Here is a 57,671-nt window from a genome sequence, read left to right as displayed (position 1 = left end):
GATACAACCTATATGATCATCTCTGATATCCTGAGCCATACCTCTGGTTCCATCTTCAAATTCAATGATCTCACCGTAAAAAGCATGCTCGATACCATCGATATTGGCAATTCCATCACCAACCCAAGTAACAGTTCCAACCTCTCTATCCTCAATAGAAAGCTCAAAGTTCTCAACCTTTGTGCTGAGCATAGAAATGAACTTACCTGTTTCACGGTCTTCTTTATTTTTACTTAAGTTATTGAGCTCAGCACGAAGCTGTCTTGCCCTTCCTGCATCTGACCAGTCATACTCAAAGTTCTTGCAGGAAACAACAAAACCGCCGCCTATAGATGGATCTTCATAGACGTCAATCTCAATATCATCTGTATTAAATTTCTTTTTAAGAACAGCTTTGATCTTGTCAATCTGTTCACTGCTGGGAGCTGTGCTAGCATAGCGCAGCTTTGCTCTTAAACTTTCACTCATTACTTACTCCAGCTTCACTAATAAACTTGTCATAGAGTTCCAGATCATCCTGAGTGCTATGCTTGGTGGCAGCAATCTTAGAAGCTGCATCAATTACCATATCTGTAAGCTGAGCTGCATAGACCTCTTTTGCTCTCTCATTCTCAACTTCAGCATTATGCTTTGCTTCAATAAGGATCTGCTCACCCTTTTTCTTGGCATCATTTATAATGCGCTCATACTCGTCATAGCCCTGCTTCTTGATGTCAGAAAGGATCTGTTCCTTTTCCTCATCTGCAAGTTCAATCTTCTTTTCGTATTCTCTCTTAGTGTTAATAGCTTCCTGTGTAGCCTTATCAGCTGCCTTTGTAGCCTCATCCACTTCTTCTTTTCTCTGCATGAAAATATTGTCAATTCTCTGGAAAAGAAATTTCTTGGCAATAAAATACAAAATAAGAAGATTTATGATTGTGCATGCGATGTTTACAAAACTAGTAGTTAACACGACTTACCATCTCCTTTATGAGAAAAGAATGATCATGATAGCAACAACGAAACCATAGATAGCTGTTGCTTCTGCAAGAGCACAACCCAAAAGAAGAAGTTTCATGATCTTGCCATCTGCTTCTGGCTGACGAGCAACTGCGTCAGTTGCCTTAGATGTTGCGATACCGATACCAATACCTGCTCCAATACCTGTAAATGCAGCAATCGCTGCTCCAATAGCTGTTAAATTCATATTATTTCCTCCTAATTTTGCTCACTCGAGAGCCTCTTTAATATATAGTGATGTTAGAAATACAAAAACATAAGCCTGTATCGCACCATCAAAAATATCAAAATATAAACTAAGCGCAGCTGGAACGATAACAGGAAGTGGCATAGCCACCTTGATAAGCTCCATGATAACTGTGGCTCCAAGAATGTTACCAAAAAGTCGCATGCAAAGAGACAGTGGTCTGATAAAGAGCTCAAGAACGTTCATAGGCGCTATTACTGCCATAGGCTGAGCAAAGCCCTTAACCCATTTTCCTACACCTTTTCTCCTGATCCCTGCACCTTCTACAAGTATAATGCTCATGATGGAAAGAGCTATAGTGATGGTAATGTCCATCGTTGGCGGCGTCAGTCCAAAGAGGCCTATCATGTTAGAAAAAGCTATGAAAATAAGCACAGTACCCAAATAGTCTCTGTACCTGTAGCCCTCTTCTCCGATCATTCCCCCGGTAACGCCTCTTATCCATATTACAAAAGATTCAACCGCAGCCTGTCTCTTGGAAATATTGTGAACCTTGAGATCACGCGTCATAAACAGGATAAGAAAAAAGACAATAGCTATGACCAACCAGGATACTACAACAGATTTATATATATCAAAAAACCCGTCGCCATACGGAATGTGGATCAGCGCTTTGTCTCCCATCAAGATTTCATATAATGTTTCTTTCATATCATTTGCCCCCAAAACTAACCTTTATTATAGAAAAATAACACTGATTGTGCAATGTTTTTCATACAACATTTAGATTTAGACTGAATTTTATAAACAAATAAGAGCTGGTCATTTGACCAGCTCTTATAAGCTATTGTTATTACTTTTTGATCTTCTCTTTCTTTGTTTTGTTCTTTCTGTACATCTCTTCGCCAGTTGCACCAAGGAATCCTATAAGTAGGAGCCACCACCAGGATACCTTTTCCTGTTTCATTCCATCTGATGCTGGAACTTCCTCATCAAGAATAGTTACTACGGTAGGTGTCTTTACTTCTGCTTTTTCCTTATTTACATTCTTCTTAGCTGGAGTCTTTGCTTTACCTGCAAGTAAAACTTCATCAAGCTCTCCTCTTCTATCACCAAGAACATCGTTCTGAACAGCATCGTTCATAACTGCCTGTGCTGCTGTCATCTCACCAGTACCTGCCTCTGCATTTATGTTTCCTACTCCTGTATTAGGTACTGCATATACATTTGCAGCTCCGCTTTCTGTATTTCCAGCACTTTCTGTTGTATCATCAGTTGCCTCGTCGCCGCCATTTGACTGTACAAATCTCTGTAAAGCATTAAAAGCTTCTGCTTTCTTTTCCTCAAGATCAGCAAGACCAGCTTCTGCTTCTTTGATCTTTTTTTCTGCTTCTGCAAGGTACTTATCAAGGAACTTTATTGCATCCTCTAAAGACATGTTGTTAAGATCAGCTGCTTCTGCATCTGTAATATCAAGGCCAAAGAATGTAGCAAGATCATCAACTTCAAGAGCTGCCTTAGCATTAGCAAGTCTGTTCTTACGAGTATTCTTGAGTTCATCAATAGCGCCGCTAAGCTTATCTGTTTCTGTGATAGCATCTTCTACTGCCTGCTTGGCTTCTGCTACAGCCTTGTCATATTCTTCGTACTTAGCAGCATATGTTCCAGCCTTTTCACAGAATGCCTTAAACTCTGCATCATTCATTGTATCAACAGCGTATTCTCCGCAATTGACTTTGCTGTTCTTGTTCTGAACTACTTTGCGAAGTTCTACGCTTCCCATGATGAATTTTCCATTAACTTCTTTTACTTCACCACTAGTTTTAAGAGCCTCTACCTCTTCTCTTACAAGATACTTGGTTATGCCACCTTCATCGTAGGCAAATACATCCAGCTTACCATTATTAGCTCTGTCGTGAAGTTCATTTGTATCGTCATTGCTGTTCTTACCAAAATAGCTATTTAAATACTTGTCAGCATCTATTTCTTCCTGGCTCTTCTGATAGATTACGATATCTGTGCTACTTCCAAGATTGTTATATCTGTTATCACAAGGCTGTTTGTCTACTCTGTCATAGTTAAAGTAAACTGTCTGAGTAACGCCATTACTATCAACATATGTAAAGATGTTGTAGTTATTATCCTGTTTGTCATAGCCTCTTACAAATTTAACAAACTTGATATTTGTAGCACCGCTATCAAGGACCTGTGGAATATAGTAGTTAACTACTATGCTCTGCATTCTTGCTCTCTGCTTATTCCAATCTGTTCCCGTATTAACAAGGCTATTGATCTTTTCAGCTGCGCTAGCTTCTACTGCAAGTTCTGCCTTTGCATCAGCTACTGCAGTTTCAAGAGCATCTGCGCTTGCCTGTGCCTTCTCAAGTTCTTTTCTAGCTTCATCAGTATTTGTACCTGCATCAGCCAAAGCTGCCTGATATTCAGCTTCCTTTTCCTGAAGCTTCTCTACAGCTACCTGATACTGACCCTTTAATGACTCATAAAGATCTTTCTTTGTAGAAATATCCTCATTTGTATATTCAACAAGCTTTGTAAGCTCGTCATATGCCTTATCTGCTTCCACCTTATTTCCTGCATTTGCAACTTTGTCTGCAAGCTCGTTAGCTTCTACCTTTGCATCAGCTACAGTTTCAGCAGCGTTTTCAGAAATCCTTGTTGCTGCTCCAAGGCTATCAATTGCCTCTTTTGCCTCTTCGTCAGCAGCTTTATCAGCTTCACCAGCTACTACAAGGTTAGTCTCTGCATTTGTAATATCTTCAGCAGCATTTTCAAGATTCTGATTTTTGCCATCCTCTGAAATAATATTATCTGCTTCAAGATTTACTGTTTCTACTGCATCTTCAGAAAGGCTACCTGCTTCCTCAGTAGATACTGGCGCATTTGCGATCTCTTCGAATTTCTCTTCTGCAGTATCAATTGCATCAGCAGTTTCTTCTGCCTGCTCCTTGGCTTCACTAGTAACGCCACTTTCTTCATTTGTATTGTTTTCTGCTGTGTTCTGATCATTTGTGCCATCAGGATTTTCTTCAGCATAAACTGTCAAAGGATTTGACATAGCCATCATTGCTGAGATACCTACAAGCATAGCTGATATTAACTTTGTGTTGGTCAGATTATTTTTCTTCATAAATTTCTTCCTCATAAAAGTGGTGAACTAGTTACATTTTTTATAAGTTGTTATCAGATCTCTACATCCTGTGCGATGTGTTCAAACAGATATTCAAGTACATCAGGAGTGAACTTTCTTGCTTTTAAAGCTATTGTCTTTGCGTTGTCAGATTCTTCATCTATTCTGACTACGTCAGCGTACATGATAAGTGTTTCTGCAACTACTATCACATCCCTGCCGACTATATCGGGTGTCTTTGCATCTACCGTAATAGCGATTCCCAATGGACTGACATTTTTTACTTCTCCATAATATTTTTCTAAAGTCTCTTTATCGACTATTACGCTGTTTGCTTTAAAATCAACTCTATTTATTTGTCTACGTTCTTCCATAGTTTTTTCTCCTATTCTTAGTTTTATTATATTTATTATAAATCATAAAATTCATCATAATAAGCAGAAAAAACGTGTTTTATGATACTTTTATAACTGATTTATCGTCCGTTAATTTTATTTGCTTTACCCTTTATCCTATAAAAACCTCTTAATATTTATTAAAAAAAAATAAAAATCCCCAATGCGGCTAAACCACCGCATTGGGGATCAACATATCCTTTAACCTTCCATAACTACTATATTTTCTCGAAGGGCATCTGCTTTATACGTGAGTTTATCGTATGTTCTACGATCACTCTCTGCCCTATAAACAATTCCATCAATAACAAATATCGTTCCTGCATAGACCATTTCGGTAACAACAGCTTGTGCCTGGCTACCCTTATTTATCTCTTCTTCGAGCTTTTCTTTCTTTTGTAGAAGCTCTTTTATCTTGCTCTCCTTCATACCAATAGCAGCGTTGATCTTGATCTTCCATTGCATCTGCTGTCTATCAACAGCTCCGATCTCCTGAAGTCTGTTCTTTTCTTTGATAAGAGTATTAAGATCTTCTTCTTCTCTACTGATAGTCTTCTGTACAGAATTGAATTCCCCAAGAAGAGATCCATTTACACCAAGATTTATGATGGTCTTGGCACCTGACTTATTACCAACAACAGCTGACTCAATACCAAAGAGGCTCTGGCAAGTTCCGCCATAGATAATACCGGCTCTACCGTAGGTCTTAATAAGTCCCTGAGCATTTGTAGTGCAGTTGATAAAGTAGTTTGCTGAAATATTCTTGGCATTTATAGTAACGCCTTCAAAGAATTTGGCTGAAACATCACCTTGTGCAGTAATACTTCCTCGGATAGGGCATGTTGCGCCGCCTTTGATGATGACATTTCCACCACTATTGATCTCTGAGCTTTCCATATGACCACCAATAATAATATCGCCACTAGCATAGATCACACTTCCGGAATTAACATCTCCAGTAACATATACTACGCCATCATAGCTGATTTTCTTGTCAGTGATCTTAACTTCAGGCATTACCATGATCTTTTGGATGTTTATGATTCCATCTTTAAAGGTAAGAGCTCCTGTGTACTTGGCAACATATGTTACTCTGTTGCTTAAGATCATAAAGCCTTCTCCCTTAAGGATAGGAATCTCTTTTCCGGCTTTAGCCTTTACAACTTCGCCATAAACGTTAAAGCCATCAACTCCCCTGGTAGCTCTATGGTATTCAGCAAGTTTATCACCTACATGAACCTGGATAAGGTCCATATTAGAAAGATCTGCTGTTCCATCTTTTAATATTACAGGCTCTGTAATTGCCTCTGTATCAAAGAAATACTCATAGTATCCATCTGAGCCATCTATAACCTCTTTTCCTGAAGCCACAAGATACTTCTGATTATGATTATGTTCTTTGACCATATCAGCGATGATGTCTCTATTTACTCCCTTTCTGACATTGCACTTAAAAAGAAAAGTCAGAACAACATCTTCTGTATATTCCATGCCATCAGCTCTAAGTGGAAGCTTCATCCAGCAGAGCATGTCATTTTGAGTAAAGGACAGGTATAAGTCTTTATTTTCAAGCATGGACTCAAGAAGAACCTTGTCATCCTTGACTCCACCTGTTCTATCAAGCGCTGCAACCTCCGGTGTCTCATCCGGAAGAACAGCCTGATATTCACCTGAGAGCATAAGCTCTCTGATGCGCCTCATATCCTTGGCTGTGTACATCAGTGTAGAATACTGACTTACATCAAGGCCGTCCTCAAGACCAAGTCTGATCTCGCGCATCTGATCAGCTCTATAAAGAGGCTTGCTATAAGGAGTAATATCTATCTGATGCTCCAAGCCCATTCGCATTTCATACATCTGTTGCCATCCATAGGCGCCATCTGCATATTTACCAACATCAACACCATTTTCAAGACCAATTCTGATCTCTTTGATAGCATCTCCGCGCATTTCTCCTGTTATAAATTCATCAATAGGAAGTCCTTCCTTAAGTCCTATTCTGATCTGTTCGATCTGTTCCCCATCAAATCTTTCTTTAATATACCTGGAAATATCTACGTTGTCTAAGTAAGCCTTATGCATCTGATTAAGTATATTGGCATTATATCTAGCAATTTCCTGGCCTGTAAAAAATAGCCCATCCTCCGCGCTGTGTCTAATAGCACGCATTTTCATATACGGCACATCCACGGCTGCATATGAAGAAATATCGATTCCTGCCTCTAAGCCCTTTCTGATCTCCCGCATTTGCAGATTATCGTATTGTGGATCTTGGAAAAAAATAATTGGAACACCGCCATTTTTAGACATACCAAGTCTGAGTTCTCGCATCTGATCTGCTAAATACTCTTTCTTGGCATATACAGAAACATCTATACCATTTTGAATTCCCTGCCTTATCTGAGAAATCTGCCTTAGATCAAAGCCTTCTTCTCTGTATTTTGTCATGTCAATATTCTGAGTCATTTCGAGTCGAAGCTCTTCCATCTCAGTCCATGGCATTTTTGGATCAAGATATTTAGAAATATCTACTTTATCGGTGAGACCCTTCCTGATCTCAGCCAATTGAAGCGCATTAAACTTAAGAGCTCTCAGTTTATCAACATCAGCTCCTGCATACTTGCACAGATCTAGCTCTTTTTCTAATGAATTCTGATCAAAAGAATCAAGGCCAGAATAAACATTAAATTCACTAATAAGGTCCGCTTCCTGAGTAGCCATATGTGCTCCTAAATTTGGCATATATAGTCTTTACAGTTTCTTTATGAGGGAAAGCTTGTTTTTCCCATCTTCATAGAGATAATTAACCTCATCCATGCTCTTTTTTACTATATAAATACCCAATCCACCTATCTGTCTTTCTTCAGCAGATAGTGTAATATCAGGATCTTCTTTTTGTAATGGATCATATCTGGCGCCGCTATCAATAAATGTTATGACCGCGCTCTCTTTACCAGTATCATAATCAAAAGATATTTCAGCCTGCCCTACTTTATCTCCATATGCGTAGTGACAAATATTAACGAATACTTCCTCAACTGCTACATCGATCTGAGTCTGTACCTTCATTGAAGCATTATGCTGTTCAAGCTCTGCGTCAACAAATCCAATGACTTTATCCAGGTTATCTACCAGAGCATCAATTTTTAGTACACTCATATCTACTCTCCAACTGATTTACATAGACTCCTACAATTATATTATATACAAAATATCGTTAATATGTTTAATTATTTTTTCTGCTATTACCTTCTTTTTCTTTTTTTACAAATAGCGCAGCTACTACATATACGATGATCGCGATCACTGCTCCTAGCACAAGGAAGCTGTACTGATTAGAAATAAGCATTGCTCCGCTATAGGTATATAGGAAAATATGTGGAAATCTGAAAATGAGTGTCAGAATGATCCACACAATAAGTTTTTCTTCTGAATAATAGCCAAGATAGGCATATGTATCTTTTGGTAAAGGAAATAACATAAAAAGAATGTGAATAAGCATTGGTTTTCCTCTTTTTATGAAATCCTCAACCTTTATAAGTTTGTCTTCCGGGAATAAATATAGAAGGAAATCTCTACCAAATCTCCTACCAATAAGAAAAGCTAAAGAGTTCGCCAAAGTAGCAAAAACATCACATATGACCGCGCCCTTTAATCCGCCCCACACGTAACCAGCCGCCAGATAAAACGGTAGTCCGGGAATGCAAGTAGAAAGAGTTTGAATAAAGATAAAAATACCAAATATAAGTAACCCCAACACCCCTTGCTCAGCAACATACTGCTTAAGCTTATCGGGATCTCCTACAAATTTTATCATAGGACGTCCGATAAATAAATACAAAGATAGCATAAATACAACAACTAATGCAATTGTTAATATAGTTCTAAAGACACCCTTTTTCATATGATCGCCTCTAGATCAATTATACTATGTGAATCACTTTCTAACTACAGTAAGCTTAGCATCATAATACTCAGAAGAAAGAGAAAACTTGTCAGCTATCCCTTCTGTCACATACACATTTCCATCATCAGTGATAAATACTGCTTCGAAGTCATCTCTCGTCTTCCAAAAATCTATAGCCTCATCAAGACCCTTCACAAAAAGAGCTGTTGAAAATCCGTCACACATAAGGCCATCCTTACCGATTATAGTGACAGATACAAGGCCATTCTTTGCAGGCTTTCCTGTATCCGGATCCAGGATATGCCAGAACACTTCTCCATTACTTTCAAAGAATCTCTCATATCCTCCAGAGGTGATAATAGCTACATCTTCTGCCTTTATCACTCCCAAAATCCCGCTCTTAGTATCTTTAAATGGGCTCTTTATGGCAACGTTCCATGGCTGACCGTTTGGCTTTTTCCCAACGCACTGTACATTGCCTCCAAGATTTATCAGAGCACTTTTCACTCCCATCTTCCTGTAGTAATCAGCAAGCATGTTGCTGGTATATCCCTTTACGATACTTCCAAGATCAATCTCCATATCGGAAGGGATAGTAACAAGAGATGTTCCGTTAGATCCGTTCCTTATGCTGATCCTTCTGTAATCAACATATTTTAAAAGATCTTTTATCTCAGTTTCCTCAGGGATCCTATACTTACTGGTAGTGAATCCCCATGCAGTCAGCACCGGATATATTGATATATCGAGATCTCCATCAGTCTCCTTGCATATATCAAGCGCATTCTTTAAGATCTCAGTAGTCTGTTTAGACATTGTGTACTGCTTTTTTTCATTTAGAAGTCCTATTTCGCTGTCAGGATCAGTAACAGATAGCGCCTTTTCAAGATTTCCTATTCTTCTTTCAGATTCATCCAAAAGAGCTGTATCTCCCGCAACCTGGATTTCCATTAGCGTATCCATTGCATAAAGCGTTGTAGTTTCAAGATTGTCCTCCTTGGCATGATAAAATTTTAGTATAACCAGAAATACCGCCAGGCCTAATACTACTCCGACGACTCCTAAAAGCTTTTTCATGAATAATCCTCTGTTAACTCCTGTTTTTCTTCATTCCAATAATAGCTCTTTATATGATAATTTCCCTTTTCATAGCCGTATCCATCTCCGGAATCCTCATATAATCTAAAGATTCCATCACATCCGGGGTAAACTGAAACTTCCACAGCATTATCATTCATATCCCTGGTACACAGCTCCGGCTTTTTCATAGGAATTATAGATCCTTCCTTAACAAAAAGTGGAATCTTATCAAGAGGGCACTTATATGAAATATCCTGTCCTCCCTTATAGCACTCCTTCGTGTAAAAGTCGTACCATTTTGTTCCTTCAGGAAGGTAAATATTTCTCTCATTCTGATCATCAACTACAGGACACACCATAATACTTGGTCCAAACATGTACTGATCAGAAATATATCTTGCTTTTTTATCATTTTCAAAATCAAAAAGCAAAGGACGGATAAATGTACCATCTTCCAGACAGACCAAAGCACCCACAGAGTAGATATAGGGCATCAATAGGTATCTGAGCTCTATAGTCTTACAGATGGCTTCATAATATCTGCTTCCTTCATCGCCAAAAGCCCATGGTTCTCTTTCTATATCAGTGCCATGTGCCCTGAATACAGGTAAAAACGCAGCAAACTCAAGCCACCTGACATAGAGCTTTTTGTATTCTTCAGTGATCCCATCAGGATATTGTCCATTCCAAAACCAGTTTCTGCCCTTTTTGACAAAAAAAGCTCCTGTATCCATCGTCCAATAAGGCATACCGCTTGCAGCAATCTGAAGCCCAGCTCTTACCTGGTTTCTAAGGCACTGCCAGCTGGCAGAAATATCCCCTGACCACAGAATAGTACCATACTTTTGACTACCTGCCCAGCCGCTTCTTGTGAGGTTTACAACTCTTTTGTCATGATCCTGTTTTCTTTGATTTTCCCATATTCCCAATGCATGATACTTTCCATATGAATTAGCCCTCTCAAATGGCATGATATTATCAGCATCTTTTTTATACTCACAGTATTTTTCACCAGCAGATGGTTCAATAATATGCCCCCATTCAGGTGTGATAGGCTCACTGCTGTCACACCACCAGCCATCAACACCTGCAGGATAAAGAGATTTCTCGATCTGTTTCCAATAGATATCTCTTCCCGCTTTTTCAAATGCATTATATACATCAGTCCCCGGGAACAAAAGACCTGCATCCATAAATTCAGTATTATCAGCTGTGCCCTGACTCATATTAGGCCAGATCGACATCATGAAATGAATTCCCATTTCATGCAGCTTTGCTGTCATCTTCTTTGGATCAGGAAACCGCTTTTTATCAAAACTCTTTTGTCCCCACTGCCCATCAGGCCAGCTAAGCCAGTCAAGTACCAGACAATCTACGCCGATTTTTCTTTTTCGAAACTCCTTAGCCGTATCAAGGATTTCTTTTTGACTCTGGTAACGCTCCTTACTCTGAATATAGCCATATGCCCAGTTTGGAAGCATAGCAGCTTTACCAGTGATTCTTCTAAAGTTTTTCACAACATCAAAAAGGTTGTCTCCAAACAGGAAAAAGTAGTCAAGATAGAAATCTGCTTCCGTTTGAAGATAAGCTTCATTGTCTTTTTCCTCAAACATAAATAAAGACTCTGTGCTCAAAAGGATCCCGTAATTTTTGGAAGATATCATAAATGGAATGCTGATCTTACGATTTCCCTGATGTCCATAGTAAGTGGTATTTCTAAGATTCCACTCACCGTGCTCTCCCTGTCCAAGACCTAGCAAAATCTCATCTTCATCAAAGCAAAAATAATTTCTTGTCTTATAGGTATAGCCGCATTCTCTTTTTTCTGCTTCCTTTACCCTCTTTTTCAGCCCATCTGCCGTTTCAATCTCTTCAACTTTAAGATTACCCACTGTCTGATACAGTGTTATCTTTTCAAGAAATCTTGGCTCATATGTTCTTTCTTTTAGTAAAAGTTTTCCATTAGCATTTTCAAAAGATACAGCCCCGTTTTTCTTTGAAATAATGATCTGTCCTTCAGAGGACTTGATGAAAAAAGAAGTAGATGACTCCAGCAATTTGTATTTTATGCCGTTTATAAAGCCATCGTAATCTCTTCCCTGCTCAGGAGAAAACTCTGCCTCTTCTGAAAAAGACACTCTTACAATGCCCCCATTTTGTGGAATGATCCTAAGCACACCAGCTTCAGAATAAAAAAGTAAGATTCCATTTTTATCTTCACACCTTGTAATCTCGTAGCTTTTTGCTGCAACTACCTCCATCATAACCTTTTCTCCCCATTTATACTGTCATTTTCAAAGCCTTACCATTTACATTTACTGTAACTAAGGTCTTTTCACCGTAAGTTCTTTTAAGCTCCCAATCAGTTACCTTCATATCCTTCCATTCCATAGAAAGCTCAAGACCGCCCCTTAGGCGCACTCCTTTAACACTTCCTTTTGAAAACATACTAGGAAGAGCAGGCAAAAGAACAAATTCATCATCCCTTCCCTGTACCAGCATCTCAAGCATAGCTGCTGCCGCGCCAAGATTTCCATCAATCTGGAATATAGGTGAAGGATGATAAGGATGGTTATCCATAAGATTATCAAATGTGCTTCCTGTTAAAAGAGCTTTAAGGTTCTCATACACCTTCTCGCCATCAAGAAAATGTGCCCAAAGTCCAATGATCCATGCTCTTGACCATCCCGTGTGACCACCTCCATATGAAAGTCTCCTTTCAAGAGTTTTCCTGGCTGCCTTCATTAGATCAGGCGTCTTTTCAAAGCTGATCGAGCTTCCCGGATACACACCATATAAATGCGAAATGTGTCTATGTCCAGGCTCTTCTTCATCGTAATCATCCATCCATTCCATGATCTGGCCAAATCTTCCGATCTGTATTTTTGGAAGTCCATCCAGGATCTTTTTTGCCCTTGAAATTTCAGTCTCATCAGCTGATAAAACCTTACACGCTCCGATATATCCATTTAAGAGTTCCATCAGGATCTCTGTATCCATTGTTGCGCCCTCACACAGGCACCCTTTGACACCGCTTTTTAGGATATATGTATTTTCAGGAGATACCGTTGGCGATACAACAAGGTCCCCCTTATCATTTTTGATCAAAAAGTCCTCAAAGAAATCTACACACTCTTTAAGAACATCAAAGTTTTCTTTTAAGAACTCTACATCCCCGGTAAAAAGATAGTGCTCCCAGATATGGGTTGCCATGAAGGCTCCTCCCATTACCCAGTAAGAAGCAGGGATATAGTGATCCTGAGGAGCAGTATCTGCGTAGATATCCGTATTATGGTGGGCTACAAATCCCCTGCAGCCATACATTTTTTTTGCAGTTTCTTTGCCGTTATCACATACTCTTTTTAAAAGTTCAAAATATGGCTCGTGGCATGATGACAAATTGCCGCTTTCTGCGATCCAGTAATTCATCTCCAGGTTTATGTTGATCGTAAACTTGCTTCCCCAGGGCGGAGTAAGACTTGAATTCCAGATACCCTGCAGGTTCGCAGGAAGGCATTTGCCCCTGCTTGATGAAAAAAGGAGATATCTTCCGTACTGGAAGTATAGTGCGAACAGATCAGGATCGCTCTCTCCATTTTTGAGTGCAAAAAGCCTCTTATCAACAGGCATTTTTCTTGCACCTATGGTCAAGTCAGAGTCTGAGCCATCTCCCAGACATAATGATAATTTTTCAAATCCTTCTTTATATTCCAGGAGATGATCATTATATATATCAGCAAAAGATTTCTTGCAGACACGCTTTATATTTTTTTCTGATTCCCCTAAATAATCTTCATGATAAAACCTTGTCCTGATATCAATTATCAGATCTGCTTCTTTTGCATCTCTTATCAAAAGATGATCGCCAATAGTACTTATCATTCCATCAGATCTGGCTTTCACTCTGACAGCAAAAGGGATGCCTATCCCTGTTACAACTTTAAATCCAATTTCATCCTGGGATGCCCATTCATCGTCAAGGTTGTTGTAATCTCTTGACAGCCTGCAGCATAAGTTAATAGGCCCTTCATCTGCAGTCAGATGATAAACAATGACTCCATCAGGACGTGAAGCTATAAGCTCTCTTTTATAGCTGGACTCTCCTGCCTTATAAGAAGTTGTAACGCATCCTGTGTGAAGATCCAGTTCTCTTTCGTAACAATGAACTTCTCCAGAATGTTCCATATCAATAGTAAGAACCCCCGCCATCTGGTAAGAGCGTTCAGAATTGGGAGTACCTGATAAAGCCATGACAGCCAATTTTTCAGCCTCTGGTATCTTGCCATCATGAAGAAGTCTTCTGATCTCTCCAAGATATTTATATGCATCAGGATTGTTGCGATCTATAGGCCCCCCACTCCAGATACTGTCCTCGTTTAGAAAAAGAGTATCTCTATTTGGCCCGGATGTAACCATAGCTCCCAATCTGCCATTACCTACAGGCAGTGCCTCTTCCCACTTATAAGCAGGTTTGTCGTAGTACAAGCTCAAACTGTCCATATTATCTACTCCCCGGTTTTATTTCTGCAAAATGCATGCATATGCAGAAAAATCTTTATCCGCTTTACCAAATTCTGCTATTATCCTGCCTTCTTTAAGTAAGCTCTTATCAAGCTCCCTGGAATCTTCAAAACGATGATAGATTGCCAGAACTTTTCCTTCATATTCCCTTAACACAAGCTGCTGTCCAGTAGGCTTATTGTAACTGTAAACACTGCTGTCAATTACTTTAGTCACACCGCTTTTTATAATATCTGAAGCCTCATTATAAAATGCTATAGCTTCATCAACTATCTTCATCTGCTCATCTGAAAGATCATATATATCACCACTAAGACACATTCTTCCAAGGAATGTAGAAACAAGTGAATAATAAAGGCGATCAGCATTGTCACTTGCTCTTAGTACTGCCCAGATCTGACTCTGTCTTGGCAAAATAACCCTATGCATATTTGCAGCAATAACAGGAATAGCCAGGGTCTCATGGGCATCAGAAAAGCTTGCCTGACTTGCTATTTCCATCATTGAGTAAACAAGCCTGTGTCCGCCGCTTGAACAGTTTTCGATAACGATATCCGGTATTTCCTCTTTTATCTTGCGTATAAACTTCTGGGTTGCTAAAACCTTTCTGTAAAGCGTTTCTCCAAGGCTATCGCCGCCGTCACAACCTATTCCTATAGTGTCATTGTAATCAATCTTAATATATCCAAAGCCAGCCTCTTTTAGTGTTCCGATAACATCCTTTGTAAGATGCTCTATAACCCAGGGATCTTCCATATCAAGGAATCGTCTTCCTGCTACTGTAAGAGGATGACCGTCCTTTTTCAAAAGATGATCCGTCTCTTCAAAATACTTACTGTGTGGTCCAGCAAACTCAAATTCAAACCATAATCCTGGGATCATTCCTTTAGATCTGACATAATCAGCTGCCTCTTTTAGTCCATTTGGAAATCTTTCCTTATTTATCTCCCAGTTTCCTACGCTGCAAGCCCAGTCACATGGAAGTCCGTACCATCCTGAATCAATTACAAGATACTGTACTCCCTTGTTTTCAAGCTTATCAGCAAGTCTTTTTACACTGTTAATATCAGGATTTCCCCAGCTGATACAGTACTCATTAAACATGATTCCCATCTTGTCATCTACAGGTGAAATATCAGGATGCTGTGCTTTAACAAGCTTGTCGCAAACTTCAGCTAAAGAGTTTCCTGTAGCAACAATGGCATCAGGGGTTCTAAAGCTCTCACCACTTCTAAGCTTTTTCATCCAATGTCCCATGTCTCTATCTGCTATGCCACCCATTACATCAAAATCCTGAGTCTCCTTACAGGAAAACTCTATCTGCCAGGAAGAAGCATGTCCCATCAAAAAGCCTATGAAAGTTCCATCCTCAGAATTTTCCATGGCAAGAAAAGGAAAATACTTTCTGACAGGCATAGAGCCCGTATTTCCAAATTTCTCAATTCTTCTTGCGCAGCCATTCCAGGACTTTTCCAAATGGAGATCCTGTATAGTCTCAGTCTTAAGTCTTCCCTCTTCACTCCAAAAGCTCATGAGCCTGTGAAATTTATCAGCCTTTATGCCCTTTAGTGCAAAGCTTGATAACATCTCCAAAGTAACTTCGCTTCCACTTCTATTTTCAAATTCTGTATATACGCGGATTGCCTCCCCGTCCTTTTTCTCAAATACCCTTGCTCTATATCCCCTCTCATCTTCAAAGAGAGTTTCTTTCTCATTTTCTTTTTCTAATACATCTACCTTTTTCAGGTTCCAAAACGTTTCGCTAGAAACCATACTTAACCCGCAGGAAAAGCCTCCTGCATACTCATCACCAATAATCTTAGCTTCTACTACAAATTCCATAATAACCTTCCTGTCTACACATAAATATAGGCGGACGCAGCCTTTGGTTATGGCCACAGCTTTCAAAACTGTGGCCCATAACAGCATTTGTGTGCCCGCCAAATATAATTATATCGAAAAAGCTTTATTTTTCTATATTTTCCATGTACTTATCATAGTATTTCTGGTACAAAGAAACGTAATTATCTACGCCCATACTCTCGAGCTTACTGATGTATGTTTCCCAATCCTTATCAACGTCCATGTCTCCTGTAATAAACTGTACCGTTGCCTGATTTACATAGTCGCCAATTGTAAGTGTAAGCTCTGAAATAGTCTGTGCATCCTGTCCTTCGAATACAAGATTTGGTACCAGAGTATCCTCACCTGGATCAAACTTGCTGTATTTTTCTGCTGCAGCCTGAAGGAAATATTCACCGTCGTGACTTGGATCTTCTACCTGCATATCACCTCTGAACTTGGATGTGCTGCATCTGATCATAGCATCTGAAACATATGTAACCTTCTTGCCTGTGTAATCCTTAAAACCGGCACCTACCCAGTCAAAGTCATCTGGAATATCGTATGTCTTGTAAGTTGGTGTTCCACCTGAAAGAGATGAACCTTCAGTTGTGTAATCCCAGCCAATACCCTCAGGTCCATTTGCCTGAACAAGAGATGCCTCTTCTGAGGCCATAAAGTCCATAAGTGCTACTGCAATCTCTGGATATTTGCAGTTAACTGATACGCTTCCAATGCAAGAACCAAAATAGTTATCAGCATTTCTTGCTGCAAATCTTACTCCACCAGGGCCTTCAACAGGTTCCATAACTTCCCAGTCCTGCCACTCACCATCCTGGTTTTTCCAGAATTCATCGTTTTGTGGTCCGCCAGCAGAATACATAGCTACAAGATGATCCTCATTACTTAATGTAGCCTGGAACTGGTTATTGTCCTGTGTAAATGTCTGATTATCCAAAAGGCCTTCTTTATAGAGCTTACTCATGAATCTGAAAGCTTCTTTGTACTCATCTTTCATAACTGAGTATTCTATCTTGCCATCATTTACAACAAGACCAGCTGCTACTGTTGGGTTAGTATTACTAAGAGGATTGTTACACTCAACAAAAGAGTTCACCATCCATACAGTAGGATCTGTAGCCCAGCCACCGATCATACCAGTCATAGGAATCTCATCTGCTTTTCCATTTCCATTTGGATCTTCTGTCTTAACTTTCTTTAAGAACTCATACATCTCGTCAGTAGTCTGAGGTATCTTTCCATCATTAAGTTTTTCAACCCATGGCTTGTAGATATACATTCTGTTCTGGAAGTGAGTATGGAAACACTCATTATCATCACCGTAGGTGTAGATCTTGCCATCTGACATCACAAGGTCACCCTTTCTAAGTGGGCTCTCTTCATTAAGTCTGTTCCAGTTAGGACAGTCTTTTAAATAATCATCAAGTGGAATAAGAAGTCCCTGCTGGCCATATGACTGAAGCTCAGACTTGGTCCAGTTAGTAGCAAGGAACAGATCAGGAATAGTGTCCGGATCTGTCATGATAAGATTAAGTTTTGTCTTAGCATCATCTCCATCTACATCATAAACAAAGTTTAAATGTACGTTTGTTTTTTCCTCGATCCAGTCTGTGACATAGTTGTCCTGATAGGTGCCTCCACCTGTTGTAGTAGCATAGACAAAGCATGTAAGCTCCACCTTTTCAGCAAGTGGGAATTTCACATCACTTACAGAATCAAACTTAAGTGCATCAGATACTTCCTCACTTTTTGCCTGCTCATTTCCACCAGTTGATTTTGCCCCGCAACCACATAGCATTCCTGCAACAAGACCTACAGACAGACCAGCTGCCATAAGCCTTTTTCCCATAAGTTTCTTTTTCATTTTTGTCCTCCTTTTTTATTCTAATGTAAAAAGAACTTATATCAACCCTTTACCGATCCGACCATAACACCTTTTACGAAGTATTTTTGTATAAAAGGATAAATGATCATAAGAGGTAAGGTACTGATTATGATTGTTCCGTACTTGAGCATTTCGCTTAAGTACATATTCTTCTGGATCACCATTGGATCCACGTTTCCTTTACTTAGATTAACCTGAGACAAAAGAAGTATCCTTCTAAGTACAAGTTGAAGAGGGAACTTAGCCTCATCATTTATGTAGATCATTGGATTAAAATATGAATTCCAGATACCTACTGCGGTCCACAGACAGAGTACTGCGATGATAGGAGTCGATAGAGGAATTACAATGCTTTTGAAAAACTTAAAGTCTTCGCAGCCATCCATCTGCGCCGCTTCCAGAAGTTCCTTGGGTATTGTCTGTTTAAAATATGTTCTCGCAACTATGACGTTATACGCACTAACTGATCCGGGAAGTATGATCGCCCACATTGTATCTATAAGTCCCAGATTTTTTACCAAAAGATATGATGGAATAAGTCCACCTGAAAACATCATTGTAAAAAGGAATATGCCCATAAGGATCTTTTTTCCTTTGAAATCATCCCTTGATAATGGATAAGCTGCAAAAAGCGTAAGTGTAATACTGATAAAAGTTCCTACTAACGTATAGAGTAAAGAATTGCTGTAACCTACCCAGATCGAACTATACTCAAACACTGCCTTATAACTATCAAGAGTTGGTGCAACAGGAAGGAATCTGACTCTTCCTGCCATAAGAGCATCACCTGAACTAAAAGAACAGCTCACAATGTAGATAAGCGGATATAGTTCTATTACAAGTAATAACGCCAGTAAAATATAATTTATGAAATATACGACCTTGTCCTGAGATATTTTCTTATTCATTGTTTATTTCACCTTCCCCAAAACTTAAGATTATAAAAATCCATTACCCGTCAACTTATCTGCTATCTTATTGGTAACAAGAATAAGAACAAGTCCTATGAGCGATTGAAAAAGTCCTATCGCTGTCGAATAGGAATAATCCGGAAATGTTGAAACTAATGAGACCTTGTATGCATATGTTGTTATTACTTCTGATGCACTTACATTGTTCTGATTCTGCATAGCAAGGACTTTCTCATATCCTATATTTAAGACACTTCCCATGTTAAGGATCAGCATTATGACCACAGTTGGAAGTATCGCTGGAATATCCACATATTTTATTCTCTGCAAAAGAGTTGCTCCATCGATTATGGCCGCTTCGTGCTGCTCCATATCAACACCCGCAAGTGCTGCGATATAGATAATCGAACCAAATCCAACTCCCTGCCATACTCCGGACCAAACATATAAGGATGGGAATAACCCTGCTGATCCAAGTACACTTACACCAAATTTCTCATATACAAATTTTCCGATCACACCTATTCTGGTATCCATCAAAAGGTTTATGATACCAACAAAGACTACTGTAGAAATGAAGTATGGGCAGTAACTAACCATCTGCACCGTTTTTCTAAACCTCAGATTTTTGGCATAGTTAAGTGAAAGTGCCAGTAAGATCGCAGTAGGGATTGATACGAGCATAGAATAAAATGAAAGAATAAGTGTATTTCCCAGGCATTCTTTAAAGTTATAGTTATTAAAGAATCTGATGAAATTGTTCATTCCACAGTTTTCTGCCCATGGGCTTCCCCATATTCCTTTGCTTACCTGATAATTCTTAAAGGCAAGTATTACTCCGTACATTGGTGCGTATGCGAATATAAAAAGAACTATGACCGGCAGCGACACCATAAGATACAACTGCCAATGTCTTAAAGCATATTGACCAAATCTTTTTAAACTTGATTCTGTGTTTTTCATTTAGCTTTTTTCCTTCCGTCAGATTTGATGGTTCAATTATTATTTCTTTCCGGGAAAAAAATCTATATACAATGTTTTTTGGGAATATTCAAAATTTAAAAGGGGCCCGAAGGCCCCTTTTTATCAGTGTTTTTTATATTCAGATGTTTCCAATCTTAAAATCTTCCTCAATAGAATTTAGACCATTTGCAGATATCTTTAGTGTTACAATTTCGTTTTCATATCCAGAACGAAGAATTACTGTTGCTCTTCCTCTAAATGAAGTTGTATCTCCATCAGTATAATTATCTTCTGTAACAGGATTAGCTGATCCAAAGCCTGCAATAGTTGTTCCTTTATCTTTACTTGCAAGTTCAGCCTTTAAACTGATCTTTGCATCAGGAACTACCTTTCCATCTTCGTCAATGACTTCTACTCCCACATAAATAAGTGAATGTCCATCAGCTTTCATCTCTTTCTTTTCAGGAATAAGTCTTAAGCTGTGAGGCACCTTAGTAGTAACAATCTCATCTCTGCTAACTTCACAGCCTTTTGCATAGCTTATAGCTTCCACTTTACCTGGAACATACTCTGTATCAAAAGAAACTGAGTTTGGTAATGGTTTTTCCAAACTTACCTTCTTTCTTCCAATGCTCTTTCCATTTACAAGAACTTCTACTTCTTCCGCCTTTGAAAATACAACAATCTTTATATTCCTGTTTTCATAGCCTTCATAGTTCCAGTTCTTTCTGACTTCTGTGAATCCCCATGGAGTCATCATCTCTACTTTTCCAAAGGTATCAGGATGCATTGAATAAACATATGTCTTGTCGCTTCCCCATACTACACTTCTGTAGGCTCCTTGTGGAAGCATAAAACCTGTAATATCATAGTCAGCATCATTTGCAAGTCTCCATGGATATGGTGATGAGGCCGGAGGCATCAAGTACCATCCTCCTGACTTTGCCTTTGGGTCATTTTCATCAACATACTCAGCCTTACCAATTCCCGCTTCTCCAATGTAGTCCCAGGCTGTCCAGGTGAACTCTCCTATAACATATGGGAGTCTTTCTACCAGTGGCCATCTAAAGCCTATTTCTCTTGGGAAATTCTCAGATCCAAGGATCACTCTATCAGGGAACATCTCATGATCTCTTTCATACAGTCCTTCCATGTAGTTGTATCCCACAATATCAAGTCCGTTTGTAAAGGGCTCTGACATAGTTTCCCAGCTTGTACTTATAAGTCCCTCTGAAGAGTTTTGATTTTGACTTTGTCCTTTCATGAGATCATCGTCAAGACCTCCCCAGTATGAACAGATGCCATTACTTATTGGTCTGGTTGAATCAATCTCTCTGATCTTGTCAGAAAGTTCTTTAGCAAGTGTATATCCATTATCGAGGCCTCCTCTTTCGGGTATCTCGTTACCTGTAGACCAAAGGATAACAGATGGATGATTCCTGTCTCTTTTTACAAAGGCTGTAAGGTCTTTTTCCCAGTCAGATGCAAAAAACTGGCTATAATCTCCGCCACGCTTTGCCATTCCCCAGGCATCAAAAGCTTCATCAAAAACATACATTCCAAGTCTGTCACAAGCTTCGATAAATGCTGCAGATGGAGGATTATGTGCTGTTCGAACCGCATTAAAGCCTGATTCTTTAAGCTTTTTTATCTTTCTTTCTTCTGCTTCATATAATGAAACAGCCCCTAAAAGTCCATTGTCATGATGAAGGCATCCGCCCTTTAATTTAACTTCTTTTCCATTTATTCTAAGTCCTCTTTCAGCATCTGCTGTAATAGTCCTGACACCAAAGAGGGTCTCTGCCTCATCTGCCTTGAGGTTTTCTTCCGGAATAAAATGAGTTCTATAAATGCCAAGGCTCTTTACACTCACCTTTACTTTATACAGGTTTGGGTTTTCTGCATCCCATAGCTTTGGATCCTGTAATATGAACGAAATCCTTGCCGTATCTGTTTTTCCTGAGTTTACCTGTATTACACTCTTTGTCTTTTTCTTCTCTTTCCCATCTTCTTCATCAAAAACTGATACATTAACTTCGCAAAGTCTGTTTTCCAAAGTCCTATTAGCTACTTCTATAACTGCTTCCAAATAAGCTCTGTTTCCATCCACTTCCTTGGTGCAAATAAATACTCCATTTTCTGGCACATGAACTCTTGGACCATGGCATATCTTAACGCCTCTGTATAAACCTGATCCTGTATACCATCTGCTGTTTACATACATTGTGGTATTACAGTTAATTGTTATCCTGTTTTCTTTTCCGAAGGCCACATAATCAGTAAGGTCTACATAGAATGGTGCATAACCATAATGCTGACTGCCTACCTTACACCCATTTACATCTATGGACACATTCATCATGGCGCCATCAATCATCAGTCCAACGCATTCATCCTTCCAGTCTTCAGGAATAAAAACCATCTTTGTGTAATTAGAAAGGCCTCCTACAAAATAACCACTATCTGACCTTGCAGGTGCATCAGGTGAGACTTTGGTGCCTATCATTCCATCATGCGGAAGATTGACTACTTCCCCTGGATCTTCGTCCAGCATCCCCAGGGAATCAACGAAATTCCTTCTAAATGTCCATTTTTCATCAATACATATTTTTTCCATAATAACTTACCCTCTCTTAGTTTATATGATCTTATTTTTAGTCATTTCTATATTCAGATGTATTAAGTCCTGTCACTCGCTTAAATGCCCTGCAGAAGGAATTTGTAGATCCATATCCTACCATCTCGCTTATCTTAACTATAGGAAGGTCTGTAGTCCTAAGGAGATCTTTGGCCTTATCAATCCTGATATTTTCTATATAATTTGAGAACTTGATTCCCTGAGTCTGTTTAAAGAGACTTGATAAATATGGCTGACTTATCTCAAACTGATCTGCCACCATGGAAAGAGACAGATTCGGATCACCATAATGGCTATCTATATAAGATACAATGCCGCCAGCTATCATGTCTGCATCCTGCATCTTCTTTTGTCTGTTCATGAACTGGCATAATTCCTTAAACAGGTTAAGTGTTATTCTGATCTGGTTAAGTACAGGCAGGTTATGATTCTTTTCAAGTTCTTTGTAGTATCTTGCATACTCACTGTCACCGAGCTTTACAAGGTCAAGCAGCCTAAAGAGTGTGGACTGAAGATCTGTGATCAGCATGTGCTGCACATATACAGGAAGATCTGACTCAATAAAGTATTCCGTGACTATCATCTCCAGATAATCATGAAGTCCCTTCTCATCACCAGTTGTCACATAATGTACAAGCTTAACATGCATATCTGCTGACGGATAGCCAATTGAGTGATTTTCTCTATGGTCATACCAAATGATAGTATTTTCAATCTGCTCTGCTTCATTGTAGCAAAGATACGCAGCATTAAGATATGACTCTCTGATGCGATCCGGGCTACTTTCTATACTTCCTCCATATACAAATATCTTTTCAGCCAGTGATGGAGCCATCTGCATCTTTATATTTTTTACAAGTTCACTGGACTTTTTCCTTATCTCTTCCTCACCTGCAGCCTCAGTATTCATTATAAGCGCAAGCTGTCCTTCTCCAAGGTCAGTATAAAGACTTCCTGGAAGCATTTGATCTATAAGCTCTGTAAGAGAAGCTGAGAAGGTATTTAAAAGCTTTTGATCTCCTTCTTCGCCTCCATTTATGACCATATGGAACCTAAAAAGTAGAACCCAAAATGTCCTGTTCTCCACCTGATATTGGAGATAGTCTGCCATCCTGAGGATCTCTTTTTCTTCCTGAAAGCCAGAAAATAAAAGTCTGTTAACAAATGCTGTCTGCAAATATGGTTTTTGATCATTCAGAGCATTTGAAAGTTTGTCATTAGAATCTGCCAAATATGTAAATGCCTCTTTTAAGCTGGCCAAAGCTGACTGATGTCCGCCAAATCTCTCTATCTTAAGGGACATTTTATTTAACATATCATTTATAGGAGTAGCATTTTTGATAGAAATCTGATAACTTAGGATCACATCTACCAAAATACCTACAAAAATAAATGCCACAAGTAAAAGAATGCAGTACGTAAGTCTTTGATTGATGATCTTGTTGGGAACAAAGTTAGTGTACCTCATACCTGAAGCTTCCGATTCAAGTGAGATCATAGTATACTGCTCTCCGCCAAGATTTACCTCTTTTTGAATTGCATCTTTTTCATCATCAGCTTCCTGCAAAAGATTTTCTATATCACTATCACTAATAGTCATCTCATCGTCAAAAGCTTTATATATGATATTTCCCGAAAAATCCTGAACAACCTGTATACTGCCTTCTTCCATGGCTGGCATCACAGATGATGCAACATCCTCTTTTATGTAGATAACTACATGTCCATCTCCTCCAATGGTCGTAGAAAGAAGAGGTCTTGTATAGCAGATCAGATTTTCTTTAGTCTTTTTTACATAGATTTCGTATTCTTCCATAGGAAGAAATCCGTAATGTTTACTTTCTTCAGTTCTATCTAAAGACCATTTTTCAAAATCTTCGATATTATCTTTCCTAAGATATAGATCATAAAACTGCTCATAAGTGTAGGCAATTGATTTATTGATAACAACTTCCGACTTATCAAAAAATATATAATAGTCATATACTGCCTGATTTACCAGGTACAGATCTGGCAGAGCTTCCTGGAGCTCATGGATCTTGTAGGTATTGGGATACTCCATGACATTATCAAGATTTTTAAAATGATTAACTTCTACATTTGAAGTAAGACAATCTCCCAGATAGTTCACCTCTGACACAATAGTATCAAAGATACTTGCTGAATGGATCAGCTCAGTCTTTCTGGTGTTGATGTCATCATGATTAATAACAGCAAGCATGTATGCATAGTAGCTGCAGCATATCACCATAGGTAGCAGCAACACAAAAAAATACATAATAAAATATTTCTTGAACAGAATATTTTTATTTCCCCTCTTATTCATAAAGAAAGACTACCTTCCCCGCCAAATTTAGAGCTTGTACAAGCCAATTATAACAATACAATTATCATATCTTCCTGTTTTAAAAGATATATTCAATTTATATTTTCATATATTCAAATCTTTAGAATGCCCATAAATACAATGACTTGAGCAAAACGCTCAAGTCATCTTTCGTTTTTCATCCACCGTAATTTCTCCGTTTACGGTTTTGACACAACACTTCACATATTTTAATTTTCCTAAATGCGGCCTGATGATATAATCCTTAAATCCAACATCAGTCGGACGGATTCCCGCAATGTATTTGGCCATTGTAATAAGTGGGCCTCCAGACCATGCATGATTTAAAGTGCCATTCTTATTCCAGTACTCCCATAATGTGGAATAATCTTCTTCTACCATTTGTTTATATCGACGTTTTATACGAAGCATGGCTTCATCAATGTATCCCATTTCACACAGTGCATCTAATACATATTTTTCCATGTAAGGGCTGGAATTTTCTACAGTCTGCAAAATATAAAGTATTCCCTTATAGTTTTCAGGTTTTGCTAATCCAGATAATACAGCCAAAGCATTTGCTCGGTCATCAGGAACTCCATTATCAGTATTATGGTAATAGGAACCATCCTTTAAGAAATACTTATCAAAATTCTTCTTTATAGACTCCATCCTGTTTTTGTAAAATGCTATATCCTCTGTATTTCCTAAAAGTTCAGCCATTTTCATGCCGCTATCAAGAGCCATATAGTACCAGCAATTATCCATTACCTTAATATCTGCATTTGTTCCCCAATCAGCCCAATCCCAGCTTCCGGTTCTATGAAGTACAAGACCATCTTCTCCCATCTCAAATGCCTTCAGATAGTCTTTTGACATATCATAAGCCGTTGCTGGTATACTGACATCACCAGTGTATTCATAGTAATAATAAAATCCCCAAATACCTGCCAGATTTTGCATAGGAAGTTCAAACTGATCCGTACCAGAAGGAACAACCGTCAACATTTTTCCAGTATGCTCCCACCATCCAACAAGAGAATCAACACCTTTTTTGTATAATAAAAGCGCTGACTCATTCAGGCAGTAAAGAGACATCTGCATCTCAATATTGACATCCCCCCACCACTGCGTACGTTCTCTGTCGGGACAATCCATGAAAGTATCTCTCATGGTAACATATAGCGTTCTGAGACATTTTTCCCATAATTTATTATAGAAAGCATCATCACATTCAAAGTTGCCAACAAATTCAGTATTATAGCCTGTCTCACGGTAAGACAAGCCATGTACTGTAATTCCGGCTGGAATGTGATAATATGCTCTTTCTCCATTCATCCAGCCAAAAGCTTCAAATCCCTGATGTCCTTCTTTGGTATAATAAACCGCCATCACAGACTTATCCTTTGTTTCTCCAACTTCATAATTGTCAGAACAGATTTTTATCTTAAGGCCCGCTGGTGCAGAAATTTCAAGGATTGGCAAAAACTGCGCGTTGTGTGGAAGTTTCATTTCAAACACAGAATCTTCAGAAACAATAGTATCACTCACATCACTCGAATTTAGATATTCAGTTATCCCATAATCTTTTAACTGAGGTATGATCCTTTTTTCCAGTTGTCCCCATCTATCGCGTAAATAAACATCAGCATCATCCCAAAACGAAAAATCATAATCACTTTGAAACCAATTCTCTATATTCATGGAAGCATCAAAATAGAGATTGGGCTCCGCTAATCTAAAATTCACTGGAGGATCAGCTGGATCCGGTCTTACAAAGGCCTGATGTTTACGAGCTTTCCAGGACGAATCGGAAATCAGATTATAATTTGGAAGTTCCATTGCAAACATCAATCCGCCCCTCCCACTGGAAAGATGGGAAAAACCGCTTTTTCCAATGTACCAAACCAATATTGCAAGATGATTTATTCCATCCACAAGATGTTCTGACAGATCCACTTCATCAAAGTAAGTTCCTTCAGGAGATGGTCCTCGTTTTAATCCGCCTTCCCTCACTACCATTGTTCCATTAACATAAAGCCAGTACTTAGAATCAACTGCAATTTGCGCAATTGCCCTTATCCCGGAATTGGATTTCCATGTGAAATCTTTGCGAAAGCAGATCCAAGTATTTTCTTCATTTTCACCTTCAAGCCATATAAGATCTGCTTGTTCTAGTATTTCATGCTTACCATTTTCAATCATAGACATTCTGGTATATTGCTCCCCTATATCTCACTATCTTAAAGCATCGTTTCAATTATACATAATCTACTATCATCATGGAATACCCGCCTTTCATCCTTCGGATTTTTATGTTCATGACATTATATTTATTACTTTAAATTCCTTGAAGCAAAAAAGAGGACTGTCAAAGACAGTCCTCTCAAAATAGTATAGATACTATTTATTATTTATTCTTAGAATCGTTGTAAGCCTTCTTTGCAGCTTCGAATCCAGCCTTAAGTCCCTCAAGACCAGCCTTAGCTACTTCTGCTGACTGCTGTGCAAGATCCTTTGCGATCTCTTCAGCCTTCTTTGCAGCATCCTCAAGCTTAGCCTTTGTCTCATCATCTACAACGCTCTTGCTTGAAGCCTTGTTTGCCTTGTCTGCAATAGCAGCCTGTGCAGCAGCAAGTCTAGCAACAGGTACACGGAATGGTGAGCATGATACATAGTCAAGACCAATCTTGTGGCAGAACTCAACTGATGAAGGATCTCCACCGTGCTCTCCACAGATACCAACGTGAAGTGATGGGTTAACTGGCTTACCAAGCTTAAGTGACATTTCCATAAGCTTACCAACACCTGTCTGGTCAAGCTTAGCAAATGGATCGTTCTCGAAGATCTTTGTGTCATAGTAAGCATTGAGGAACTTACCAGCATCATCACGAGAGAATCCGAATGTCATCTGTGTAAGGTCGTTTGTACCGAAGCAGAAGAAATCAGCTTCCTTAGCGATCTCATCAGCTGTAAGAGCAGCTCTTGGGATCTCGATCATTGTACCAACTTCATAATCAAGCTTAGCACCTGCAGCAGCGATCTCAGCGTCAGCTGTCTCAACTACTATCTGCTTAACGTACTTAAGCTCCTTAACCTCACATACAAGTGGGATCATGATTTCAGGCTTAACATTCCAGTCAGCGTGTGCCTTCTGAACTTCAAGAGCTGCACGGATAACTGCCTTAGTCTGCATCTTAGCAATTTCAGGATATGTAACTGCAAGACGGCATCCTCTGTGACCCATCATAGGGTTGAACTCGTGAAGTGAATTGATGATAGCCTTGATCTCGTCTACTGACTTGCCCTTAGCGTCAGCAAGCTTCTTGATCTCGTCCTCTGTTGTAGGAACGAACTCGTGAAGAGGTGGATCAAGGAATCTGATTGTAACTGGGCATCCCTCAAGAGCTTCATAGAGCTGCTTGAAGTCGTTCTGCTGATAAGGAAGAATCTTCTCAAGAGCAGCTTCTCTCTCTTCTACTGTATCTGAGCAGATCATCTCACGGAATGCAGCAATTCTGTCTTCCTCGAAGAACATGTGCTCTGTACGGCAAAGACCAATACCCTCAGCACCAAGCTCTCTAGCCTTCTTAGCATCAGCAGGTGTATCAGCGTTTGTACGAACCTTAAGTCTTCTGAACTCATCAGCCCAAGCCATGATACGTCCGAACTCACCAGCGATCTTAGCGTCAACTGTTGCGATCTGACCATCATAGATGTTACCTGTTGTACCATCGATTGAAAGGAAGTCTCCCTCGTGGAACTCTTTTCCACCAAGTGTGAACTTCTTGTTCTCTTCGTCCATGTTGATGTCGCCACAACCTGATACGCAGCACTCACCCATACCACGAGCAACTACGGCAGCGTGTGATGTCATACCACCACGAACTGTAAGAATACCCTGAGCAGCCTTCATACCTGTGATATCTTCTGGAGATGTCTCAAGACGTACAAGAACTACCTTCTCGCCTCTCTCAGCCCAAGCTACAGCGTCATCAGCTGTGAATACAACCTTACCGCAAGCAGCTCCTGGAGATGCACCAAGACCCTTTCCGATTGGTGTTGCAGCCTTAAGAGCAGCAGCATCAAACTGTGGGTGAAGAAGTGTATCAAGGTTTCTAGGATCGATCATTGCTACAGCTTCTTCTGGAGTCTTGTGTCCCTCATCAACGAGGTCGCAAGCGATCTTAAGAGCAGCTGGAGCTGTTCTCTTACCATTACGGCACTGAAGCATATAAAGCTTCTTGTTCTCTACTGTGAACTCCATATCCTGCATGTCATGGTAGTGATTCTCAAGAGTCTCACAAACCTTGATGAACTCAGCATATGCTTCTGGGAATTCCTTCTCCATCTGAGCGATTGGCATAGGTGTACGAACACCAGCAACTACGTCCTCACCCTGAGCGTTGATAAGGAACTCACCCATAAGTTTATTTTCACCTGTTGCAGGGTCACGAGTAAATGCAACACCTGTACCAGACTCATTGTTAAGGTTACCGAATACCATAGGCATTACGTTAACAGCTGTTCCCCATGAATATGGGATATCGTTATCACGACGATATACGTTAGCACGAGGGTTATCCCATGAACGGAATACAGCCTCGATAGCGAGCTTAAGCTGCTCTACAGGATCTGAAGGGAAGTCTTTTCCGAGCTGCTTCTTGTACTCAGCCTTGAACTGCTCAGCAAGTTCCTTAAGATCTGCTGCTGTAAGATCTACGTCAAACTTAACACCCTTCTTCTCTTTCATCTGATCGATGAGCTGCTCGAAGTACTTCTTACCAACTTCCATAACAACGTCAGAGAACATCTGGATGAAACGACGATATGAATCGTATACGAAACGCTCGAATGCAGGATCAGGATTGCCCTTGATCATTGCTGCTACTACGTCGTCATTAAGTCCGAGGTTAAGGATTGTATCCATCATACCAGGCATTGATGCACGAGCACCTGAACGAACTGATACAAGAAGAGGATTCTGAAGATCACCAAACTTCTTACCGTTGATCTCCTCCATCTTCTTAACGCCGTCCATAGCCTGAGCCATGATCTCGTCGTTGATCTTACGACCATCCTCATAATACTGTGTGCAGGCCTCTGTTGTGATTGTGAAGCCCTGTGGTACTGGAAGGCCAATGCTTGTCATCTCAGCAAGGTTAGCACCCTTACCACCGAGAAGGTTACGCATTGTCATGTTACCTTCGCTGAACATATAAACCCACTTGTTCGCCATGTTTTTTACCTTTCTTACCGATCCTATATTTAATCGGTACCCTTACTTTTTATTATAATCACTGTGCTAGTTATCATAAGCTTCCGCAATGATATGTAATTGCTCTAGCCTGTGGTAATACAGCTTGAAACACTTACATATCACCACGCAAGCTGTTCCATAATAAACTGCACAGAAATTACCATGATAAAAACAAAAACTTAAACCTTTGGTCCATTCTGAGGAACGAAACTATCAAAGATGAAAACATCAAAGTGTTTCTTGGCCTCAGCAAGCTCTGATTCGCTCTTTATCGTCCAGGCAGCTGCTGTACTCTTGTACAGGTTCTTGCAAAGTCTCCTTGAATAATTAGCATGATACTTGTGGTTAAAAGCAATAAAATCAGGCTTGGTCAAAAAGTTAAGTAAAAGATTGGTGAGTATGAAATACAATACTCCCTTAAACTCTTCTGGCTTGTCTCTGTGGAAGTCATCTGAAAGCTGACCTCTGAATACATCAGGATGCTTTCTCCTGAACCAGAAAAGTCCCAGTGGGTTAAAGGACTCAATGCAATATATTCCGTTGTAATCCCTCAACAAACTGTCAACAATTGGACAAACCGATAAATCTGTAAGTTCGATCTTAAGCTCTATGATAAGAGGAACCCTTCCACCTACCACCTTAAGAAAGTCTTCAAATTTAGGTATCTTCTCCTCCGAATCAAGAAGATGGAAATTCATGAGCTCTTCGTAGGTATAATCGATCACCTTACCTTTTACCCCAAGACTACCATCAGGATTCCTAACGGCATCCTCTGCTTCATGTCCCTTGTCATATCTGGCAACTCTGGCCAATGTAAAATCGTGGAATACAACCGGGACATTGTCTTTGGTAAGCTGAACATCACATTCTATACCATATCCGCCCTCTACAGCCTTCTTGAAAGCTGCCATAGAGTTCTCTGGAGCCATAGACTTATTGTCATGTAATCCTCTGTGAGCATACAAGACTTTGGTAAATGGTTCCCTTGAAGGCCTCTTTATCATTCTAGGCATTATCATAAAGAAATATAAGACTGCCAAAACGATGAAAAATATGAGTAAAACCCTCAAAAACAGCATGAACATCACTTCCTAATTACAATTTAAAGCCTCGTTAAAAAATAAACGCGACGCGTCCGCTAAATATTTTACAGCCTTCTTCCGTATAACGCAACTATTTATTTATTAAATGTGTAGCTTTTGCTTTAAAATTTTTATCCTGTTTTTGTATGCTTCTTACAATAAAATAATCCTATCTGGTTTTCGCCAGATAGGACTAATGTTCAAAAATTACTATTATCCTTCAGCATGTCTTTTCTCAAAAAAGTCTGAAAGCTGTTCTATCGGAATTGGCTTGGAGTACTTGTAACCCTGTAAATATCTAGCATACATAGATGCACAGAGGTTTTCATCCTTCTCATTTTCAATTCCTTCATAAAGAACTGAATAATTCATATCAGTAAACATATGGGCTAGGTATGTAACCATTGTCTCTGACTTAGCGTTATTTCCGCTTGCTATTACCAAGGATCTGTCGAACTTTATGATATCAAATGGAAGTTCCATGATCCTTTCAAAATTGGAGTAACCTGTTCCAAAATCGTCCAGATAGAAGGTGATTCCGCTCTTTTTAAGTTCAAAGATCTTTTCCTTGATAACATTAAAGTCGCTCTCATTCTGACTCTCAGTAATTTCTATAGCAATCTTATCAAATGGAAGCTTGCACTGCTGAACAATTTTCTTTACATTTTCGCAAAATAGTGGCTCTCTAACATCAAGAATTGAGAAGTTAACCGAAACTCTTGCTATATCATAGCCTTCATCAAGCATCCTTTTTACTTCTCTACAGGTTTTTGCCAATATGACAAGAGACAATTGATGGATATAATTATGATTTTCAGCGATAGGAATGAATATATCAGGGAAAACCATTCCAGTCTGTTCAAGCTTAAGTCTCATAAGAGCTTCTGCTGTGTCAAATTTCTGAGTTCTCAAGTTATATACCGGCTGACAAAATACTAATACTCTCTCATCAAAAAGGTCTTTCTTTTCGTTGATGTCTGCCAGCTGATCCACAATGTATTTGTGACTATAATACTTATCAATATCATCATCATTTACAAATAAGGTCTCATCTTCAAGAATCCTGGACTCCACATATTGAATAAGCTTGATATAGTCATCAGGATTTCTAATGAGTTCAGTGGTCTTTGCAACTACCAGCTTGTAATCATATCTGTAGATATAGTACTGCTCTTTAAATATTCCAAAAATCTTTTGAATGCTGTCCTCATACTTTGGATTGGACGATATATCAGCAATTAGAATCATCCTTCCACCTGAAATCTGGAATACTGTAGCTCCTCTAAAAAAGTCAGCCACATATTTTCTGATGGAATCCCTGACCTCCTTTGGGTACTTTCTTCCAACATCCTCAAACTCATGCATAAAAAGACTTATTATAAGCATGTTAGCTTTTTTCTTGGATGCCTGATTTATGGCAGCTTCAAAGGAATCTATCCTAAGAGTCCCCATTTCAATATCATATGGGTTTGAATGCAAGAGGAACAAAACAGTGAATGCAGGGAATAAAAAGGTTGCAGTAGTGAATGAATGCTGATGATATATCCCCTGAAGATACATAACAAAAACAGATATGGCAGATGTTGCTATAAATGCCACACCAATAGGCCTATATACCCTGTCTCTATATTTGATTATCAGATAGATTATGATAAATACAAAGTAAACATACTCAAGTGGGAAGATATTAAGATCTGAATGTGGAGTCTTATTTTCATCAATATAAAAACCAAACTTAAAAACAGATCCAAAAATATCTATTAAGGCAAAACCAACTAGTCCGATTAAAGCATGTAGGTAATATCTCTTTTTACTTATCCCTGTAAACTGCAAAGGCTTGTCCATATAAAGGATATAAAGTGTCAGACTACCAAAAAGAAACAGATGGTATAAGATTCTAAGAATATAGACTGATGAAGCTGGAACAGTATCAAGATTGACCAGTGCAACATTGTAAAAGATATTGGTTGTAGCAGCAAATGTAAGGCAGCCAAGAACTGCCTTGAATATCCTGAATTCACGATTAGGTTTAATGTATGCAGTCCTGATAAGAACCGCAAACACGCATACTAATGCCATAACAAGGATATCTCCAACAGGAGTATAGCTTGTGGCATTATGTATACTTGCCATATGAACCATAGACACCTCACATTTAGGACTAAACCATCTACTGTGCTTATTATATTATCTCATAAATAAATACTTTGGTCAGTAAAAATGTGAGATTTTTTAGATAAAAATTATTATTATAAAACGTCTATTCTATCTACCGAGAAAAGACAAGGAATCACAAGGAAATTGCTTCCCTCAGCTTTAGTTCTGTCAAAATGCGACTCAGGATCTACATTAAGCCACTTATTTATCACTTCAGATTCTTCATCTGAATTTTTGATATTTACGTTATTTCTAGGCTCCTCATAGTATGAGAACAAAATATTCTCATGAACAGAGATAAAAGCGTACTTATCTCCCTTTAAAAGCCCCTCTTCTACTATAGCGTTATGATACATGATGTATGAAGGAAGCTTATGAGGATATACAAAAGCAATCCTTCCGATGCGCTGTTTCTGAGATGAAGTTCTCTCATGCTCCCACTTATCAAGATCATCTTCTGGAATATGATGGTAATAAACGTTTATCATTGGAGCAAAAAATCTATCTCCATCCTCTTCTGGCCAAGGTTTTAAATATGGCTTTAAATCAGCCATAAGAGCATCAACATCAATGTTTTTTTCATCAGCATTTTCGATGATCTCCTCTAAATACAAAAAGCCCATATCCTTATATCTGTAAAACGAAGCATTGCATAGCTTTCCATTACTGATAAGCTCTAAAAGTTCCTGTCTGCATCTATCTAAGATATCATCAAGAGGCATATCACTACCCATTAGTTTAAAGCTACATCTGTACTGTGATCTTCGTATCATTCCCTACTCCTCCAAGTAAAATAATATAAGCATTAAAAACTGGAATAGATAAATGTAGCTGCATCGTATCCTGGTCCCCAGACACCGCAGGTTACTACAAATAAGACTGCTACAATATATATAAGCCATCTAAGCCACAGGCTCTGCTCTACTATCCATTCTCTGATGACAATGCCTTTTTTGCCAAGTACATCGACTATTACCAAAAGAACTAAAGACAAGATAACAAGTCGTACATCTGCTTCAGCTAGGCCAAGTGTAAACAAAGTACCATCAGTAAGGCTCCAAAGTGCTACCTTCCACATATGTGTCAGTACATAGATTGCTGTTTCAAAGGTGTCTGCTCTAAAGAATATCCAGCCAATATTAACAAGCATAAACGTTACAAGTATCTTTAAAAGGTGATGAGAAAAACTGTCTCTATCAATCTTAAAGACTTCTACAAGCTTATCTCTTGCAGGTTTAAGCACAATGCCAAGAACCTGGAATACTCCATGAAGAAGTCCCCATACTACAAATGTCCAGGCTGCTCCATGCCAAAGGCCGCTTACAGCAAAAACTATCATAAGGTTGATAAGCTTTCTGACATAGCCCTTTCTGTTTCCGCCAAGGGGAATGTAGAGATAATCTCTAAACCATGTAGATAAAGAGATATGCCATCTACGCCAAAATTCTGCAACTGACTCGGAAAGATATGGCTGAGTGAAGTTGTCCATGATCTTGATACCCATGATCCTTGCTGTTCCAATGGCGATACATGAATATCCTGCAAAATCGCAGTAAATCTCAAAGGTATAAAAGATTGTTGCCAGAAAAAGTACTGTACCAGTATATGAAGAAGGTGACTCGTATACTTTATTTACAAGCACCGCTAATCTGTCTGCTATTATGATCTTCTGAAAATATCCCCAAAGCATTAAAAGAAGTCCATCTCTCATAGCTTCATAGGAGAAGTCCTTGGGTTCCTTAAACTGAGGAAGCATATTTCCAGCTCTTTCTATAGGTCCTGAAGTGATCTGCGGAAAAAATGAAATAAAAAGCGCCAGCTGGAGATAGTTCTTTTCAGCAGGGATCTTGCCCCTGTAGCAATCAATGAGATAACCAATACTCTGGAACAGATAAAAAGAAATTCCGGCAGGGAGTATTATATTTACTACCGGCATGGTATCTGAAAGTTTAAAAAGACTTACTATGTTTCCGACTGTTTCAAGTAAAAAGCCTGTGTATTTAAAATATCCTAATAAGCAGACCAAAAGCACTATGCTAAGTACAAGACAAAGCTTTGCTGTTTTAGGTGCCTTTTCGATATTTTTTTCGATAAGAAGTCCTGCACCATAGGTAACAAGCGTGACCGCTATCAAAAATACTAAAAATTTGCCGCTTACAGCATAGTAAAATGCCATGCTTGCCAAAAGAAGCCAGATATATCTGACTTTCTTCGGAATAATAAAATATATGAATATGGTCCCCATTAGAAAAGCCAGGAACTGAAGTGATACAAACTGCATTTCATTCCTCCATACTAGTTAGTAGATCATCTTTCTTCATAGCTGTAATTAAAGCTATCGCCTGTGTAGTACTGGTGGGAAGTCACCTCCCCATCTTCAAAGAAGATCAGCTGTACATCTGAATAGGCAAATTCATCAGAATAAAGGTGGTTCGTTTCCTTGTCATCACCAATATTCATGATCCTGTAAAGGTCACTTACGCCCTCATATGTGATCACACCATCTGCAGTTTCGATCACCTTTTCTTCATCATCTCCTGCAAACTCTGTGACATTTCCATGGTCTGATACCAGGAAGTACGAGGATTTAGAAGCTATTGCTTCATCTAGCTTTTCTCCTGCTCCAAGGCTCTTTAACTGTCTCATGAGCACATCATCTGCGTAAGCCACAGAGCCGCCTCGTATGCTAAAAGCAAAAGATGTTGAGTCACCGCATAGCTTCAACATGATAAGCTGGGTATGGATATCTGCATTACCAGTAAGAGTATTTCTCTGATTCTCGTAAAACTCATCTGCGCATTGCTGCCATGTGGCATATTCTGCGTCGCCTCTATGATCAGCAAGGTCGAAGTTCTCTTTTAACCAGTTACCGATATATCTTGTAACCTTGGTAGCTCCTAAGATATTAAGATGACCGGCGTCCATGAAATCAAGTCCGTAATCTACAACATCCGGGATCTCCAGCATATTAAGACATGGAATACCATATTCAGAAGCAATCTGGCTCGCTGTATGAGCTGCAGCCTGATTTTCTGCCATAGCAAGGAAAGGCACTGTGACTATGGCCACCTTAATACCTCTTATCTGGCAGTCATCAATGATCCTTCTAAGGTATGTAGTACCAACTGTCTCTCTGTCAAGAGTTCCTGCACCATAATCAGTATAAGTAAAGCCATCTGAGTGCATAACATATTTCATTTCTGCACCCATAAGTCTGTTGATATCTGCGTTGCCGGTAAGTCTGTTAAAATCGTCTGAATCCAGTTCCTTCCATCTGTCATGATAGATAATGTAGTCGAAAAGGAACGGATATTTCTTGGAATCATCCTGAAACATGTCATTTATAGCAAGGATCTTGGTCCTTGTAAGCGGAAATCTGTCGATGTTAAGATGGAGCTCATCACTATTAACATTGGCATTTGGATCATCCACATATCTAATGTCATTTTCAAGCATATAGGCATCGATCACCACAAGATCAGGTATGCGTCTCTCAAGAGCAAGTCTGAACTGCCAGTAGCTTGATAAAAGGACACTGCCATATCCTCCAAGGTTATAAGCTGTAATGCCCTGCTCATCATAAAGCTGCACAGGATTGATACCATTTATCACATGAGAAGAACCCAAAAAGAACACGTCTACATGCTCTTTTTCAGCCTCCTGAATATACATTTCATTTTTTATGTAGCTGGATTTGCGCTCAACAATAAGCGCCACTGCCATAAAGCAGAATAATAAGATCAGCAAAAAAGCCACTGTCTTTGTAAGTAATAAGAATTTTCTTTTCATACGATCCCCTGAAATAAATTTATCACTTCATTATAGCATAAGTTCAAAGAGTTCCTGGTCAGTCAGGTGCTTTCTGATCCTAAGGATAAGATGAACCTTATTTCCACCTGCGCCCTTCTGATACATCCTCTGCCACTTATAAAAATGTGGTCCATCGCCATGGAATCTGACAAAAGACATAAGTCCACAAAGAACATAATATGACTGCCTTATGTCTGCTTCGCAGTCGTTATTAAAAAAGCCTTTGAATACGCCCTTTTCAGCTTTTCTCATTTCTTCATAGCCTGTTTTAAAGGCTCTCGCTGCAAGGCCCGCTTCATAAAAAGCTCCAAGATAATCAGGCTCTCCCTCTTTATCCTGTCCCTGTGAAATGCAGTCTATTACTTCTCTCTCTGCCGCATTGTCAAACTCAGGCTTCTTTTCTACGAGGCACTTTAATATAGCATCGCATGTATGAAGAGCACCAAGATAGCTATAGTAGTGATACTTTACCTGCCAGATAAAGAGGTCTTCAAACCTGTCTTTATCTATTCCTTCAATCCTGTTATCAAGCTCAAGGGACTGATCTAAATACTCTTTGTAGCCGGTTAAAGCCTTTTCAATGATCGGTCTATAATCTAAAATCTGCTCTTTTAAGGTCTTTTTATCTGAAAACCACTTCCACTCATCAGCCGCCTTAGTATTTGCTGGATCTTTTTTGTCAAAAGCTGTTACAAAACCTGTAGTAAGAACCCTTGCTCCATGATTTGTAAACTGCTCTCCTGCGTGGTCGTCTTCATTTGGACCATAGGACGGGCAATAAGAAGCCCACTTCTTGTAAAGAGCTGCAATTTCTTTAGCATTTTTTTCTTCAAAATAGCTATTGCAGTAATCATCGGTAAAGCTATCTGCAAAAGCCTCAAATCCATTAGTCTCTGGCGCCTTTTTCCACAATCTTGCCAAGAGATCAAGGTAATAAGCATGCGGCTTTATATTTGAGCAGTTTATGATCCAGAAATCATCAGCTTTTTTGTCATATACATTAGAGATCTCTTTTACAACAAAGGCTGGGGAGTTTGGTAGCATGGTCATCTGAGCTGCCGCCTGAAGATCATAAAAGGACGCATGATAATAGATTCCGTGCCTGCCACCGGCGTTATCCTCAGGAAGCGCATATATCCTGGGGTTATGATTCCCCTGTCTTCTAGATACCATCTTGCCAAAACCATTGTCAGCCCAGATAAAGATCACATCCTCAGGAATATCAAGAAGCCCCTTTTTGTAAAGCTCCATGGTCTCCCCATAAAGATTGGTACAACAGATAGCTTTATCATCGTACTCTTTTACAAGGTCATATTGCTTGCGGATCAGCTTACTCATAAGTTTCCCGCGCTTTTCATCTGTATCATAGGCTGGATCATCAGCCCAAAATGGTCTATCTCCCTGGCCTCTAAAGCCAAGATTCCAGATAACCTTTTGATCCTCCTGAGAAATCAGAGCTTCTCTCCAAAGCTTCTCAAACAGTTCTGGATACTTGTCATAAGAGGCATCAAGGTCAGGATAAGCCCTTGCAAACATCTTGGCGCCAAGAGGCTCTGCATGGTGATGTGTTACCCAAAGTCCCATTTTAGAAGCAAGCTTGTTATATATATGCGCGTTCTCGTCAGTTCCTGGAATAGTCATATTGCCACCGCAGCGAAGAAGGGCTTCAAAAGCCATTTCCCAGGGCTTTTCATTATCCCCATTAACTTTCCAGTCATCGATCAGAACTTCATCATTCACAAACCAGCCTCTAAACTTAACCCTGTAAGGCCTAGATTCATAATAATAATCATCAGGAATCTCTACTGCTTCTTTTTTATGAAATTCCTGCTCATTCCAAAACCAAAATTCATTTACTCCAAGGAAATTCTTGCTGACAAAATAGATTCCATAGATAAATCCAAGATCATCAGAAGCTGATATCACAAGGGATTTTAGGTCTACTGCGCCTTCTTTTATCTCTTTTACCCTGACGACAAAGCATTCCCTTTGAATATCTTCTACATGGTTAAAAGAAATAGAAAGGCCCTCTAAGTCTGAATCAGACAGTGTATTTTGAATATCCCTTTTCAAGGCATTTACAGCCCTTAAGACTGCCTCTGATAAATATGATTCCCCTAATATTTTCGAATTATAAGTTAACATTCCCCATTTTCCCTTCAACAAAAAGACAACTAATAAAGATAGTATCACAAAAAAAGTGGCTAGAGTATCTATTCTCTAGCCATTTTTGATTTTAATTTATCTTAGTCATCAACATCGAAATGTTCTAAGATCTTTTCCTTCTTTGGCGGCTTAACATCTCCATGCTTGACCATCATCATTGTGCTAAATGCAAGGCAGGAAAATACCACTGCATAAGGGAACAAAGTCCTGTAGGAAACATGTTCAAGTAAAAAGCCTGATAATATTGGTGTGAGCACCTGAGCTGCCATTGAAAATGTGTAATAGGTTCCTGTGTATTTACCAATATCGCCTGCCCTACTCATCTCAACAACCATAGGATAAGAGTTTACGTTTATCGCTGCCCAGCCAATTCCGATGAGGGCAAAAAAGATATTGATAGATGATGAATAAACCGGCATGAGAGCTGCTACTAAATAGCAGACAGTCATGATCACAACTCCAGCAAGAATAGTCTTTTTTCTGCCAACCCTTGATGAAATAAAACCGATAGGAATATAGCTAAGTACTGCTGCAACTGTTGCTATAAGTAAAGTTCCAGCATATCCATCCTGAAGATGCCATACCTCTTCAACATATCTTGTATAGGCTGTTGTTACAGCGTTGTATGCCATATACCAAAAAGCCACAGATAAAAGAAGGAAAACAAGGCTCTTAAATACATCCTTTGGAAGCTTTGCGCCTTTTCCTTTATTTTCTTCCATATCAGATTCTATCTCTTCCCCAAGAGAATGAAGTCCACCCTCTTCCTCTATCTGCTTTTTGATCTTGTTTTCATTTATTGTTGCCACAAGGATTGCAACCGCAAGTAGCATCAAGATCACTATACTGAGCATAAGTGGCAGATAATTTGTATCTGCTTCATTTTCTGCGCTTTTTAAAAGGGCCATAGTCATTACAAGGGTAAATACGCCGCCAAGTGCACCCATAAGGTTGATGATGGCGTTACCCTGACTTCGAAGTGGAGCCGGTGTAAGCTCTGGCATAAGTGAAACCGCTGGAGACCTGTAGGTTCCCATAGCGATCAAAAGCACCAGCAAAATGACAACGAAAAATGAAAGATTGCCTGATGGCTTTGCCACCATGATCAGCACTGACAAAGTAGTTACTGCTACTATTGTTCCAACTACGATGTATGGAGTTCTTTTACCAAATCTGCTATCAGTCTTGTCTGACAGAACTCCAAATATAGGTAAAAGAAACAGAGCCAATATATTATCAAATGCCATGATAAAGCCTGTTGCTGTCTCACCAAGATTGAAGTTGTACTTAAGTATTCTTGGAATCTCGTTGTCGTAAAACTGCCAAAATGCGCAGATTGACATAAAGGCAAGTCCTATCAAAATTGTGCGCTTATAATTTAGTTTCATTTCCCCATTCTCCCAACATTTTCTTTTTAGTGTTTTTTCATCCTAAAGTCTTTGTGACCATCCGCAAACCACATATTCTTGGCTCTATATGGATTGGTCTCTTTGCCAGCATTTGTGGCAGGTGTCGTAAAGTATACAGTTCCCACAGCTGTATCATCTACCTTAGTGTACACATCATCCCAAGTATTCATGGACATGTTGTTACATATAATGTACTTGTTGGAATCCATGGTGATCCTTCCACGTTTCTTTTCCCAAAGGTCAGTACATTCATGTAGCCAATAGCCGCCTCTTGTCAGTGAAGCTGTGACTGTATAACTTCCGCCTTCTGTAAGCTGCTTTTTGATGGCACTTACTATTCCTGCAAAAAGGATCATTCCAGGAATGTAATCAAGGGGTACACCGTTTAGATTAACAGGTTTTTTTAGTGAACCATTCCTGATGCTAAGACCAGTAATATCCTCTGCACATGGTGCCCATCCTGGTCTTGTAGCCCATAATGTATCTGAAAAGCACATGAGACTTCCATATATGACATTAGGATTTAACTTATGGATATCCTTTTCTGAAAGTCCGAATTTATCAAGGGCTCCCCTCTGATAAGAACAAACGACAACGTCAGCTTTCTTTACCAGCTCTTTTGCCTTCTTTAGCTGTTCCGGAACATTGAAGTCGAGTTGGACACTGTTCTTACCAGCCCAACCATCAAGCTCAAGCATTGCCTGCTCCTGTTCAACATATCTGCCCCTTCTTATCATGAGCACATCTGCGCCAGCTTCAGCTAAAAGCCTAGTACAAGCAGGCCCTGCAATGATATGTGTAAGGTCAAGAACTTTAAGTCCCGAAAGAGGTCCTCTCTTTTTTTCATATATGCCATACTTCTTTTTGGAAGTATTACTGATCCTTGTGAGCCTATATAGTGGCATTTCACACACTGCCTTGCCAACTTCAGACTCTTCCCACTCCTGTCTTGTCCTTAGCATACAGCCGCAGGCACCGTTTTCAAAGGTCTTTTCCTCAAGATCAAGAGCATCAAATTTCCTGACTGCCCTGCGGGTCCTTATCTTATCAAATAAAAGTGAGCCAAAAGCAAACTTCTCAGGGTCTTTCTTGATACCTAAAGTCTCCAGCATTATTTTCTTTTGGGATTCATAATAGACATGAGCAGAGAACTTTCTGCCATCTTTGGTCTTATACTTATAAAAAGAGCCATTTAAAGCATTATCAACTCTCATAGCAGAGTTATATCTTGCCTTTATAAACTCTCTGTTTCCTGAATATGAGCTCATATAAAGTCTTACGACCTGAAGACCAGCCATATCAACATCACAGATTATAGGCAGGTTTTCTTTTGAACCGCCTCTGATATTGGCTATATCCTGCAAAAGAGCCTGATCAAGCGCAAGAATAGCCGCAGCGGGACCAGTCTGAAGAACCTTTTCATCTTCATAGAGCTTTTTTACCGCTTTTTTTCGGAGTGATAATAAAACCGGCTTTAACACACCTGGAAATGGATTGTGAGTGCGACATGCTTTTTGAATCTGCTTTTGTCTGGAATCAGACAGATTAAAGATAACTTTTGAATCAACTTCTACATCGAGCCTGTCAAGAAGATCTGCATAGCACATTATTGCCTGAAGAGCCTTCTTCCCCATAACTTTACTCATGCATTTACCCCTTCATAAGTGATTGTGATTGATTATTAGATATCCTTTTTATATTATACCATCTCATCATCTATAAAAAAACACAATGTAATAGGCGGGCATCCATTGTTTCAATGAACACCCGCCCTCAATTCTGCTTTTCCAAGGGTAGCTTCCTCTTCTTTCTGCATTCTTTTAATGCTTTATATTTTAAATCACATCCTTTAGCGACTCCTTGACATCCCTAGGCTAATGTGAAGCATCGCCACCGTCGCTGTTGATGTCAGTCGCCTCGATAACCGTTGCTCGTCTTTGATGAAGCGTAGCCATCTCGACTGCTTTGGTTTTTCTTCTGTGTGATTGTATATATAATATAACATCTCAGATTAAGTTTGTCAACAACTCAAGGGAATTGTTTCTATATTCAGACAATTCTGACGATTCCTGTATTTATGGGAATCAAATTTCCATACAATTCTATTTGCTACAAAAGTAATTATAATGTATGATATTTTTTGAAGATTTATTTAAATAAAGGGGTTTTATTATGAGCGAATATATTATCAGTTGCTGTTCTACAGCAGACTTAACAGCTGAGCATTTTACAGAAAGAGATATCCACTATATTTGCTTTCATTTTGAACTTGACGGCAAGGAATATCCTGATGATCTAGGACAGTCTATCTCTTTTGAAGATTTCTACGGTCAGATGGCTAAAGGAGCCATGACCAGAACATCTCAGGTTGGCGTCGGTGAATATGTTGAATATTTTGAATCCTTCCTCAAAGAGGGAAAAGATGTGCTTCATCTTACACTTAGTTCCGGAATCTCTGGAACACTTAACTCTGCTACTATTGCAAGAGACCAGCTCAAAGAAAAATATCCAGAGAGAAAGCTTTATGTAGTTGATTCACTTGCTGCTTCTTCTGGATTTGGTCTTCTCACAAATAAGCTTGCTGATCTTCGTGATCAGGGAATGGGCATCGATGAGTTATATGAATGGGTCATCGAGCACAGACTTGAGTGCCAGCACTGGTTCTTTGTATCAGATCTTAGCTATCTCGTTAGAGGCGGCCGTGTATCAAAGGTTGCAGGCACAATCGGAAGCGTCCTTAACATCTGCCCTCTTATGAACGTAGATTATCAGGGACACCTCATTGTAAGATCTAAAGTAAGAGGTAAATCAGCCGTTATGAAGGCTCAGGTTCAAAAAATGATCGAGCTTGCTGAAAATGGTACAGACTATGATGGAGATTGCTACATTTCTAATTCAGCTTGCTATGAAGATGCCAGAAAAGTTGCCGATATGGTTGAAGAAGCTTTCCCTAAGCTTAAGGGCAAGGTCAAGATATATAGCATCGGTACTACTATTGGTAGTCATACAGGCCCAGGAACAGTTGCATTATTCTTCTGGGGAAATAAGAGACTTGATTAAATAAGAAAAAACCGCCAAAATGGCGGTTTTTTTATTCTGCTAAAAGCAGGTTATGTGTATCATAATCCTTGATCAGATTAGTGATCTTCTTGTCATCTCCGATCACTGTAACATCAAGTGGTCTGTAAAGATTAAGTGATAAAAGACCAACTATTGATTTGCCATCAATGAAGCTGTGTCCGTCCTGAACATCTATCTCACACGAAGATTTTGAATTCATGTTGATAAACTGAACAATCTGAGACTTACAGCCCAGTGAAACCTTAACATCTTTTTTCATAATTTTCCCCTCTTTTCATAACTCGCAGACTCTCAAAAGAAACAACAGAATAGATGATATCACTTTGTGAACAAATTGTGAACGGGGATATTATAAATTTTCTATTAAGTTTTTATAATAAAATTACGAATAAAACTTCTTTTCAAGTCGCTTATCGAAGTCATCCTTAGGCATTGGGTTATCATAAAGGAAGCCCTGAACAACATGGCATCCGACATGCATAAGAAGCTCAGACTGATCTTCTCTTTCAACACCTTCTGCAATTACATCGATATCAAGTTCCTTGGCCATGCTTATGATGTTCCTAAGGACTATCTCATCATTTTTGGTAAGAGTTTCACTTGTAATAAAGGATCTGTCTATCTTTATAGTCTTTACAGGGAAATCTCTAAGGGTAGAAAGAGATGAATAACCTGTTCCAAAATCATCAATGGAGGTTGCGATATCCATTTCCCTAAGTTTGTTTAGAAATGCTGTCATAAGCGTTCTCTCATCTTCGCTAGAAGTTTCTGTAACTTCTATCTCAATGAACTTGTGCTCAATACCTGCTTCATCTATGATATTTCCAATTTCTTTAGCCAAGTGCTTGTAACTTAAATCTCTTCTTGAGAAATTAACTGATACAGGAACAGGGATCATTCCCTTAGCCATCCAGTCTTTAATAAAGGAGCAGGCCTTCTTTAAAACATAAAGATCAAGTGAAGCTACCATCCCCTCCTGCTCAAGGATTGGCACAAACTCTGTAGGATAAAGCACTACGCCGTTGCAGAACCATCTAGAAAGAGCCTCTGCACCAATTATCTCACCAGTTATCGTGTCTACCTTTGGCTGAAGATAAATTCTAAACTCATCATTTGAAAGAGCTTCTTCATATCTATCCTCAATTTGCTTTTGTCTGTATATTCTGGTACTCATAGCCTTATTAACAAATACATAAGGCTTATTAGCAACGTTTTTAGCATAACTGCAAGCCATTGTTGACCTTGAAATAAGCTGTCCCGGCTCTTTTAATGATTCATCTACAGCATATACGCCTATAACTGCTGCAATGTTAAAGTCTTCTCTCTTCTCATTTTTGATTCCGTAAACAGGAACGCATGATAAAAAGTTCAAAAACTCCTTTGTTCTTTCTTTTTTAATAAGGGCAGCAAAATTATCACCACCAAAATGAGATATTATCTCGTCTTTCTGGCAGAATTCTCTGAGCTTTGCGGCGTATCTTTTCATGATCTGATCACCTTCAGCAAGTCCATACCTTCTGCTGATAAGACCATAGCTCTTTAAATTAAACGCAAAGGAATCATACTCATAAATAGCGCCACTCTCCATTTTGGAAACGGCAAACTGAATAAAACCTCCTGAATTAGGAAGCCCTGTAAGGTACTGAGTAAGCGCGCTCTTTTCCACTATCTTGGAAAGCAAGAAGCGCTCCATGTGAAATGACAATATATCTATGACAACTGCAAAGCTTTTGTACTCTTCTTCACTCCAGGATTTGTCACCATAAAGATAAATATTATAAGAAATGTTCTTCTTATCTCCTATTGGATGCTTGAACAGGTACGCTGGAACTTCCTTTTCAGGAACAGGTCCAAAAAGAGATATGACCGTATCCGGCTCTCCTGCATTATCTGAACCTGATGCACTAGAAACAATCGCAACAATTGAACGAAGTGAAAAATCCTTGGCGATATCTGAAAGCGCTCCAGGAGAGATTTCAGGTGTCACATTTTCTTCAGATAAAATCTGTACAAAATTTTCAAAGCTTTTTTCGAATGTCATAAGGTCTCTCTCCCTTTACATAAAATCATAAGAATACAATATAATCTTATTAAAAAACGAACTATTTTTCAACAATATTAGAAATGGGTGCCATTCACAGTTTTGGGGAAACCGCAAACTGTGAATGGTAACTTAGAAATTGTTAAAAGTCACAGCTTTCAAAGCCGTGACTTTTATTTAGAAATTTTATGCATCGAAAAAGGCTGTATCAAATTGATACAGCCTTCACTCTCATAAAAAATTACTTCTTGTTTACAAGATCCTTAAGTGCCTTACCAGCCTTGAACTTAGGTGCTACAGATGCAGGAATCTTGATTGCAGCGCCAGTCTGAGGATTCTTACCTGTTCTAGCAGCTCTCTTTGTTGTCTCGAATGTACCGAAACCAACAAGCTGAACCTTTCCCTTCTTCTTAAGCTCCTTAGTTACTGTCTCTGTGAAAGCATTAAGTGCTGCAGCAGCGTCCTTCTTTGAAAGTCCTGCCTCCTTAGCGATTGCATCGATAAGTTCTGTCTTGTTCATGTAATTTTCCCTCCAAAAAGAAATATTTTATTACAAAGCCCATTTTACCACGTTTTTTTACACATAACAACACTAAAACGCAGAAAAATGGCGGATTTTTTTCAAAATCCGCCATTTTTTACTAGACTTTTCCTAATTTTCACCTTATAAGATATCCTGGAAACCAGGTCTATACAAATGTCTAGGAATACCATCTACCATAATTGGTCCAACATCGCCCTGAATAAGAGGTCTTACATATGTAATAAACTCATTTGTTACATATGTGCCGTCTTTACTGATCCACTCTCTTGGTACAGTACGTTCATCATTAGCGATCTTGTGAACATCCTTAACCTCTGTACCTGCCTGATAAGGATCATCTGAAAGTCTCTCAAGCACAACCATCTTGCCGCTATCGCCTTCATCTGCGGCCTTCATAGCTGCACCACCAACCTCATAAGCTTCAAGGATATCAACACGTGATGCGCAGTGGCTTGCAGCTCTCTGAAGAGTTGAAAGCTCGATTGCACGTGTCTTGCATCCGCATTCTGCAGAAACAATGTTGCAGAGATATCTTGCTGTACCTGTAAGCTGCTTGTGGCCAAAAGCATCAACATACTCTACTGATTTATCCATATCGCTTACATACTTACCATCTTTAGTTCTGATACCTTCTGAAACTGCTATAACTATAGATGCCTTGGTCTTAAGAAGAGCTTTGATCTTCTTAATGAATGCATCCATATCAAATGGAATCTCAGGAAGATAGATTGCATCTGGTCCATCACAGTCCTCGCCCTTGGCAAGTGCTGTAGCACCAGTAAGCCATCCAGCATTTCTTCCCATTACTTCCACAATAATAACCTGTCCGTGACTGGTTTCAAGAGACCAGCTGTCTCTTATTATCTCTTTTACTGAAGTACCGATGTACTTGGCTGCTGAACCATAGCCAGGAGTGTGATCGGTAAGTGCCAGATCATTATCGATTGTCTTAGGACATCCAACAAATCGAATGTCTGAACCTGAAATGATCGCATAATCTGACAACTTCTTAATGGTATCCATAGAATCATTACCACCGATGTAGATAAAGCAATCGATCTCAAGCTTTGCGAGAATATCAAAGATCTTCTCATAAATTTCTTTACTCTCAAATATTTCGGGAAGCTTGTACCTGCATGATCCAAGATAAGCTGAAGGTGTTCTCTTAAGAAGCTCGATATCAAGTCCGCTCTGAATGTGATCAGAAAGATCTACATATCTCCCTTCCATGAGACCCTGGACACCATGGATCATTCCGTAAACCTTATTGTATCCACGGTCAATTGCGGTTCTATAAACTCCGGCAAGTGAAGAGTTGATAGCCGCTGTAGGTCCCCCCGACTGTCCAACAATTACGTTTCGTTTCTTTTTCTGTACCATTTCTCCTGTCCCCTTTCATGAGATGTCTTATCCCCTATTATATGCGAAAAAACGTACACTGTCACTATTATTTCAGTGTTATCTCAACGCATAATGGATTGTGGTCAGAGTACACAAAATCTGTACTTATCGTATTAATATCGTGAACCTCAATGTTGTCAGAAATAATAAAACCATCTATAACGTAATATTGAAAATTTTCCGGATCTTTATTTTGAACTGAAACAAATGGTGCATCCAAAGATCTGCATGTAGGAATACTTGCATCTGTCATGAAGCTGAATCTATCATCAAATTCATTAATATCAATGACTCCTGCTTGCCAGGTTTTCTCGTGAAGTGGATATGCACTTAGATCCGTATTTGAAAATACCTGATTAAAATCGCCTCCTGCTATTACATAATTTCCTTTATCAAGTTCAGATTCCAAAAGATCTTTTAAGACCTTTGTCTGCTGTATCCTACCTTTGCCGTCATCATAGGCATCAAGGTGAAGGTTAATAAGAACAAGCTCTTTGTCAGAATTATTGATAGGAAGTCTTGATACTTCCAGGCATCTTTTCAGGTTGATGGTTCTAAGTGGCCAGCTAAAGGGACAAGGAAGCTTAACTCTTGTACACTCAGAAACATCATACTTACTAAACAGGCCTATTCCAGCATTAACCTTTCCTATTGGTGGAACTGGCAAAGGAATATAAGATACTACATAATTATAGGCAAAAGCTCTTTCATTACTAACTGCGTCTATATCTGCAAACTGTCTGATATATTCAAACTCATCAAAATAGTGGGATCTGGTAGAATACCTGTCTACCTCCTGAAGCATCAAAATGTCTGGCTTTTGTGCATTTATAACTTTGATCATACCATTTAAGTTATATTCAACTCTTCCCTCGTCAGCAGTATTGACCATCCTGCCGCCATCCATGAAAAAGTCTGCGTTGTCCCCGAGAGCTCCATAACCGATATTCCAGGTCATTATGACTAAATTTTCTCCAATTGAAAGAGTCTCACCCTCTTCCCCGTTGACCATAAGATACTCAAGATCCTGTGGCTCATACTCATCAACTGATAAAAAACCCAGAATAGTTCCCAATATAAGGACTAACAAAAAAACGCCTATGCCAGCGCACTTTACAAATCTCTTCATAAAAACCTTTCCGTTTTGATTTTAGACAATAAAAGCACCTGCTGGTAAAAGCAGATGCTTTTTATGACTATATCTTAAAAATCTTCCTCGAGAGCAAGCTTTCTCCCGTGGGATTTGCCAATGCCGTAAGCAATTGAGGCGATAACGATCACACTAACTGCTGCAACGGCGCAGCCAATCAAAAGCTTCTTCTGATCATCATCGAAGCCCTCCCAGATTTCAAGTCCTTTATCTATCTTATCTTTTGCAAAGCTGATTGCTGCATCTAAAAATTCTGTCATAGCACCCCTCCTATAGACACGAATATTTTGTGCTCACTACACTATATATTGTACCTCTTAGCCTTTCTTTCCTCAAGTTTTTTTAGTATGAAATCCTTCCATACAAAATCGAAAATAGCAGCAAATGGAATAGCCAGAAGGATTCCTACTACGCCAAAGAGTCTTCCACCAAGGATGATAGAGATAAGTATCATAAGTGGCGACACTCCAAGACTCTCTCCGAATAATCTTGGTTTTAATATATATCCATCAACTGTCTGAAGGATAATTGTAAATATAAGGAACCATAAAGCGTACCAGGGATTAACCAGTACAAGGATGAAACCACCGATGACAGCTCCTACTATTGGACCAAAAGTTGGTGCAAGGTTTGTTATTCCAACGATAACAGAAATAAGCACCGCATAAGGAAGTCCTGCGATCAACATGTAGATTGCATTTACTATACCAACAATAACACCATCGATAATATCAAAGCTGATGTATCTGATAAGGATCTTGTTGCATTTATCCAAAAACTCTCCGGAGCTTTTATAGGTTTTTTCCTTGAGGATAAGTTCCATAAGTCTTGAAATACCATTGATGATCCTTCTTTTGTCCAGCAAAAGATAAATTGCAAGGATAAAGGAAATGACTATATCAAATACGTTCTTTCCAGCACTAACAGAGCTGTTGACGATGCCCTCCATATTGTCAGTAAACAGACTGCCGATATTTTCCAGCACTTTGTTTACAATATTTGCAAGACCGCTGAACTCAGAGCTTAAGATACCGTTTGCGTGAGCTTTCTCAAACTGGTCAATGAGCTCTTGTGAAGATTCAACATAGCTTCCAATGTTTGAAGCAAATGTTGTGATACTATCGACTATCTGAGGTATAAGTGCGACAAACAAAAGTACAACAGCTGCGATTATAACTATGATAGCTGTCGCAACAGACAGTTTCCATCTTGTCTTTTCATTCTTTAGCTTCTTGTATATAGAAGTTTCAAAGAACTTGGATAACGGATCAAAGATATAGGCAATAACGCAGCCTACTACTACAGGCTTAATAAATCCAAATATCTTATTTATCCCACCCAGGATCACTGAAAAATGTGAAAGCAACATGTACAGCACAACTGCTGAGCAAGTTGCGATCGTATAAGAAACCCATTTTTTTTTGAACCACTTACTGTTAAACTTCATAATCCCTCCGACCGAATTCATCAAAAAATCTGTTGATAAAAGCTCCTATAAAGAAAATATAGAAACAAAAATATAACCAAAACATCATGATAACCGGAGTTGCAAGGCTACCATAAAGTGAGTAGTTATCAGTCTTATTGACATAAATTGAAAAGATCCAGGAAAACACGTACCAGACAACTGCTGAAAAGATCGCACCAGGAAGCTGATGAACAAACTTTATCTTGGCACTTGGTACATAAGTATATATTAACGCAAATAACATAATTGCAATACCTATAACTAACACAAATCTAAAATTGATCAAAAAAGACATCACATAGCTAAAGGTTGGAGATGCACTTACTATGAGATCTTCCAGAATATTTCCAAATACCATGAGGATCAGCATAGTCACCAGAATAACTGCCATAGCAACAGTATAAAGAGCTGCAATAAGCCTTAAATAAAAATAATTTCTGCGCTCATTTACATCATAGATACAGTTAAGTCCTCTTATAAGCGCCAGCATTCCAAGAGATCCTGACCAGAGTGCGATGATAGCTGTAAGAGAAAGGATGGCTGTACCCTGATTGTATGTTTCATCAACAAGCCTTATCAAAATGTCATTGGCAAAATCAGGCGTTACCTCTACTACAGCCCTTACCAGGTCATTTTCCGTCAGATTCGTATAAGGCAATATCGATGTAAACAATAAAAGCAGTGGAATAAGTGAAAGGATAAAGAAAAAAGCTGTACTACTTGCAAAGGCTGGAATATTCTTTTTTTGCATTTTTTCAGAAAAATCTTTGCCCATTGCAAAGAGCGCAGCTAAAGCATTCATATTGCCCCCTAAAATGGAAAAAGCAGCCATGATCAGATGACTGCTTTTATTTCCTAAAATAGCCCCAAAATGCCGGTTCCTGTTATTTGACTCCTAGCTATCGCCAGGTGGGTTACCGCAACTATAATCTCTGCCTCCCTCTCCCATAGCTGGTCTGCGCATGCGCAGGGCCGAAGGTGTGACATCAAAGATAGCAATGTAGGATTCCCGTTTAAAGTAACTGTAGGTTCAAATTACGCAGGAGTTGTCGGACATCCCAGGAGAAATACATTAGTACTTCTAACTATTATTATATTCAACAAGAGGCTTTTTTCAAGCTATAGCGCCATCTTTTCACACATATTTTAGGAATATTAAAAAGTTCTGTAAATATGATTACTTAAGTTTAGATCTCTCTTGTTGCCTCTTTTAACCAGTTAAGTACCGCTTCATCCTTGATTAATGGACTGATCTTTTTATATACAGCCTTGTGATAAGCATTGAGCTGTTCTACACTCTTGGCATCCATGTACTTCTTGTCGATAGCTTCAAGATCGATAGGTACATATGTAAGATGCTCGAATCCAAAGAACTTACCAGACTCTGTCTTGCATCTGTCTACTACTTCTACGATATTTTCAATACGGATACCATGGCTGCCCTCAACATAAACGCCTGGCTCATCAGATACGATCATACCAGGTAAAAGAGCCTGCTCGTCAGCTCCCTTTGTAAATCTCCATCTGATGTTGTGAGGTCCCTCATGTACATTTAACATGTAGCCGATTCCGTGGCCTGTTCCGTGGTTGTAATCAAGACCGATGTTCCAAAGTGGAGCTCTCGCAAATGTATCTACGTTTCTGCCTGTGCAGCCTTCCATAAAGCTTGCTGCTGCAAGATTAAGCATACCACTAACAGTTGCTGTATAGTGCTTTTTGATTTCGTCTGAGATCTCACCTACTACTATAGTTCTGGTAACATCTGTTGTACCGCCCATGTATGTAGCACCTGAATCCACAAGAAGCATGCCCTCAGCCTTAACCTCTGCTGCGTTATCTTCTGTCGCCTCATAGTGTGCCATAGCTGCATTTGCATTGTAAGCGCTGATAGTAGGGAATGAAAGCTCAATAAATCCAGGAAGCTCTGCTCTCATACCATCAAGCTTCATTGCAGCTGTGTACTCAGTCATAGGTACCTTGCCCACGTTCTGTTTTACCCAATAAATGAACTCTGTGAGCTTAGCACTATCCTTTACATACACTTCTCTGATGTTCTTAAGCTCTGTCTCATTTTTTACAGCCTTCATAAGCTCAGTTGGATTGTATTTATCTACAAGCTTGACACCGCAGTCAGCAGCCTTCTTTAAAAGAGTCTTGTATGTAAGGAAATTAGTGTTTCTCTTATCATAAAGAACATCTCCCTCAAACTTAATATCTTCAAGGAATGAAGTTAATTCGTGATAATCCTTTAATTCAATGCCTACCTTATGGCAATAATCCTTTACATCAGTTGTTACCTCTTTTGACTGAACAAAAAGAACAAACTGATCCATTGTGATATATGCGTATGAAAGAGCTACTGGATTGCACTCTACATCATTTCCACGAAGATTTGTAAGCCACATGATATCATCAAGCTTACTGAGAAGATGAGCCTTTGTGCCATATTCTTCCATCTTCTTTCTGACATCAGAGAGTTTTTCCTTAAATGACTTGCCGCAAAGCTCATCGCTAAGCACATACATATCGTGGCAAGGAAGCTCTGGTCTATCTGTCCAAACATCCTCAGCAAGGTCCTTATCGATCTTAAAGCTTACTCCCTTGTCTGAAAGCTTCTTTTCGAGGTCTTCTCCGATGCTTGTAGAAATAACTCTTCCGTCAAAACCAAGTGTTTGACCGCTCTTCATGTTCTTTACAAGATATTCTGCAATAGTTGGAACTCCAGGATTCATCATTTTGAAAAGAGCTACATCAGTTCCCTTCATCTGATTCTCAGCCTGAATAAAGTATCTGCCATCTGTCCACATTCCAGCTTCATCCTTAGACACAACCAGGGTACCGTTTGATCCATCAAATCCGCAAAAATACTCTCTTACCTTAAAAAAGTCTGCAGAGTACTCTGAGTTATGGAAGTCTGATGTAGGCATCATATAGTAATCTACTGAAAGTTCAGCCATCTTCTTGCGTAAATTTGCAAGTCTTCCTTTTATTTCTGTGTTCTCATACGCCATTTTAAAATTCCTCCTATGTAAAGATCTGTTAATACAAATCCTACCTGCAAAAAAATCCTAGTTGCGCCCTTTGGCACAAATAGGATTGTATCACTAATTCAATATATTGTCATGATTTTTAAGCAGGAGTTTCCTCATCAAAACTGCTCAAATACTGTATCGCTGCCCGCTTGTTCTTCCTTATCTGAATCCTGTTTAATGAAACAAAAATCACAGGAAATATGATCACAAGGCAAAAAGCAGTAAAAGAAGCCATAAGTCCAAACAAAATATCTAATGGAACAAACGGGATGATGTACCATACTATCTTGCCTGCCTTAACAGCTACTCGAACTGTATTTACAAAACCTCCACCTATGGAATAAACAATACCAGCCAGTGCCCCTGATAAAAGAATATATCCAGTAAGTGCATAGTCACTAAAAAGCTTATTAACTAAAGCTGGTACAACTGTAATATCGAGGAGCATCACAATTACTGACACAACTATAGCAACTGTATTCCTGCGAAGCCTTACCTTGGCGTCATCGTAAACTCTTTTGGCATAAACTGCATCATCAAAGACCATTTCATCAAATATCTTTGCCCTAGTCTTTGCCATTTTTGTAATCCTCCTAATGTGTGTATTTCAGGCTATAAACATAATTGCTTACGTGGAAATATTAACATTAGTTGTAACATTTTACAAGATTGTTTTACTTGTGTTGTAATTTCATTAACAATTAAGTAATACTTTAATATCATTATTCTATCAACATTTTTTAGTGAACAGGATGTACCTCAACATCAGACGGCAACTCTTTTTTTGTATCTCCTGTCCTTTCTATGAACAATGAAAGTGCAGAATATACCTCAGCTCTTGAAATATACTCTCCTTTTGCAAGTCTGTACTTTTCATTTTTTATTGACTCATTGACATGATCATCAGTACTTCTGGCTTCGGATAATACAAATCCAAGTTCTACAGCCTTTTTTTCGCATTCGCTTAAGGAAATATTCCTTTTCGTAACATCTTTTTCCATGTACCTGACGATAAAGCTTGCCAATTCCTTATATGTCAAAGGATCATCCGGTCTAAAGAAAAGCTTACCTGCACCATCTTTTTTGACAGTTTCCGAATCAATAAGGTTTCCATCATAAAGAGCCTGCACATAACCTGCATCCCAATCAAGCTCACTTATGTCAGCATATTCATTTAAATATGGCCTCTTACCTGCGAGCCTGAAAGCTTTAAACATGACCATTAAAAGCTGAGCTCTTGGCATGACTGCATAGGGGTGAAGATGCATGACACAAGGGTCTAAAAGCCCATATCTAAAAGCTTTCTTTATACCTTCGTATTCAGGAATCCCCACTGTATCGACAAATGGAGGTTCTATACTAAACACATCCTTTGAAGGAAGCTCTTTTGGAAGTTCCCTGGTATCTTTATCAGGTGTAAAAAAACTATCCTCATCTATATCATAAAAATAGTCTTCATCAAGTTTTCCATTAATACTCTTTAAGAAAAAGTCTGCGATCAAAACTGCTCCATACTCATTTGTATGAGTGATATCGCCCTTTATAAAGTAATCTCTTGCCTTTTCACCATATTCTATCCACTTTTCAAAAGTATAGCCGTGGAGATCAACAAGAATCGTATCTGTTTCCTTTGAAACCTTGTAGCAAGCTTTTGAATACTGATCAAGCATTGAAAAATACTTTCCGTCTTCATCCTTGCCTGGAACCCTGCTGATCGGAGTACATAGTATAGGCAATGCTCCAAGACTTCTTACTTCTTCAATATATTTTTTCAGATTATCCTCATAGCCTCCAAAGGCAGCAAGATTTCTTCTCTTTTGGTCGTTATGTCCAAACTGAATTATGAAAAGATCTCCCTTTTTCATGAGCTCTTTTGCAATATCATAGTGACCATCGTCCCTAAAGCAGTTTGATGTCATTCCTGAATGTGCAAGATTGCACACTGCGGCCTTATGAGCTGCCCTTGAAATTGTCTGAGCCCAGCCGGCGCAGCTTCCATATGGATAATATGGATCTCCGGCATTTTGATCTGTAAGTGTTGAATCTCCAGCTACCCAGATGACTGGCACATCTTCCTTGGTGATACTGACATTTACTTTTACATCAGGGTCATCAGTTCCTAGCCCTGTAAAGCTCACAAATATCACCTTATCATTACATCTGTTTGGAGAAAGAGCTGGAATATAAGGCGTTACTGCCACATAGAATTCTTTTTTATATGTCTTACCTTTACTTGAAGAAACACTGATCTTTCTCTCGATCATATTTCTCCTGCCAGCAAAAAGAGTCATATTCTCGATATCTCTTTTGCCAGGCTTAAGTTCAAAGGAAACTTTATAAGTCCCAAATTCTGAGACATCATATCTTAGGATAGTCACTTTTCTTCCTGCTATTTCTTCTTTGGCAGGTTCTACTTCAAACCTTCTATCGTTCCAACCACCATTTTTCAGTGCAAGTTCTGCATCTGTTGCTGAATTATCGTTTTGTTTTTTCATTTTGGCTCCCGTTGATAATTTGTAATACAAATAGCTTACTCTAAAATGCCGGTAAAAAGAAACTTCTTTATGCAGGAATAATGGTCATTTTCGTCCATTTATAGCATCTTTTTAAGATTACAACCTTTTTGTTGCATTTTATAGTAGATTCTCATATAATACGAACTGTTGCAAAGAGAATAATTTATTGATTTATTTTAAGTGAGGCTATTTTAATGATAAGTGCTAATAACGTAACACTGAGAGTTGGTAAAAAGGCTCTTTTTGAGGACGTCAACATTAAGTTTACAGCAGGTAACTGCTATGGAATCATCGGTGCTAACGGCGCTGGTAAATCTACATTCCTCAAGATCCTTTCAGGTCAGATCGAGACTACTAATGGTGATGTAGTTATTTCTGATGGAGAGCGTCTCTCCTTCCTTGAGCAGGACCACTTCAAATATGATGACAACGTAGTTTTAGATACAGTTATGGCTGGTAATGCTCGTCTTTTCGAAGTAAAAAATGAAAAAGACGCTATCTATGCCAAGGAAGATTTCACTGACGAAGACGGAATCAGAGCAAGTGAGCTTGAAGCTGAATTTGCTGAAATGAACGGATGGGAAGCTGAGTCAGATGCAGAAAGTCTTCTTAACGGACTGGGAATCGACACAGAGTTCCACTACAAGCTTATGAAGGAGCTTGATGGTGCACAAAAGGTTAAGGTTCTTCTTGCAAGAGCACTCTTTGGTAATCCTGATATCCTTCTTCTGGATGAGCCTACTAACCACCTTGATCTTGATGCTATCGCATGGCTTGAGGAATTCCTCATCAACTTTGAGAATACAGTCATCGTTGTATCCCATGACCGTTACTTCCTCAACAAGGTATGTACATATATTGCAGATATCGATTATGGCAAGATTCAGCTCTATGCTGGTAACTATGACTTCTGGTATGAGTCATCACAGCTTATGATCCGTCAGATGAAGGAAGCCAACAAAAAGAAAGAGGAACAGATCAAGGAACTTAAAGAGTTCATCGCTCGTTTCTCTGCTAACGCAAGTAAGAGTAAACAGGCTACTTCCAGAAAGAAAGCCCTTGAAAAGATCGAGCTTGATACTATTAAGCCATCAAGCAGAAAGTACCCATATATCGACTTTAGACCAGATCGTGAGATCGGTAATGAAGTTCTTACAGTTGATGGAATTTCCAAGACTGTAAATGGTGAAAAAGTATTAGATAATATTTCTTTCGTAGTTCAAAGAGATGACAAGATCGCATTTGTAGGCGGCAACGAGCTTGCAAAAACTACTCTCTTCCAGATCCTTACAGGTGAGATTGAGCCAGACGAGGGAACATACAAGTGGGGTGTTACAACATCTCAGGCATACTTCCCTAAGGACAACACCAAGGAGTTCGACAATGACTACACCATCACAGAATGGCTTACAGGTTATTCTGAGATCAAGGATGCAACTTATGTAAGAGGCTTCCTTGGACGTATGCTCTTTGCAGGTGAAGATGGTGTCAAGAAAGTTAAAGTCTTATCCGGAGGAGAAAAAGTTAGATGTCTTCTCTCCAAGATGATGATAAGCGGTGCCAACTGTCTTATCTTTGATGAACCTACAAACCACCTTGATATGGAATCAATCTCCGCTCTTAACGACGGAATGATCAAGTTCCCAGGTGTTGAGCTCTTTGCCTGCCGTGACCACCAGGTCGTACAGACAACAGCTAACAGAATTATGGAAATCCTTCCAGATGGAACAC

General features: G+C 39.1%; 41 protein-coding genes and 1 other RNA gene (2 of these 42 cut by a window edge). 2 read left to right on the top strand and 40 right to left on the bottom strand.

All coding sequences use genetic code 11. The features are described from left to right. The 28 genes from atpA to BUA02_RS07155 all read right to left on the bottom strand — a co-directional run. Positions 1-468, bottom strand: partial view of a F0F1 ATP synthase subunit alpha gene (atpA, locus tag BUA02_RS07290; RefSeq protein ID WP_072702254.1) — the 5' end (the start) only. It extends 1,326 nt beyond the left edge of the window; 468 of the gene's 1,794 nt are visible here — the first part of the coding sequence; its start codon is at positions 466-468; the stop codon falls past the left edge of the window. Next, positions 461-952 carry an ATP synthase F0 subunit B gene (locus BUA02_RS07285; RefSeq protein WP_072702251.1) on the bottom strand — a complete coding sequence of 164 codons (492 nt, stop codon included), beginning with the start codon at positions 950-952 and terminating at the stop codon, positions 461-463. The genes atpA and BUA02_RS07285 overlap by 8 nt, the downstream gene beginning before the upstream one ends. 15 nt (positions 953-967) lie before the next feature. Next, entirely contained in the window at positions 968-1,186 is a 219-nt protein-coding gene (gene atpE / locus BUA02_RS07280; RefSeq protein ID WP_071176281.1) for an ATP synthase F0 subunit C, read from the bottom strand. A 21-nt stretch (positions 1,187-1,207) separates the two neighbouring features. Continuing rightward, positions 1,208-1,897: a F0F1 ATP synthase subunit A gene (locus BUA02_RS07275; RefSeq protein ID WP_072702248.1), complete on the bottom strand. Its 690-nt coding sequence runs from the start codon at positions 1,895-1,897 to the stop codon at positions 1,208-1,210. 142 nt (positions 1,898-2,039) lie between these two features. Then, positions 2,040-4,334 (bottom strand): hypothetical protein, encoded by a 2,295-nt coding sequence (locus BUA02_RS07270; RefSeq protein WP_072702245.1) that lies wholly within the window; start codon positions 4,332-4,334, stop codon positions 2,040-2,042. Between the two features lie 53 nt (positions 4,335-4,387). After that, entirely contained in the window at positions 4,388-4,708 is a 321-nt protein-coding gene (locus BUA02_RS07265; protein ID WP_071176284.1) for a PilZ domain-containing protein, read from the bottom strand. A gap of 222 nt (positions 4,709-4,930) precedes the next feature. Continuing rightward, the gene (locus BUA02_RS07260) at positions 4,931-7,450 is read right to left on the bottom strand and encodes a FapA family protein (RefSeq protein WP_072702242.1); all 2,520 of its coding nucleotides are present in this window, start codon (positions 7,448-7,450) and stop codon (positions 4,931-4,933) included. 30 nt (positions 7,451-7,480) lie between these two features. Next, on the bottom strand, positions 7,481-7,888 hold the full coding sequence (locus tag BUA02_RS07255) for an ATP-binding protein (protein WP_072702239.1): 408 nt from the start codon (positions 7,886-7,888) through the stop codon (positions 7,481-7,483). 67 nt (positions 7,889-7,955) lie between these two features. Then, positions 7,956-8,633, bottom strand: coding sequence for a TVP38/TMEM64 family protein (locus BUA02_RS07250; protein WP_071176287.1), 678 nt, complete (start codon positions 8,631-8,633; stop codon positions 7,956-7,958). A 33-nt stretch (positions 8,634-8,666) separates the two neighbouring features. Further along, the gene (locus BUA02_RS07245; protein WP_072702236.1) at positions 8,667-9,713 is read right to left on the bottom strand and encodes an FAD:protein FMN transferase; all 1,047 of its coding nucleotides are present in this window, start codon (positions 9,711-9,713) and stop codon (positions 8,667-8,669) included. Beyond that, positions 9,710-11,980: a glycoside hydrolase family 31 protein gene (locus BUA02_RS07240; protein ID WP_072702233.1), complete on the bottom strand. Its 2,271-nt coding sequence runs from the start codon at positions 11,978-11,980 to the stop codon at positions 9,710-9,712. Before BUA02_RS07240 ends, BUA02_RS07245 begins: the two co-directional genes overlap by 4 nt. Positions 11,981-11,996: 16 nt before the next feature. Then, positions 11,997-14,216 carry a glycoside hydrolase family 95 protein gene (locus BUA02_RS07235; protein WP_072702230.1) on the bottom strand — a complete coding sequence of 740 codons (2,220 nt, stop codon included), beginning with the start codon at positions 14,214-14,216 and terminating at the stop codon, positions 11,997-11,999. An 18-nt stretch (positions 14,217-14,234) separates the two neighbouring features. After that, complete coding sequence (locus BUA02_RS07230; RefSeq protein WP_072702227.1) at positions 14,235-16,079, bottom strand: glycoside hydrolase family 36 protein; 1,845 nt, start codon at positions 16,077-16,079, stop codon at positions 14,235-14,237. A 124-nt stretch (positions 16,080-16,203) separates the two neighbouring features. After that, positions 16,204-17,964 (bottom strand): type 2 periplasmic-binding domain-containing protein, encoded by a 1,761-nt coding sequence (locus BUA02_RS07225; protein ID WP_072702224.1) that lies wholly within the window; start codon positions 17,962-17,964, stop codon positions 16,204-16,206. Between the two features lie 41 nt (positions 17,965-18,005). Further along, a complete protein-coding gene (locus BUA02_RS07220) occupies positions 18,006-18,893 on the bottom strand; it encodes a carbohydrate ABC transporter permease (protein ID WP_071176293.1) in 888 nt (295 codons plus the stop codon). Positions 18,894-18,923: 30 nt separating this feature from the next. Beyond that, a complete protein-coding gene (locus tag BUA02_RS07215) occupies positions 18,924-19,859 on the bottom strand; it encodes an ABC transporter permease (protein WP_071176294.1) in 936 nt (311 codons plus the stop codon). 139 nt (positions 19,860-19,998) lie between these two features. Continuing rightward, entirely contained in the window at positions 19,999-22,476 is a 2,478-nt protein-coding gene (locus tag BUA02_RS07210) for a glycoside hydrolase family 2 TIM barrel-domain containing protein (RefSeq protein ID WP_072702222.1), read from the bottom strand. 37 nt (positions 22,477-22,513) lie between these two features. Beyond that, on the bottom strand, positions 22,514-24,823 hold the full coding sequence (locus BUA02_RS07205) for a helix-turn-helix transcriptional regulator (protein ID WP_072702220.1): 2,310 nt from the start codon (positions 24,821-24,823) through the stop codon (positions 22,514-22,516). 159 nt (positions 24,824-24,982) lie between these two features. Continuing rightward, positions 24,983-27,034 (bottom strand): alpha-L-rhamnosidase-related protein, encoded by a 2,052-nt coding sequence (locus BUA02_RS07200; RefSeq protein ID WP_072702218.1) that lies wholly within the window; start codon positions 27,032-27,034, stop codon positions 24,983-24,985. A 199-nt stretch (positions 27,035-27,233) separates the two neighbouring features. Next, a complete protein-coding gene (gene ppdK, locus BUA02_RS07195; RefSeq protein WP_071176297.1) occupies positions 27,234-30,062 on the bottom strand; it encodes a pyruvate, phosphate dikinase in 2,829 nt (942 codons plus the stop codon). Positions 30,063-30,262: 200 nt separating this feature from the next. Then, on the bottom strand, positions 30,263-31,087 hold the full coding sequence (locus BUA02_RS07190; RefSeq protein ID WP_242946488.1) for a glycerophosphodiester phosphodiesterase family protein: 825 nt from the start codon (positions 31,085-31,087) through the stop codon (positions 30,263-30,265). Positions 31,088-31,378: 291 nt separating this feature from the next. Then, positions 31,379-33,298 carry an EAL domain-containing protein gene (locus BUA02_RS07185; protein ID WP_178297618.1) on the bottom strand — a complete coding sequence of 640 codons (1,920 nt, stop codon included), beginning with the start codon at positions 33,296-33,298 and terminating at the stop codon, positions 31,379-31,381. A gap of 116 nt (positions 33,299-33,414) precedes the next feature. Beyond that, the gene (locus BUA02_RS07180; RefSeq protein ID WP_072702212.1) at positions 33,415-34,095 is read right to left on the bottom strand and encodes a hypothetical protein; all 681 of its coding nucleotides are present in this window, start codon (positions 34,093-34,095) and stop codon (positions 33,415-33,417) included. A 32-nt stretch (positions 34,096-34,127) separates the two neighbouring features. Then, the gene (locus BUA02_RS07175; RefSeq protein ID WP_072702211.1) at positions 34,128-35,603 is read right to left on the bottom strand and encodes an MBOAT family O-acyltransferase; all 1,476 of its coding nucleotides are present in this window, start codon (positions 35,601-35,603) and stop codon (positions 34,128-34,130) included. Positions 35,604-35,629: 26 nt separating this feature from the next. Next, complete coding sequence (locus tag BUA02_RS07170; protein ID WP_072702209.1) at positions 35,630-37,111, bottom strand: hypothetical protein; 1,482 nt, start codon at positions 37,109-37,111, stop codon at positions 35,630-35,632. 30 nt (positions 37,112-37,141) lie between these two features. Next, on the bottom strand, positions 37,142-39,277 hold the full coding sequence (locus BUA02_RS07165; RefSeq protein ID WP_072702207.1) for a glycosyl hydrolase 115 family protein: 2,136 nt from the start codon (positions 39,275-39,277) through the stop codon (positions 37,142-37,144). Positions 39,278-39,378: 101 nt separating this feature from the next. Then, positions 39,379-40,686: an MFS transporter gene (locus BUA02_RS07160; protein WP_072702204.1), complete on the bottom strand. Its 1,308-nt coding sequence runs from the start codon at positions 40,684-40,686 to the stop codon at positions 39,379-39,381. Positions 40,687-40,712: 26 nt separating this feature from the next. Continuing rightward, positions 40,713-42,353, bottom strand: coding sequence for a CoA transferase (locus BUA02_RS07155; RefSeq protein WP_072702201.1), 1,641 nt, complete (start codon positions 42,351-42,353; stop codon positions 40,713-40,715). 526 nt (positions 42,354-42,879) lie between these two features. On the opposite strand from BUA02_RS07155, the gene BUA02_RS07150 reads away from it, so the two are divergent. Further along, the gene (locus BUA02_RS07150) at positions 42,880-43,767 is read left to right on the top strand and encodes a DegV family protein (protein WP_072702199.1); all 888 of its coding nucleotides are present in this window, start codon (positions 42,880-42,882) and stop codon (positions 43,765-43,767) included. A gap of 31 nt (positions 43,768-43,798) precedes the next feature. Here the strand turns inward: BUA02_RS07150 and BUA02_RS07145 are convergent, their stop codons facing one another. The 12 genes from BUA02_RS07145 to BUA02_RS07090 form a co-directional block, all read right to left on the bottom strand. Next, on the bottom strand, positions 43,799-44,047 hold the full coding sequence (locus BUA02_RS07145) for an HPr family phosphocarrier protein (protein WP_071176307.1): 249 nt from the start codon (positions 44,045-44,047) through the stop codon (positions 43,799-43,801). Positions 44,048-44,170: 123 nt separating this feature from the next. Continuing rightward, complete coding sequence (locus BUA02_RS07140; RefSeq protein ID WP_072702196.1) at positions 44,171-45,829, bottom strand: putative bifunctional diguanylate cyclase/phosphodiesterase; 1,659 nt, start codon at positions 45,827-45,829, stop codon at positions 44,171-44,173. Positions 45,830-46,070: 241 nt separating this feature from the next. Continuing rightward, complete coding sequence (locus tag BUA02_RS07135) at positions 46,071-46,349, bottom strand: HU family DNA-binding protein (RefSeq protein WP_071176309.1); 279 nt, start codon at positions 46,347-46,349, stop codon at positions 46,071-46,073. 144 nt (positions 46,350-46,493) lie between these two features. Next, complete coding sequence (locus BUA02_RS07130; protein WP_071176310.1) at positions 46,494-47,753, bottom strand: 6-phosphofructokinase; 1,260 nt, start codon at positions 47,751-47,753, stop codon at positions 46,494-46,496. 67 nt (positions 47,754-47,820) lie between these two features. Continuing rightward, positions 47,821-48,903, bottom strand: coding sequence for an endonuclease/exonuclease/phosphatase family protein (locus tag BUA02_RS07125; protein WP_072702193.1), 1,083 nt, complete (start codon positions 48,901-48,903; stop codon positions 47,821-47,823). 74 nt (positions 48,904-48,977) lie between these two features. After that, complete coding sequence (locus BUA02_RS07120) at positions 48,978-49,184, bottom strand: hypothetical protein (protein WP_071176312.1); 207 nt, start codon at positions 49,182-49,184, stop codon at positions 48,978-48,980. A gap of 41 nt (positions 49,185-49,225) precedes the next feature. Continuing rightward, positions 49,226-50,371, bottom strand: a complete 1,146-nt coding sequence (locus BUA02_RS07115) for an AI-2E family transporter (RefSeq protein ID WP_072702191.1) — start codon at positions 50,369-50,371, stop codon at positions 49,226-49,228. Beyond that, a complete protein-coding gene (locus tag BUA02_RS07110) occupies positions 50,361-51,194 on the bottom strand; it encodes a YihY/virulence factor BrkB family protein (protein WP_236845900.1) in 834 nt (277 codons plus the stop codon). The genes BUA02_RS07115 and BUA02_RS07110 overlap by 11 nt, the downstream gene beginning before the upstream one ends. Before the next feature lie 57 nt (positions 51,195-51,251). Next, a non-coding RNA gene (ssrS, locus tag BUA02_RS07105) (6S RNA) lies at positions 51,252-51,460 on the bottom strand. 119 nt (positions 51,461-51,579) lie between these two features. Then, on the bottom strand, positions 51,580-53,403 hold the full coding sequence (locus BUA02_RS07100) for an aminopeptidase P family protein (protein ID WP_072702188.1): 1,824 nt from the start codon (positions 53,401-53,403) through the stop codon (positions 51,580-51,582). Positions 53,404-53,521: 118 nt separating this feature from the next. After that, positions 53,522-54,004 (bottom strand): hypothetical protein, encoded by a 483-nt coding sequence (locus BUA02_RS07095; RefSeq protein ID WP_072702185.1) that lies wholly within the window; start codon positions 54,002-54,004, stop codon positions 53,522-53,524. Between the two features lie 160 nt (positions 54,005-54,164). Next, positions 54,165-55,919 carry a GDSL-type esterase/lipase family protein gene (locus BUA02_RS07090; RefSeq protein ID WP_072702182.1) on the bottom strand — a complete coding sequence of 585 codons (1,755 nt, stop codon included), beginning with the start codon at positions 55,917-55,919 and terminating at the stop codon, positions 54,165-54,167. Positions 55,920-56,134: 215 nt separating this feature from the next. Between BUA02_RS07090 and BUA02_RS07085 the strand changes: the two genes are divergently transcribed. Further along, positions 56,135-57,671: the 5' portion of an ABC-F family ATP-binding cassette domain-containing protein gene (locus BUA02_RS07085; protein ID WP_072702179.1), read on the top strand. The gene runs 104 nt beyond the window's last position; the window shows 1,537 of its 1,641 coding nt (coding positions 1-1,537); the start codon lies at positions 56,135-56,137; its stop codon lies beyond the right edge, outside the window.

It is taken from the genome of Butyrivibrio hungatei DSM 14810, from assembly GCF_900143205.1.
GTDB lineage: Bacteria > Bacillota > Clostridia > Lachnospirales > Lachnospiraceae > Butyrivibrio > Butyrivibrio hungatei.
The sequence above is the reverse complement of the archived record's forward strand: the minus strand, read 5'-3'. Positions and strand labels throughout refer to the sequence as shown.

What these genes read in the sequence shown, in the direction of transcription:
- BUA02_RS07150 (WP_072702199.1), top strand. Translation starts at nt 42,880, where the DNA reads ATGAGCGAATATATTATCAGTTGCTGTTCTACAGCAGACTTAACAGCT.
- BUA02_RS07140 (WP_072702196.1), bottom strand. Translation starts at nt 45,829, where the DNA reads ATGACATTCGAAAAAAGCTTTGAAAATTTTGTACAGATTTTATCTGAA.
- BUA02_RS07170 (WP_072702209.1), bottom strand. Translation starts at nt 37,111, where the DNA reads ATGAAAAGAAAATTCTTATTACTTACAAAGACAGTGGCTTTTTTGCTG.
- BUA02_RS07235 (WP_072702230.1), bottom strand. Translation starts at nt 14,216, where the DNA reads ATGGACAGTTTGAGCTTGTACTACGACAAACCTGCTTATAAGTGGGAA.
- BUA02_RS07275 (WP_072702248.1), bottom strand. Translation starts at nt 1,897, where the DNA reads ATGAAAGAAACATTATATGAAATCTTGATGGGAGACAAAGCGCTGATC.
- BUA02_RS07155 (WP_072702201.1), bottom strand. Translation starts at nt 42,353, where the DNA reads ATGAGTAAAGTTATGGGGAAGAAGGCTCTTCAGGCAATAATGTGCTAT.
- BUA02_RS07165 (WP_072702207.1), bottom strand. Translation starts at nt 39,277, where the DNA reads ATGTTAACTTATAATTCGAAAATATTAGGGGAATCATATTTATCAGAG.
- BUA02_RS07095 (WP_072702185.1), bottom strand. Translation starts at nt 54,004, where the DNA reads ATGGCAAAGACTAGGGCAAAGATATTTGATGAAATGGTCTTTGATGAT.
- BUA02_RS07200 (WP_072702218.1), bottom strand. Translation starts at nt 27,034, where the DNA reads ATGTCTATGATTGAAAATGGTAAGCATGAAATACTAGAACAAGCAGAT.
- BUA02_RS07215 (WP_071176294.1), bottom strand. Translation starts at nt 19,859, where the DNA reads ATGAAAAACACAGAATCAAGTTTAAAAAGATTTGGTCAATATGCTTTA.
- BUA02_RS07270 (WP_072702245.1), bottom strand. Translation starts at nt 4,334, where the DNA reads ATGAAGAAAAATAATCTGACCAACACAAAGTTAATATCAGCTATGCTT.
- BUA02_RS07115 (WP_072702191.1), bottom strand. Translation starts at nt 50,371, where the DNA reads ATGAAGTTTAACAGTAAGTGGTTCAAAAAAAAATGGGTTTCTTATACG.
- BUA02_RS07210 (WP_072702222.1), bottom strand. Translation starts at nt 22,476, where the DNA reads ATGGAAAAAATATGTATTGATGAAAAATGGACATTTAGAAGGAATTTC.
- BUA02_RS07135 (WP_071176309.1), bottom strand. Translation starts at nt 46,349, where the DNA reads ATGAACAAGACAGAACTTATCGATGCAATCGCTAAGGAGGCAGGACTT.
- BUA02_RS07225 (WP_072702224.1), bottom strand. Translation starts at nt 17,964, where the DNA reads ATGAAAAAGAAACTTATGGGAAAAAGGCTTATGGCAGCTGGTCTGTCT.
- BUA02_RS07265 (WP_071176284.1), bottom strand. Translation starts at nt 4,708, where the DNA reads ATGGAAGAACGTAGACAAATAAATAGAGTTGATTTTAAAGCAAACAGC.
- BUA02_RS07260 (WP_072702242.1), bottom strand. Translation starts at nt 7,450, where the DNA reads ATGGCTACTCAGGAAGCGGACCTTATTAGTGAATTTAATGTTTATTCT.
- BUA02_RS07125 (WP_072702193.1), bottom strand. Translation starts at nt 48,903, where the DNA reads ATGAAGAGATTTGTAAAGTGCGCTGGCATAGGCGTTTTTTTGTTAGTC.
- ppdK (WP_071176297.1), bottom strand. Translation starts at nt 30,062, where the DNA reads ATGGCGAACAAGTGGGTTTATATGTTCAGCGAAGGTAACATGACAATG.
- BUA02_RS07145 (WP_071176307.1), bottom strand. Translation starts at nt 44,047, where the DNA reads ATGAAAAAAGATGTTAAGGTTTCACTGGGCTGTAAGTCTCAGATTGTT.
- BUA02_RS07160 (WP_072702204.1), bottom strand. Translation starts at nt 40,686, where the DNA reads ATGAAACTAAATTATAAGCGCACAATTTTGATAGGACTTGCCTTTATG.
- BUA02_RS07100 (WP_072702188.1), bottom strand. Translation starts at nt 53,403, where the DNA reads ATGGCGTATGAGAACACAGAAATAAAAGGAAGACTTGCAAATTTACGC.
- BUA02_RS07175 (WP_072702211.1), bottom strand. Translation starts at nt 35,603, where the DNA reads ATGCAGTTTGTATCACTTCAGTTCCTGGCTTTTCTAATGGGGACCATA.
- BUA02_RS07245 (WP_072702236.1), bottom strand. Translation starts at nt 9,713, where the DNA reads ATGAAAAAGCTTTTAGGAGTCGTCGGAGTAGTATTAGGCCTGGCGGTA.
- atpE (WP_071176281.1), bottom strand. Translation starts at nt 1,186, where the DNA reads ATGAATTTAACAGCTATTGGAGCAGCGATTGCTGCATTTACAGGTATT.
- BUA02_RS07230 (WP_072702227.1), bottom strand. Translation starts at nt 16,079, where the DNA reads ATGGAATTTGTAGTAGAAGCTAAGATTATTGGTGATGAGTATGCAGGA.
- BUA02_RS07190 (WP_242946488.1), bottom strand. Translation starts at nt 31,087, where the DNA reads ATGATAAAGAGGCCTTCAAGGGAACCATTTACCAAAGTCTTGTATGCT.
- BUA02_RS07250 (WP_071176287.1), bottom strand. Translation starts at nt 8,633, where the DNA reads ATGAAAAAGGGTGTCTTTAGAACTATATTAACAATTGCATTAGTTGTT.
- BUA02_RS07090 (WP_072702182.1), bottom strand. Translation starts at nt 55,919, where the DNA reads ATGAAAAAACAAAACGATAATTCAGCAACAGATGCAGAACTTGCACTG.
- BUA02_RS07205 (WP_072702220.1), bottom strand. Translation starts at nt 24,823, where the DNA reads ATGAATAAGAGGGGAAATAAAAATATTCTGTTCAAGAAATATTTTATT.
- BUA02_RS07110 (WP_236845900.1), bottom strand. Translation starts at nt 51,194, where the DNA reads ATGAATGCTTTAGCTGCGCTCTTTGCAATGGGCAAAGATTTTTCTGAA.
- BUA02_RS07240 (WP_072702233.1), bottom strand. Translation starts at nt 11,980, where the DNA reads ATGATGGAGGTAGTTGCAGCAAAAAGCTACGAGATTACAAGGTGTGAA.
- BUA02_RS07180 (WP_072702212.1), bottom strand. Translation starts at nt 34,095, where the DNA reads ATGATACGAAGATCACAGTACAGATGTAGCTTTAAACTAATGGGTAGT.
- BUA02_RS07220 (WP_071176293.1), bottom strand. Translation starts at nt 18,893, where the DNA reads ATGAATAAGAAAATATCTCAGGACAAGGTCGTATATTTCATAAATTAT.
- BUA02_RS07255 (WP_072702239.1), bottom strand. Translation starts at nt 7,888, where the DNA reads ATGAGTGTACTAAAAATTGATGCTCTGGTAGATAACCTGGATAAAGTC.
- BUA02_RS07130 (WP_071176310.1), bottom strand. Translation starts at nt 47,753, where the DNA reads ATGGTACAGAAAAAGAAACGAAACGTAATTGTTGGACAGTCGGGGGGA.
- BUA02_RS07120 (WP_071176312.1), bottom strand. Translation starts at nt 49,184, where the DNA reads ATGACAGAATTTTTAGATGCAGCAATCAGCTTTGCAAAAGATAAGATA.
- BUA02_RS07185 (WP_178297618.1), bottom strand. Translation starts at nt 33,298, where the DNA reads ATGGCAAGTATACATAATGCCACAAGCTATACTCCTGTTGGAGATATC.